The sequence below is a fragment of the Anaeromusa acidaminophila DSM 3853 genome (assembly GCF_000374545.1).
Taxonomy (GTDB): Bacteria; Bacillota; Negativicutes; order Anaeromusales; family Anaeromusaceae; genus Anaeromusa; species Anaeromusa acidaminophila.
The window spans coordinates 1-57,671 of the sequence record NZ_KB894600.1 but is presented as its reverse complement, the minus strand read 5'-3'; the positions used below and the strand labels follow the sequence as shown (position 1 = coordinate 57,671).

The 57,671-nt window shown below is 48.8% G+C and carries 52 protein-coding genes (1 of these 52 running past the window's edge); 42 read left to right on the top strand and 10 right to left on the bottom strand.

The window, feature by feature from the left end:
- From C508_RS0113350 to C508_RS0113260, 19 genes are all read left to right on the top strand, one after another.
- A protein-coding gene (locus tag C508_RS0113350; protein ID WP_018704071.1) for an MFS transporter crosses the window boundary here: on the top strand, positions 1–1,017 show its 3' portion. 219 nt of this gene lie to the left of the window's left edge; only the last 1,017 of its 1,236 coding nucleotides appear in the window; its start codon lies beyond the left edge, outside the window; the stop codon is at positions 1,015–1,017.
- A 153-nt stretch (positions 1,018–1,170) separates the two neighbouring features.
- On the top strand, positions 1,171–1,857 hold the full coding sequence (locus C508_RS18610; RefSeq protein WP_018704070.1) for a L,D-transpeptidase family protein: 687 nt from the start codon (positions 1,171–1,173) through the stop codon (positions 1,855–1,857).
- A 209-nt stretch (positions 1,858–2,066) separates the two neighbouring features.
- The gene (locus C508_RS0113340; RefSeq protein WP_018704069.1) at positions 2,067–2,630 is read left to right on the top strand and encodes a hypothetical protein; all 564 of its coding nucleotides are present in this window, start codon (positions 2,067–2,069) and stop codon (positions 2,628–2,630) included.
- Between the two features lie 65 nt (positions 2,631–2,695).
- Entirely contained in the window at positions 2,696–3,706 is a 1,011-nt protein-coding gene (locus C508_RS0113335; protein ID WP_018704068.1) for an amidohydrolase family protein, read from the top strand.
- Positions 3,707–4,045: 339 nt separating this feature from the next.
- Positions 4,046–5,245 carry a helix-turn-helix transcriptional regulator gene (locus C508_RS18605; protein ID WP_018704067.1) on the top strand — a complete coding sequence of 400 codons (1,200 nt, stop codon included), beginning with the start codon at positions 4,046–4,048 and terminating at the stop codon, positions 5,243–5,245.
- Positions 5,246–5,364: 119 nt separating this feature from the next.
- On the top strand, positions 5,365–6,558 hold the full coding sequence (locus tag C508_RS0113325) for a hypothetical protein (protein WP_018704066.1): 1,194 nt from the start codon (positions 5,365–5,367) through the stop codon (positions 6,556–6,558).
- A gap of 15 nt (positions 6,559–6,573) precedes the next feature.
- Positions 6,574–7,359, top strand: coding sequence for an acetoacetate decarboxylase family protein (locus tag C508_RS0113320; RefSeq protein WP_018704065.1), 786 nt, complete (start codon positions 6,574–6,576; stop codon positions 7,357–7,359).
- A 31-nt stretch (positions 7,360–7,390) separates the two neighbouring features.
- Positions 7,391–8,197 carry an SDR family oxidoreductase gene (locus C508_RS0113315; RefSeq protein ID WP_215731975.1) on the top strand — a complete coding sequence of 269 codons (807 nt, stop codon included), beginning with the start codon at positions 7,391–7,393 and terminating at the stop codon, positions 8,195–8,197.
- Positions 8,198–8,474: 277 nt separating this feature from the next.
- Positions 8,475–10,679, top strand: a complete 2,205-nt coding sequence (locus C508_RS18600; RefSeq protein WP_018704063.1) for an autotransporter outer membrane beta-barrel domain-containing protein — start codon at positions 8,475–8,477, stop codon at positions 10,677–10,679.
- A gap of 292 nt (positions 10,680–10,971) precedes the next feature.
- Entirely contained in the window at positions 10,972–12,846 is a 1,875-nt protein-coding gene (locus C508_RS0113305) for a coiled-coil domain-containing protein (protein WP_018704062.1), read from the top strand.
- Between the two features lie 29 nt (positions 12,847–12,875).
- A complete protein-coding gene (locus C508_RS0113300) occupies positions 12,876–15,203 on the top strand; it encodes a glycosyltransferase (protein WP_018704061.1) in 2,328 nt (775 codons plus the stop codon).
- Positions 15,166–16,212, top strand: coding sequence for a hypothetical protein (locus C508_RS0113295; RefSeq protein ID WP_018704060.1), 1,047 nt, complete (start codon positions 15,166–15,168; stop codon positions 16,210–16,212). Before C508_RS0113300 ends, C508_RS0113295 begins: the two co-directional genes overlap by 38 nt.
- The gene (locus tag C508_RS0113290) at positions 16,209–17,618 is read left to right on the top strand and encodes an MBOAT family O-acyltransferase (protein WP_018704059.1); all 1,410 of its coding nucleotides are present in this window, start codon (positions 16,209–16,211) and stop codon (positions 17,616–17,618) included. Before C508_RS0113295 ends, C508_RS0113290 begins: the two co-directional genes overlap by 4 nt.
- A 10-nt stretch (positions 17,619–17,628) precedes the next feature.
- A complete protein-coding gene (locus C508_RS18595; RefSeq protein WP_018704058.1) occupies positions 17,629–18,837 on the top strand; it encodes an alginate O-acetyltransferase AlgX-related protein in 1,209 nt (402 codons plus the stop codon).
- Positions 18,838–18,904: 67 nt separating this feature from the next.
- Positions 18,905–19,882 carry a glycoside hydrolase family 5 protein gene (locus tag C508_RS0113280; RefSeq protein ID WP_245553739.1) on the top strand — a complete coding sequence of 326 codons (978 nt, stop codon included), beginning with the start codon at positions 18,905–18,907 and terminating at the stop codon, positions 19,880–19,882.
- A 238-nt stretch (positions 19,883–20,120) separates the two neighbouring features.
- Entirely contained in the window at positions 20,121–22,682 is a 2,562-nt protein-coding gene (locus tag C508_RS20165; RefSeq protein WP_018704056.1) for an AMP-binding protein, read from the top strand.
- A 22-nt stretch (positions 22,683–22,704) separates the two neighbouring features.
- The gene (locus tag C508_RS0113270; protein ID WP_018704055.1) at positions 22,705–22,953 is read left to right on the top strand and encodes an acyl carrier protein; all 249 of its coding nucleotides are present in this window, start codon (positions 22,705–22,707) and stop codon (positions 22,951–22,953) included.
- Between the two features lie 174 nt (positions 22,954–23,127).
- Positions 23,128–23,316 carry a 4-oxalocrotonate tautomerase DmpI gene (dmpI, locus tag C508_RS0113265; protein WP_018704054.1) on the top strand — a complete coding sequence of 63 codons (189 nt, stop codon included), beginning with the start codon at positions 23,128–23,130 and terminating at the stop codon, positions 23,314–23,316.
- 30 nt (positions 23,317–23,346) lie between these two features.
- Complete coding sequence (locus tag C508_RS0113260; RefSeq protein WP_018704053.1) at positions 23,347–23,892, top strand: flavodoxin family protein; 546 nt, start codon at positions 23,347–23,349, stop codon at positions 23,890–23,892.
- A gap of 88 nt (positions 23,893–23,980) precedes the next feature.
- Here the strand turns inward: C508_RS0113260 and C508_RS0113255 are convergent, their stop codons facing one another.
- Complete coding sequence (locus C508_RS0113255) at positions 23,981–25,651, bottom strand: sigma-54 interaction domain-containing protein (protein WP_018704052.1); 1,671 nt, start codon at positions 25,649–25,651, stop codon at positions 23,981–23,983.
- 195 nt (positions 25,652–25,846) lie between these two features.
- On the opposite strand from C508_RS0113255, the gene C508_RS0113250 reads away from it, so the two are divergent.
- The 3 genes from C508_RS0113250 to iadA are packed head-to-tail and all read left to right on the top strand — an operon-like array spanning position 25,847 to position 28,212.
- Positions 25,847–26,494: a nucleoside recognition domain-containing protein gene (locus C508_RS0113250; protein ID WP_018704051.1), complete on the top strand. Its 648-nt coding sequence runs from the start codon at positions 25,847–25,849 to the stop codon at positions 26,492–26,494.
- A gap of 13 nt (positions 26,495–26,507) precedes the next feature.
- Positions 26,508–26,993, top strand: coding sequence for a YjiG family protein (locus tag C508_RS0113245; RefSeq protein WP_018704050.1), 486 nt, complete (start codon positions 26,508–26,510; stop codon positions 26,991–26,993).
- 19 nt (positions 26,994–27,012) lie between these two features.
- On the top strand, positions 27,013–28,212 hold the full coding sequence (gene iadA, locus C508_RS0113240; protein WP_018704049.1) for a beta-aspartyl-peptidase: 1,200 nt from the start codon (positions 27,013–27,015) through the stop codon (positions 28,210–28,212).
- Between the two features lie 129 nt (positions 28,213–28,341).
- On the opposite strand, the gene C508_RS0113235 is transcribed toward iadA, so the two are convergent.
- Positions 28,342–28,692, bottom strand: a complete 351-nt coding sequence (locus C508_RS0113235) for a winged helix-turn-helix transcriptional regulator (protein WP_018704048.1) — start codon at positions 28,690–28,692, stop codon at positions 28,342–28,344.
- Positions 28,693–28,816: 124 nt separating this feature from the next.
- Here C508_RS0113235 and C508_RS0113230 point away from each other — a divergent pair, with 124 nt between their 5' ends.
- Positions 28,817–29,329, top strand: coding sequence for a nitroreductase family protein (locus C508_RS0113230; RefSeq protein WP_018704047.1), 513 nt, complete (start codon positions 28,817–28,819; stop codon positions 29,327–29,329).
- Positions 29,330–29,402: 73 nt separating this feature from the next.
- Here C508_RS0113230 and C508_RS0113225 read toward each other — a convergent pair whose 3' ends face one another.
- Both C508_RS0113225 and pdxR read right to left on the bottom strand, forming a co-directional pair.
- Entirely contained in the window at positions 29,403–30,032 is a 630-nt protein-coding gene (locus C508_RS0113225; RefSeq protein ID WP_018704046.1) for a class I SAM-dependent methyltransferase, read from the bottom strand.
- Positions 30,033–30,115: 83 nt separating this feature from the next.
- The gene (gene pdxR, locus C508_RS0113220; RefSeq protein WP_018704045.1) at positions 30,116–31,513 is read right to left on the bottom strand and encodes a MocR-like pyridoxine biosynthesis transcription factor PdxR; all 1,398 of its coding nucleotides are present in this window, start codon (positions 31,511–31,513) and stop codon (positions 30,116–30,118) included.
- 142 nt (positions 31,514–31,655) lie between these two features.
- Between pdxR and pdxK the strand changes: the two genes are divergently transcribed.
- The 4 genes from pdxK to C508_RS0113195 all read left to right on the top strand — a co-directional run bounded on the left by pdxK (position 31,656) and on the right by C508_RS0113195 (position 34,992).
- Positions 31,656–32,468, top strand: a complete 813-nt coding sequence (pdxK, locus tag C508_RS0113215) for a pyridoxine/pyridoxal/pyridoxamine kinase (protein WP_018704044.1) — start codon at positions 31,656–31,658, stop codon at positions 32,466–32,468.
- 24 nt (positions 32,469–32,492) lie between these two features.
- Positions 32,493–33,026 (top strand): ECF transporter S component, encoded by a 534-nt coding sequence (locus C508_RS0113210; protein WP_018704043.1) that lies wholly within the window; start codon positions 32,493–32,495, stop codon positions 33,024–33,026.
- A gap of 468 nt (positions 33,027–33,494) precedes the next feature.
- Entirely contained in the window at positions 33,495–34,337 is an 843-nt protein-coding gene (locus C508_RS0113200) for a pirin family protein (protein ID WP_018704041.1), read from the top strand.
- A gap of 28 nt (positions 34,338–34,365) precedes the next feature.
- A complete protein-coding gene (locus C508_RS0113195) occupies positions 34,366–34,992 on the top strand; it encodes a hypothetical protein (protein ID WP_018704040.1) in 627 nt (208 codons plus the stop codon).
- Positions 34,993–35,116: 124 nt separating this feature from the next.
- Here the strand turns inward: C508_RS0113195 and C508_RS0113190 are convergent, their stop codons facing one another.
- On the bottom strand, positions 35,117–36,319 hold the full coding sequence (locus C508_RS0113190) for an MFS transporter (protein WP_018704039.1): 1,203 nt from the start codon (positions 36,317–36,319) through the stop codon (positions 35,117–35,119).
- A 227-nt stretch (positions 36,320–36,546) separates the two neighbouring features.
- Between C508_RS0113190 and C508_RS0113185 the strand changes: the two genes are divergently transcribed.
- From C508_RS0113185 to C508_RS0113160, 6 genes are all read left to right on the top strand, one after another.
- Complete coding sequence (locus C508_RS0113185) at positions 36,547–37,365, top strand: polysaccharide deacetylase family protein (RefSeq protein ID WP_018704038.1); 819 nt, start codon at positions 36,547–36,549, stop codon at positions 37,363–37,365.
- The gene (locus tag C508_RS0113180; protein ID WP_018704037.1) at positions 37,362–38,294 is read left to right on the top strand and encodes an RluA family pseudouridine synthase; all 933 of its coding nucleotides are present in this window, start codon (positions 37,362–37,364) and stop codon (positions 38,292–38,294) included. The genes C508_RS0113185 and C508_RS0113180 overlap by 4 nt, the downstream gene beginning before the upstream one ends.
- Positions 38,282–38,914 carry a class I SAM-dependent methyltransferase gene (locus C508_RS0113175; protein ID WP_018704036.1) on the top strand — a complete coding sequence of 211 codons (633 nt, stop codon included), beginning with the start codon at positions 38,282–38,284 and terminating at the stop codon, positions 38,912–38,914. Before C508_RS0113180 ends, C508_RS0113175 begins: the two co-directional genes overlap by 13 nt.
- Before the next feature lie 263 nt (positions 38,915–39,177).
- Positions 39,178–42,828 (top strand): dynamin family protein, encoded by a 3,651-nt coding sequence (locus C508_RS0113170; RefSeq protein WP_018704035.1) that lies wholly within the window; start codon positions 39,178–39,180, stop codon positions 42,826–42,828.
- A 215-nt stretch (positions 42,829–43,043) separates the two neighbouring features.
- Entirely contained in the window at positions 43,044–43,901 is an 858-nt protein-coding gene (locus tag C508_RS0113165) for a radical SAM protein (protein ID WP_018704034.1), read from the top strand.
- Positions 43,902–43,935: 34 nt separating this feature from the next.
- Positions 43,936–44,520: an LOG family protein gene (locus C508_RS0113160; protein ID WP_018704033.1), complete on the top strand. Its 585-nt coding sequence runs from the start codon at positions 43,936–43,938 to the stop codon at positions 44,518–44,520.
- A gap of 54 nt (positions 44,521–44,574) precedes the next feature.
- Here C508_RS0113160 and ppsA read toward each other — a convergent pair whose 3' ends face one another.
- Complete coding sequence (ppsA, locus tag C508_RS0113155) at positions 44,575–46,992, bottom strand: phosphoenolpyruvate synthase (protein WP_018704032.1); 2,418 nt, start codon at positions 46,990–46,992, stop codon at positions 44,575–44,577.
- A gap of 155 nt (positions 46,993–47,147) precedes the next feature.
- On the opposite strand from ppsA, the gene C508_RS0113150 reads away from it, so the two are divergent.
- Positions 47,148–47,777: an HAD family hydrolase gene (locus C508_RS0113150; protein WP_018704031.1), complete on the top strand. Its 630-nt coding sequence runs from the start codon at positions 47,148–47,150 to the stop codon at positions 47,775–47,777.
- A gap of 147 nt (positions 47,778–47,924) precedes the next feature.
- On the opposite strand, the gene C508_RS0113140 is transcribed toward C508_RS0113150, so the two are convergent.
- The 4 genes from C508_RS0113140 to C508_RS0113125 form a co-directional block, all read right to left on the bottom strand.
- On the bottom strand, positions 47,925–48,593 hold the full coding sequence (locus C508_RS0113140; protein ID WP_018704029.1) for an epoxyqueuosine reductase: 669 nt from the start codon (positions 48,591–48,593) through the stop codon (positions 47,925–47,927).
- A gap of 95 nt (positions 48,594–48,688) precedes the next feature.
- A complete protein-coding gene (locus C508_RS0113135; RefSeq protein ID WP_018704028.1) occupies positions 48,689–49,129 on the bottom strand; it encodes a GNAT family N-acetyltransferase in 441 nt (146 codons plus the stop codon).
- A 15-nt stretch (positions 49,130–49,144) separates the two neighbouring features.
- Positions 49,145–50,089, bottom strand: a complete 945-nt coding sequence (locus C508_RS0113130) for a permease (protein WP_018704027.1) — start codon at positions 50,087–50,089, stop codon at positions 49,145–49,147.
- Between the two features lie 4 nt (positions 50,090–50,093).
- Positions 50,094–50,552: a MarR family winged helix-turn-helix transcriptional regulator gene (locus C508_RS0113125; RefSeq protein ID WP_018704026.1), complete on the bottom strand. Its 459-nt coding sequence runs from the start codon at positions 50,550–50,552 to the stop codon at positions 50,094–50,096.
- Positions 50,553–50,758: 206 nt separating this feature from the next.
- Here C508_RS0113125 and C508_RS19570 point away from each other — a divergent pair, with 206 nt between their 5' ends.
- From C508_RS19570 to C508_RS0113085, 8 genes are all read left to right on the top strand, one after another.
- On the top strand, positions 50,759–52,270 hold the full coding sequence (locus tag C508_RS19570) for a sensor domain-containing diguanylate cyclase (protein WP_018704025.1): 1,512 nt from the start codon (positions 50,759–50,761) through the stop codon (positions 52,268–52,270).
- A gap of 196 nt (positions 52,271–52,466) precedes the next feature.
- Positions 52,467–53,474, top strand: a complete 1,008-nt coding sequence (locus C508_RS0113115) for a uroporphyrinogen decarboxylase family protein (protein WP_018704024.1) — start codon at positions 52,467–52,469, stop codon at positions 53,472–53,474.
- Between the two features lie 24 nt (positions 53,475–53,498).
- Complete coding sequence (locus tag C508_RS0113110) at positions 53,499–54,251, top strand: amino acid ABC transporter ATP-binding protein (RefSeq protein WP_018704023.1); 753 nt, start codon at positions 53,499–53,501, stop codon at positions 54,249–54,251.
- 39 nt (positions 54,252–54,290) lie between these two features.
- On the top strand, positions 54,291–55,151 hold the full coding sequence (locus C508_RS0113105; RefSeq protein WP_018704022.1) for a transporter substrate-binding domain-containing protein: 861 nt from the start codon (positions 54,291–54,293) through the stop codon (positions 55,149–55,151).
- Positions 55,152–55,178: 27 nt separating this feature from the next.
- Positions 55,179–55,883 (top strand): amino acid ABC transporter permease, encoded by a 705-nt coding sequence (locus C508_RS0113100; RefSeq protein ID WP_018704021.1) that lies wholly within the window; start codon positions 55,179–55,181, stop codon positions 55,881–55,883.
- Positions 55,884–55,899: 16 nt separating this feature from the next.
- Entirely contained in the window at positions 55,900–56,610 is a 711-nt protein-coding gene (locus C508_RS0113095; RefSeq protein ID WP_018704020.1) for an amino acid ABC transporter permease, read from the top strand.
- Positions 56,611–56,633: 23 nt separating this feature from the next.
- Complete coding sequence (locus C508_RS0113090) at positions 56,634–57,374, top strand: SDR family NAD(P)-dependent oxidoreductase (RefSeq protein WP_018704019.1); 741 nt, start codon at positions 56,634–56,636, stop codon at positions 57,372–57,374.
- An 87-nt stretch (positions 57,375–57,461) separates the two neighbouring features.
- A partial coding sequence (locus C508_RS0113085) for a helix-turn-helix domain-containing protein (RefSeq protein WP_018701476.1) occupies positions 57,462–57,671 on the top strand: 210 nt, incomplete at its 3' end.

The window sequence follows — 57,671 nt, the reverse complement described above, 5'->3', positions numbered from 1 at the left end:
CTGTTGGTAGCGCTGATTTGGTGGTCTATTATGACGATGGCTACCGGCGTGGCGCGGACTTTTTCGCAATTTTTCATTGTTCGCGTGCTTTTTGGCATTGGTGAAGGGATGCAGCCGCCCTGTGCTTTTAAACTCAACAGCAACTGGTTTCCGAATCAGGAACGGGCTACGGCGAACGCCATCTTTACCTCGGCTTGTTCCTTCGGACCGGCGATTGCGCCGTCCATTGCGGTGGCAATTATTGGCCTTTGGGGCTGGCATGCGTTGTTCTACATTTTCGGGGCCTTGGGCTTTCTTGTTCTGCCTTTGCTGTACTTCTTTGTGAAAAACTCACCCGAAGAGGACCCGGATATTTCCAAGGAAGAGCTGGAATATATTAAAAGCGGCCAGGCGGAAATTGTTACGCAGACGGGAGATTCGGAAGAAGTGGGCTTGATGAGCGTACTCAAGAATCGCAACATCGTGCTTTTGGCGCTCACGTATTTCGGCTTTATGTGCGCCTTCTTCGGTCTTCTTTCTTGGCTGCCCAGTTATCTCGTGAAAGCGAGAGGCTTTGAGCTGGTGAAAATGGGGATTTTTTCGGGACTGCCCTTTTTGGCGCTGGGCATTGCCCAACCCTTCGGCGGTTGGCTGTCCGATAAGGTGTTCAAAGGGAAGCGCAAAACCCAGGCCATTGTGGTAAATCTGGCTGCAGGCCCGGTTTTGTACGGTGTCGTAGCGGCGCCGACGGAAACGATTGCCATGGCTCTTCTGGTATGCACCGGCTTCTTGGTGGGTATGGCCTTTGGTCCCTTATGGGCGATGCCGATGGAATCGGTAAAACGCAGCTATGTGGGCATGGCTACAGGCGTGATGAACGCCGGCGGCAGCATCGGCGGCATTCTATCACCTATTATCATCGGCTATTTGGTCGGCATGTCCGGCTATAACGCAGCCTTTGTCTTCATGGGAGGAGCGCTGGTGTTTACGGCATTGGTAGTATCGCTGGTCAAATTGCCGCCAAGAGCGGAAGCATAAGCGACGGAATGAAAAAAACATGACCTTCCCTTTCAAAACAGAAGGGGGAGGTCATGTTTTTTCGTTGCTGGCCAGGGAGGAAAAGATAACGTACAATTAAAATTGTAAAAAAGCGGTAAAATTTGCTTGTTGAGAGTGAAGGGGGAGTCTAATTTGAATTGCAAGTATCGGTTGCTTGCTTGGCTGTTGTTTTGCGCTATGTTTTTTCTGTTTGGTCCAGTTGGTAATTATAGCGCCGAGGCGGCGAAGCATGTAGAAGCGCCGCCAGAGGATGTAGCGCCTATGGATGTACGTCAACTGCTAGTCGTACGATCTGACAGCAAAAACAAGCAGGCAGGTACGTTGACGGCATGGCAGAAAAAAGAGGAAAAATGGACCTTGAGATACAAAGACATACCGGTCAATCTTGGGCGAAGCGGCGTGGTTTCGGCTTTGCAAAAACAAGAAGGAGACGGTGCTACGCCAGCGGGCCTGTACAAGCTGCGCCGAGCTTTTGGCTATGAACCGCTTTCTATAAGCATGCCCTATATACAAGTGACGGAGCAACATCATTGGATTGATGATGCGTCTTCGCCTTTGTATAATCAACTGGTTGTGGGAAAAACAGAGGCAAAATCCTATGAAGAGATGCGGCGCAAGGATGATTTATATAAATTAGGTTTGGTTATTGAATATAATACCGAGCCGGTTGTGGCAGGCAAGGGAAGCGCCATTTTTATGCATATCCGTAAAGGGCCGGGAGTTCCTACCAGCGGTTGTATTGCCATGGAGGAAAAGGATATAAAGAAGATCCTCAAATGGCTGAAACCGGAGCAAAATCCGGAAATTCTTATTGAGTAAAATAGATGCTAGTCTAAAATGCTTGTTGGGAGGATTTGGAATTTTTATAGCGAAAGCTATAATTGTTACCAGGTAAAATCGGTAGGTTTAGATGTGGGGGGCATTGCGAGAGGAGCTTCACATTAATTGCTTGGCTCAATATGTGAAGGAATCTTCCTGGTGTCGTTAAGATGTAAGATGGCAGTGATAAAACAAAAAGGAGAGAGGGCATGAGCTTCTGGTCGATGGTTTTGGCATTTGCACCGTGGATATCCTTTAAGATCATCATTAGTTTACCTATCATGACACAGGTGGTCATGATTAAAACGGGAATTATTATAGCCGCTGCTATTTGTACATACCAAGCCTGGATTGGCTTGCACCGCGGAGCGCTGTTATGGGGCGGTCTGCTGTTTTTTGGCTTTGCGCTGATTACGGTTCCGGTTATGAATAATGTTTGGGTGATGCAGCATTTGGGCGTGCTGTCGCATGGTACGCTGGCTTCCTTTACCTGGGCGTCTATTTTGTTGAAGAGGCCTTTTACCATGGAATATGCAAAGCAGCGAGTGGATCCTTCTCTCTGGGCTGAACCGAGTTTTATTCGCAAGAACAATATTATAACTGGTGTATGGGGCTGCGCGTTTGCGATCAGCTTTATTAACGCAGCCTTGAAATTGACGCTTTTTCCGGCAGAGGGCGCTCTTTTTGAAATTATTGATAATGCGATGTTGCTCGGTGCAGCGCTGTTTACCTCTAAGTACACAAAAACGAAACCCGAAACGGCTGCGCAATGAACTTTTGATAAAAATGTTTTTGCAGATTGAAGATGGAATGAATTCGAGAGTGGGGAGGTAACGACGTGAATTGGACGGTTCTAGCATCGTTTCTTTTAGCAGGATTCTTTCTTTGCGGCTCTTTTGCGGAGGCGGCTTCTGATAGCAGTGAGAAGGTGCAGCTTTTTCGTGTCTTTGAACAGCGGATTAAAAATGTGGAAAGCTCAGGCCAGATGCCGATTATTGATGTGGAATTCCACTGCGGTAAAAAAATAGACCTCAAAGAACTCACCGTTAAAATGGATGCAAATCATGTTGCTTTAACGTGGCTGGGGCCGACGGAAGGCTTGGGAGATGAATATTCGATACAAGCTAACCAGAAATTTCCTGAATATTTTGTGCCAACCATCATTCATGGTGATGGACGGCGTTGGCATGGTAAAGATCCGGGGTTATTGGATGTATTGGCCGACGATGCTCATACAGGACGATATTTTGCAATGGGTGAGTTCGAAGCCCGGCATTATGTATCTGATACAAACAATCGGAATGTGCATCTTCCGTTGACGAGTCCGTCCTTTCATCGAATTTTTCAACTTTCGCAAGAAACGGGGCTGCCGTTTTTGATTCATCATGAAGCGGAAGACGCGATGCTGCCAGAAATGGAAAGCATGCTGCAGCAATATCCTGGGGCTAAGGTGATCTGGTGTCACGTAGGAAGAAATCGGAACTATGCAACATGGAGTCGGTGGCTAGGGACGAAAACGGTGCGCGATTTTCTAGAGAAGTATCCTAACTTGTATTTTGATTTGGTGCAATCTCCGCCGAACTCCAGTCCGTTTGGTTATCGACAATGCATTATGTATGATATCAATGGAAATACAGTTTCACTAAATCGTGAGTGGAAGAAACTCTTTATGGATTTTCCGGATCGCTTTGTCATTGGCAGTGATGTTAATGGAGGACGCTGGGAACAATATGACGATGTATTCAACAGGCTGCGTGCAATAGTGTTGCAGGCTTTGCCGCGGGAAGTCGCGGAGAAAATTGCCTATAAGAATGCATGGAAATTGATGAATGGCGAGGAATGGAAGTAATTAAGACATAAAAGCAAAGACTATGCTTTATGAAAATGAGCCAAGTGCCACCCGTTGGGAACGACTGCAGTACCATTGTGTTTGGCAACGCTCAGGCAGTAACGCTGGCTAGGAAAGACGAAATACAAACCTTTTTTAGAATGTAGTGAAGCTCGGTCAGTGTGGTCGGGCTTTTTTATTTGTAAAAGTCAAGGTGATTTCAGAAGTTATGTTAGGAATTTGCAGGAACTTTATATATTTACGGTAAATAGTATGAAATGAAAAAATAAAATTAGAATAATGGAATGAATCAATAAATGAGAGTACATCACGTGAAACTTGTGTGATAGGAGAAGAAAGATGGATTCACAGTGGATGACGGCGCGGCAGGCGGCGGAGCGGTGGGAGGTATCCTTGCGATACGCGCAGCGGTTACTGGCTGCCGGAAAAGTGCCGGGAGGGAGAAAATACGGACGGTCTTGGATTCTTCCGCTTAATACACCTAAACCAAGCATTTCGTCTCAGGCGCCGCTGTCTGCGAAAGCGCCAGGCGTGCTTCGAGTATCTTTTTTGTGGGATGGTCTTTTACCGGAACAAGAATTAGATACGGCGGTGCTTTCCCTAAAAAATGCGGCCATACGCAATCAATATTTGGGGGAAATTGCCTATATGCGCGGCGAATTTGTCCAGGCCAAAGAGTTTGCTGCCAAAGCCTTCACCTCTGATCAGCCTGTGTGTATTTGCGCATCCTTGTTTTTGTTGCTTGTTGCCATCAGCACTAACGATTTTGCGTTGTATAGCCGGGTTGAAGCGTCTCTTAAAGAACTTATCGAGAGTGATGCGGATGCGGACGTGGCCGTGCTGGCAGAGGCGGTTTTAACTACGGTGGCGGTGGGCATGTTTGCGCCGGCCATGGTACCAAGCTGGATCCGGGAAGGTGATTTTTCACGCTTGCCGCAAGAGGCGATTCCTTTTGGTTTGTACTTGCAGGTGAAATATCTGCAAAACCTGGCGGCTTATCCACAAATGGCTGCGGTTGCGCAAACTACCTATAATCTCTGCAAGGGACAAAGCGTGATGATGGACGTCTATTTGCTGCTTATGTGCGGTGCCGCCTGCGTTGGTCTCGATGACAAAGAGCGGGCGCGCGGCTATTTGCTGGAAGCGCTGGCAATTGGCATGCCGCATCGTTATATTACGCCGTTTGTGGAAAATGTTTCTACTTTTAACGGTCTTCTTGAAGAATGTGTCCAACAGCATTACCCTGAATGGTACAGACCCGTACTGGAACAGTGGAAACGAACCTGGAAGAACTGGGCGGTGTTTCATAACCGCTTTGCCCAGGATCATGTGCCGCTCATCCTTAATCTGCGGGAATATCGGATTGCTACTTTAGCGGCAAATCGTGTTCCTTACGCCCGGATTGCAGAACAAGAGAGGCTTTCTGTGGGCAGGGTGAGGAACATTATGCAGGAAATCTATTGTAAGTTGTTTGTGCGCAATCGGGATGAACTTGCGGCATTGGTACTGTGGACTCCAAAAACCGTGACATTTTCATAGCGAAATAGCACTGTTTGCTTATTTTATAAAAGCCTATACTAATGGTAGTATAGGCTTTTATAATTTTATCTGTTTTGTGTTTCCTGGCGGCTTTTCTATTTAGAAAGGAGGCGGTTAGGATGGGGGCTACGCGAGTGGTTTCTTGCTTGCTGCGGCAGCCGTATTTTCCTTTGGAGACAGGGATTCTCGGCCTGGGTGGTATGATTTTGGCTATTGCGGCGCTGCTTTTGGAACCGGCGGTACGAGGTTCTTTCCCTTACTACGTCAATGGTCTGTATGGTTTATTGCTGGTGCTCTTTGCCTTTCAGATTGTAGCGTTAGGGAAGACTCCCCTTGGAGAGTTCGGCCGTTCTTTTGTGGTGCTGGCGGGCGGCGGCGCTGTCGCTGCCGTAGGGGTTACGGCTTGCTGCATTCCTTCGTTTCAGCAGATTCCACGGCTAGTGTTGCTGGCTTGTTTTGGCGGCGGCTTTGTTTTATTGCTACGGTTGCTGACGGAACGGGAAAGGATACGCCAATGGTGGGCGCTGGGCGGTATTTTTCGACATTTGCTTTTTTCCAGTAGTGCGGTCTATGTGCTCTCCATGTTGACCGCCTTGATCTTGTGGCAGGAAGAAGGGGCGTTAGCGGGCGAAGCGGCTGGAGTGCTGTCTTTGTATGCAATCGCATTGTTCTATTTGGCTGCGGTGCTGCGCAAAATTTACTTTCGTTACCCTGGCTCGGATGCTCCTAAGCCGGGAGGAACGGAACTGTCGGCTGCGCAGGCGGTTTTATTGCTCCTAAGTCTTTTTATGATCTTGCTGGGGCTGCTGCTGGTGCCGGTGAGCTTGGGGTGGCTACCGTTTTCTTCTGGTGCTCAGCTTGGATTGCTAATGGTATTTTTTTCGCTGCAGATGCTGGCAGTGGGAGAAACGCCATTGGGGCCGTTTCCACGAAATTGGCTGCTTTTGGGCTGCAGCATACTCTTTGCGGCGGCTGGCCTCATTTCCTGTTTGCTGCCTGAGTTGCTGGTGGCTCCTTTGACACTATGGGTAGGAATGTTGAACATTACGAACGGTTCGGTGACGCTGCGAAACTGTTGGCGAACGGCTAGACAGCCGGGAGAAACACCTCCGCCTCAAATTGCTTTGGTAGGAGGACGCTTGTTTAAAGCACAGCTGCTCCTGGGCTTGCTGGCGCTGTTGTTCGGTACGTCCATGCTGCTGCCCGGTTTCATTCCAGAGCTGGTGACCGGTTTGATTCTGGCGGCCAACGGCGCGGCGCTGTTCGGTTTGGTATATTTGCTGCTCAAGCTGGAAACGCTTTTGCGATGCTAAAAAGGAGGGGAAAGCATGTTCAAGTTTGACGAGAAAAAAGCCTATCGAGCGCCTGTCAGTTTTTCTGGTTATGCCTTTGATCCGGATGCCAAAGCGGTTTACGGCGATGTGACCACTCTGGCGCTTACCTGTGAGACCGAAGAAGAACGCCTCGGCGCGTACTTGCCGGAAGGGTTTTCTTGTTCGGCACAGCAGCTCCAGATTGTGTATTCCCAAAGCCGCGAGGTGGAATGGATGGGAGGCTCCGCCTACAATTTGATCATGGCAGGCGTACCTGTCCGGTATCAAGGGAAGTGCGATACTTCAGAAGGCGTGTATGCGCTGGTCATGTGGGAAAACCATACGGTGCCGATTTTGACAGGTAATTTGGCGATGGGAATTCCCAAAGTGTTTGCGGATATTCAAGACTTGCATCGGCATCAAGACTCCTGCTGGACCAATGCTAGCTATGAAGGGCATACCTTTTTGGAGCTTCAAATGCAGGGCTTGCAAGCCTTGCCGAGCGACCAGGCTTCGTTTGGCGAGCAGGTGGTGAATTTGTTCGGCTGGCGCTATGTGCCGAAAGTCGGCGTGCCTGGGGCTGATTTGAGCCAGCCCATTGAATTTCCCCAGCGAATTACCACGGTGCAGGTGTGGAACGGCATCGGCGGCATAAAGTGGACGAAACTCACCCGGCTGCAGCATCCGGCGCACAGCCATATTATCGCGGCGCTGGCGGATTTGCCGGTGAAAAGCGTGAGTGCCGTATTGACGAAGGGGAGCATGATTCTACAGGAGGGACACGGGCGAGTACTGGCGTAGGAAAAAGCGGTTAAGAAAGCGAGGGATGGAGATGAAAGGGTATTACGAGGGAAAAGCGGCGGTTATTACCGGCGGCGCTTCGGGCATTGGTCTGGCGCTAGGGGAACTGCTCTTGTCGTTGGGGGCGAAAGCGGTGGTGCTGGCGGATGTCAACGCCGTAAAGCTGCAGGCGCAGAGCGAGAGGCTGTCGCAAGCGTATCCCGGCAAGGTGCTGGGCGTAGAAACCGACGTTACTTCTCAGGACGGCGTGAAGGAACTGATTGCCAGGGCGGCGGCTTTTGGCGGCGGACGGCTGGATTTGCTCTTTAACAATGCAGGGATAGGTGCGTTGAAGTCGTTCGAAAAAACAACAGACGAAGACTGGAAATTGGCCTTTGACGTAAACTTTTACGGCGCTCTCTACGGAATCCGCGCCGCGCTGCCCATCATGCGCGCCCAAGGGGGCGGGCATATCGCCAACACCGCTTCGGGCATTGTCTTTGTGCCCATGCCGGAGCAGACCATGTATAGCGCTACGAAATCTGCGCTTATGGGGCTGGGAAGTTCACTGCGTTATGAGCTGTGGGACGACAATATCCGCGTGTCTACTATTATTCCTGGGACGGTCATTACGGCCATCTGGGATGGCGTCAAGCCGCCAGCGGAAGCAATCACGCCAGCGCAAGCGGCGGCAGGCATTCTTGCGGGAGTTGCCCGCAACGAAAAGATTGTCATTGTTACCGAGCAGGACCGGCAAGGTGCCCAAAATGCCTATGCTCCGGAACGACAGGAAGGGATTGACGCCTATATGGTGAATATAGCCCGCAAACGCAAAAAAGGCATAATGAACGAGTATTAGAAGACGCTTTAACTGTGTGAAAAAAACAGAAGGAGTGCGCTTGAACGGCCAAGACTTTACGCCTGATTATGTGAGGAAAATGGCGGATGTCGGTTTTCTTCAGAGATGATACTCCAGACAGAAGCCTTAAAAGCGGCGCAGTGAGCGATAGCAGCCGCTGAAAAATAGTGATGTTTTTACCTGGAAACATCACTACCAAATACAGGAAAAAGAATCTATACTGACTAAGTATAGATTCTTTTTTTGTTCTAAATACCAACGCAAAGGAAGCGGTAGCATGCGAAAAATAAAAAGGGCTCTGCAGAAAAAAGCCGCCTTCTGGGCAGCCTTGAGCCTGGCAGCGTTGCTGCTAATGCCGCAGGCGGCAGAGGCGGGGGAAACGAGGACGTATACCGGCGATGGAAGTTTGCTGCAGGTTATTGATGGACGGGCAAATTCTTTTGGGCCGGCGGACCTGGCGAATGTCAGCGGGAACACGATTAGTGTTGATTATAGCTCGGGTACGGATCCAAACTATGTTTTTGGCGCGTTTAGTAACAGTGTAGGGGTTAGCTCCAATACTGTGGTTATCACTAGCGGCAGCGTATCTAATTCGGTTTTTGGTGGAGAATCAACTTGGGGGGACTGTGCCGACAACCGCGTAATCATCAGTAAGGGCAGCGTATCTTATCCGGTTTATGGTGGAAGCTCAGCTTATGGGGAGTGTGTCGGCAACAGCGTAATCGTTAATGGAGGCAGCGCGCGGGCCGTTGTCGGTGGACATTCTCAAGAGAAAAGTGCTGCAAACAATTCGGCAACTATCAACGGCGGCTTGGTCAATGATGGTGTTGCGGGAGGGACTTCTATTCTTGGCGATGCTATCGGCAATACAGTGACTGTTAATGGTGGCAAAATAGAGAATGCTCAGAGCGGCTTTTCAGGCGGCAACGCCTCTGTTCACGGTAATTCTATGGGGAACAAGGTGACGATCAATGGCGGAATCGTAGACTTATGTGTCGAGGGTGGTACTTCTGCGTATGGCAGCGCCACAGGCAATTCTGTTGTCATCAGTGGTGGAAGTGTAGGCGGAGATATTTATGGAGGAAGAGCTTATCGTGACAGTGCAACTGGCAACAGCGTGACCATCAGCGGTACTCCTACTCTAAACGGTATTTTGTATGGAGGGTATAAAGACTCTGGAAATGGCGATATCTGGACCGGCAATACATTGAATGTCAAGACCTCCGGTATGAGCGCCAAGGGCGTCGCCAACTTCCAGTACTACAATTTCTACTTGCCTGTTACCCTTGTCGCCGGTGGCACCATGCTTAGCGTAATAGATGCTGTCGTCATCTCCGGCTCCACTATCGGCGTAGGCATCAATGGCAGCACCACGGCGCTTCGTTCGGGAGACCGAGTCACGCTGCTTTCTGCCGGCGGCGGGCTTACTGCCGGTGGTATTAATACTCGGGCAGTTGGCTTGCAGGGGATCGCGCGGATTTATGATTTTGATTTGACCACAGATGCTAGCCATTTGTACGCAACTGCGGTCAGTGAAGCGCGGAGCAATCCCCAAGTAAAAGCTTTGAGCGAAGGACAGGCCAGCACGGCGGCTTTCTTAAACCAGGGCGCGGACATGCTCACCGGCCAAGGGTTGCAGAATGCCCGTGGCGCCAGTACCGGGAGTGGCGGCCAGCTCGCAGGCTTTGCGGCCTTTGGCGGCAGCAGCCTGCGCTATGAAACAGGCTCCCATGTGGATGTCAACGGCTTTTCGCTGGTAGTCGGCGCGGCCAGTGAAAAGGAAAACGCCCAGGGCACTTTTGCGCGCGGCCTTTTTGTGGAGCACGGCTGGGGCAGCTACAGCACCTACAACAGCTTCAGCAACGCCGCGTCGGTTAAAGGCGACGGCGACACCCAGTATACCGGCGCAGGCTGGCTGGGGCGGTGGCAGAAAAAAAGCGGCCAGTATCTGGAAGGCTCGCTGCGGGCCGGACGGGTGAGCAATAAGTTCAGCAGCGGCGACATCGGTGCGGCGGGGACGAACTCCTCCTTTGACGTCAGCGCTCCTTATTACGGCTTACATATCGGACTAGGCCAAGAAACCGACCTGGGCAACCATAAAAAACGTGATATCTATGCGAAGGTGCTGTGGACGCACCAAAACGGCAGCAATGCCACCGTGCAGGGCGACAACTTCCGCTTTGACGCTGTGGAGTCCCTGCGCGTCCAGGCCGGAACCAAATGGCTGCACAAAACCAATGAAAACACCACCTTGCGCGCCGGTTTAGCCTACCAGTATGAACTTGGCGGCCAAGCCGACGCCACCGTAAACGGCAGCGCCGTGGAAGCGCCAAGCCTCAAGGGCGGTACGGGCATCTTGGAGGTGGGCCTGACCAAAGAAAGCAAAGACGGCAAAGGTCCGACCTTGGATTTTGGGCTGCAGGGCTTTTGCGGCAAAGCGCGCGGGGTAGCCGGCACGATGCAGGCTTCCTGGAAATTTTAAACGGCAGTGAAGCTCGGCCATTTTGGCCGAGTTTTTTTGTTCAAAGATCGGTGAGGAAACTGTATGGACGGAGTTTCTTATAACAATGAAGATAAAATTAATAATGAGATATTGACTTGCAAATAAGAATTGTTTATTGACAATATTTAATTGAATTTTTAGAATATAATTACAGAATATAAGTCGAAAAAGTTTTCTCAAAGATAGTTATGGTAAAGTGAACATTGAGAACGTATCTTTTGAGAGTATAGTTAGTGAAGTCTTAAATTAAAAGGGAGTATATGTAAACTTTATGAAGAATAAAAAGTACTTCACAAAAGTTATGTTGCTTTCAAGTCTGTTGCTCCTTGACCAATCTATCGCTTGGGCTGATACGGCGATTAGCGTTCCCAAGGATGTCCGAGAGACGATTGAAAATGCCAAGAGCGATTTCAATAATCTCGAGGCTCGTAAAATCCAGAACGAACGCGAAGCTGGTTATAAAAAAGATGCGTCAGACTGGGTAGAAAGAGCGGGGAATTCGGTAGCGCAGCTTAAAAGCGATCTGCAGAGCGCCAAAGCGAGGCTTGAACGGGCCCGCCTGGAGATTGAGCAGGCAGCCGTTGCGAAGGAAGAGGCGCAAGCCTCCCTGAACGAGGCGAAAATACGGCAGCAAGCCATGCAGCAGCAGGTGCAAGACGCTTACGATGCGGCAGCGGCTGCTTCGCAGAGAGCCAATGCCCTAGTACGCGCTTCCTGGGACAGAGAAGCGGAGATTCAGCGGCTGGTCGACAGCGGAGCCGCACTGCCTGGCGCACCGGAAGAGTATATTGTGGATTGGTCTGCGACGGTTCGCGCGCAGAATCGGGCGGAGCAGCTTCTGGCGGACGCTCGTCGTTTGGATGCTGAAAATGCCGGAAGTGATTGGCGGCTGGGAGAGAAGACCGATAAGCTGATTGCTGCGGAGAGTCGCTCAGCTAGTGCGAAGCAGGAACTTGCCTTTGCCATGGAAGCGGAAGCTGCTTATACTGAGGCGTTGGGTAAGGCCGAGGATAACCTGAGTCGTGCTGTATCTATGCAGGGCGACTTATTGTACAAGCTGGCTCATCCCAGTGTTTATTCATTTTCTGCGTTTGATACAGGGCTTAATTTTTATTCCTGGCGAAGCGGCAGTGGCAGCGGCTATCAGATGGTGCAGCCCTGGCAATATAGGTTTGGGAAAGACAGCTATTCGTTTAGGCTGTCTACTGCCTATGTAATGGCTCATAACGGAGCAGCCGGGCGGGACGGCAGTATCAATACCTTGGCGGATACAAAGATCAATCTGTTTAAACGGGTGGAACATAAACAGTACAGTGTTGACTATCTTTTTAATTTGACTTTGCCCACGGGAAGCGCCAGTCTAAACGCTAAACAGCGCAATGCAAGAATGTCGGACGATCTAGTTGAACTTGATCCCTATGGCAAGGGCTGGCAGATGACGCCGGGGATACAGATGAACTGGCAGCAAAGCGAGACGATTAAATGGACCGCAGGAACGGGATATCTCTTTGGTCGATCATACGACCAAACGAGTGACATTCCCGGTGATACGGTTTCGCCTGGCTACGAATGGCGAAAATTTCTGAGGTATCAGCTAGCGGAAAAGAAGCGACAGTTTGTGGCGGAAATCGTCAATACCAGTTATGGGAGAACTACGTATCAAAACAACAATTCCTATCATTTAAAAGACGGCTGGAACTATCGATTGACCTATAATAAGGTCTTGGATGATACGAAGGAATTACTGTTCTACTACTGGCTGGAAAACGCAGGGCGAAACGATCAAGGCGCACAGAATACGAATAATGCCTATACGCAGTATTTCGGAAGCGCCTGGAGCAAGAAACTGAATGCAAAAGATACCTTTAAACTATCCTTTGATGTGATGCGTACCAATGGGAACCGTTATGACGGTCTTCAAAGCTATACGGACGCGTTGGGAAATCCTCAATATTACTATGTTGAAGTTATGGGGCGTACTAAATATACGTTTTCTCTGGGATACGAGCGAAAAATAAACGCGAACGATCGGTGGTCAGCAGCGCTTCAGTATTTCAAGATGAGAGATGGCGCTTCTACGATTGGCGATGCGCCGAAGAACTATAACGGTTTCAATCTATCTTTGTTTTATCATAAAGCGCTGTGAGGCTAACGCTGCGGAAAGGATGGTGCTGCTTGTATACGATTCCTAAAAGCAATAAGAAGTTTGGCAAGCTTTTGTTTGTAGCTACCGTTCTTTCGACCATTATTTATATGGCGTGGCGGATTATTTTCACGATTCCCCTTGATCTGGGATACTGGGCTTTGTTTTTTGGTTTGGGGCTGGTGGTTGTAGAATTTGTCGGTATGTTGGAGGCCTTCGAGCACTACTATAATATGTCTCATATTGAAACCCTCAAAAAACAGAAGCCTCCGGTAGACTGGTATCCACATGTGGATGTACTCATTGCGACGTATAACGAACCTCCAGCTCTTCTGGAAAAAACCATTAACGGCTGTATTAATATGGAATATCCGGATCTGAGCAAGGTGCATATCTATGTCTGTGATGACAATCGTCGCGAAGAAGTAGAAGCGCTGGCGAAAAAAATGGGTGTTAACTATATCAAGCGCCAAGACAACAAGCATGCTAAGGCCGGTAACTTTAACAATGCCCTTGCGGTGACGTCTTCGCCGCTGATTGTTACGCTGGATGCGGATATGATTCCACTTCGTACGTTTTTAATGACCCTTATTCCTTATTTTTATGCCGAAGAAGTGGTGCGCCAAGAGCGGGAGAAGAATTCGCGCATTCCGGAACTTAAAATAGGCTTTATTCAGTCGCCGCAGTGCTTTTACAATCCTGATTTGTTTCAATTCAATCTCTACTCGGAACAGGACATTCCTGACGAGCAAGATTATTTTTATCGCGATGTGCAAATTTCCCGAAACCGTAGCAATACGGTTATCTATGGCGGCACCAATACGGTCATTTCCCGGCGGGCCTTAGAGGATGTCGGCGGCTTTTTTACCGGTGTTATTACGGAAGATTTTGCCACGGGTATCATGATTCAACGAAAAGGATACCGTTGTTTTGCTGTTGACGAAGCAGTAGCGACCGGACTTTCTCCTGACGATTTAAAGAGCTTGATTAGTCAGCGGCGTCGCTGGGCCAGAGGCTGTATTCAGACCTTGAAGGCGACTAATTTCCTTTTTGGTAAAGGATGGTCGTTAGGGCAGCGAATTGGCTATTTGTCATCCGTTCTTTATTGGTATGCGCCGATTAAACGCTTTTTTTACATTGCTTCGCCGATTGCGTTTGCCGTATTCGGCATTACGGTTGTCAAATGTACGATTTACGAGGTGCTGCTGTTCTGGCTTCCTATGTATGTTCTGCAGTCCCAGGCGTTAAAGAGGCTATCGGGCAATATACGCAATACCCGCTGGACCAACGTGTACGAAACCATCATGTTTCCGTTTCTTTTTGTAGCAGTGATTATGGAAACGCTGGGCATCAGTATGCGCAAATTTGCGGTTACGAAAAAAGACGGTGTGAAAGAGGATCTTCGCAGTTATCAGTATATAAAAGGACTTCCGCATTTGCTCTTGGCTATATTTACGGTGCTAGGTATTGTAAACTGCATTTACTACACCTTTGCTACCGGTTCTATGACCTATTTTGCAATCATCTTCTGGCTGGTCATCAATCTGTACAATTTATTGATGGCCGTATTCTTTACCTTTGGGCGCGAAGTCAGGCGGGCCAGCGAGCGTTATGTGGCTGACTTGTCGTGCGGCATTTCCTGGCGTGGTTTTGCGTTGGTAAGCCGGACGATTGACATTTCTGAACATGGATTTTCTACGGTATTTCCTCAACCGCAATACATTCCGGACGATGTGGATCTGGAAGGATACCTGGCTAATGATCGATTTCGTGCGTCCTTTACCTGCCGAATCGTAAAAGTGACGTATGTTCGCGGAGAGTACCATTATGCATTTCGTATTGTCGAGCCAGCTGATTTTACGAATAAAATGGCGCTGTACAGCATTGTGTATGACCGGCTGCCGTCATTGCCGGATGAGCTGGTATCGTCCATAAGCCTGCTGGATGATCTGGTGAAAAATATACATCGTAGGCTGCCGCAAGAAGATTATTCCAATCGCAGGCTGCCGCGCATTCAAGTCAACCGGTTATATGAAACGCTGGCTGGCGATGTAGTGCGGCTCGTCAATTTTAACTATATGTATGCGTTGGTGGATTCGCCGGAGAAATCGGAAACACCAGAAAAGATGACTATTTTGGTTAGTGAAAGTATTTCCTTTATATGCTCATTGATGCGCAAGGACGTAGACGGCTGTTCGTTGTATCAAGTGGTGAACTTTAAGGATTTTGTTTACTTGCCGGGCTTCTACGAGGTACTGAGCCAATGGACCGACGAACATGGTAATCATATGTATCCAAGCGTACAAACGGAGAAGAAGGGAAATGAAATACGTGATTTTGATGAAAGAGCGTATATATAAGCTTCTGTTTTTAACGCTTCTGGCGATGCTGTTTACCTTTTCGGCTATCGCCGCCCCTGTGTTGCAGGGAACGCCAAAACTTCACACTTCGGAAGCCGTTCATTTTACCCTTGCACAGCAAGGCGGCGCGTATTTGCTCAAGGGGGACACCCGGGGTCTTCCGCAGGCAGACTATACGCTGACCTTCGCCATGTACGGCTTAACTCGCTGGGGCGGCTGCGACGCAGTAGCCTTTGCCATTGAAAACAACAGCAATGTAGCGGTTAGGCCGGAGCTGTCGGTAAAATTAAGTCCGTTAGTAGTATTAAAAGCAGTCGGTCCTTGCCAGTGGCAAGAGGAAAACCAGCCGCCGTTGGTGGTAATGCCTCAAGACGGGGGTGTGGCGGTTCCGCCGAGAAAACGAGGTCAGCTCATTGTGCCCTTTGCCTCCTTGCAGTATCGGGGCAAGAATTACCCGGTTGACTACTTCACGGCTTGGACGGTGGATTTTCATGTGCCTCAGGAGGCTGTGGTGGATCTGCGGCTTGAAAATTTCTTTTTGTACCCGCAAGGTAGTGCCTTAGTCAAGAATATTGCGCAGGCGCCTTCGATAACCGGGGAAGATTCCCTGCAAGCGCCGCAGCGAGATGCGGAAAGTATTGCTCAGTATCGCCTGGACAAGAACCTGCCGGGTACGTTCCAATTGGCTGCGCCGTATGGAGGGGTTTCCATTAGCGAAAACGGCAAGCTGAGAATAACCAACCAAGCCGCCGCAGGAAAGGTAAGAATTCTTGCGCTGCTTCCCAATGGCCAGCAAGTTGCTAAAGATGTGTTTGTTCAGGCAGACGCAGCGGCTGGCACGGTTGCTGCCGAAAAGACGGCGGACTCTATAGCGAATTTGTTTTTTCAGGAGGATTCCTACCGGCTGTTGCGCTATATGCTGCTCGTTTTGGCGGCGGTAGCAGGTATAATTTTGTTTTACGGAAATAGAAAGCTGCGGCGGAAAGCGGAGGAAGTGAACCAACAATGATGTTTTCCAGCATTGCCTTTATCGTATATTTTTTGCCGCTGGTAGTGGCGATCTGCTACGTTCTAAAATATCGTCCGGTGCAGAACCTCTTTTTGCTGCTTGCCAGCTTGGTTTTTTATGCCTGGGGCGATGTGCAGGGAACGGTGTTTTTACTTTGCTCTATGGGAGTGAACTATTTGTTCGGCGTAGCGATAGTGAACAATCGGCGTTATGGGAAATATACCATGTATGCTGGAGTCGCTTTCAATTTGTGCGGCCTTATCTATATCAAGTACACTGGCTTTCTGCTAAATAGCATGGAATGGGGGCTGCTTTCTCAGATTATTCCTAGTTTTGCATTGCCGCTGGGAGTTTCTTTTTATACGCTGCTGGCTATTTCGTATTTGATAGAAGTGTACCGTAGAAATGTGACGTATCCGGAAAATCCTGTGAATGTAGGTTTGTATCTTTCCTTTTTCCCGACTGTAGCGGCAGGACCTATTATAGGTTATCAGCAATTTGAGCCGCAGCTGCTTCGGCGCAAAGAAACTACGCGTGCTTTTTCTACTGGCTTGTGCCGATTTGTTCTTGGGCTAGGAAAAAAATTATTAATTGCCAACAACCTGGCCGTTGTAGCGGATCACGCATTTGCTATGAGCGCTTCAGGAGCTATCCCCATGTCCTTAGCCTGGCTGGGGGCTATATCCTTTGCACTGCAGATTTTCTTTGACTTCTCCGCTTATTCGGATATGGCAATTGGCTTAGGGCGGATGCTGGGCTTTGACTTGCCGGAAAACTTCAATTACCCCTACATGGCTGCGACGATGACCGAATTTTGGCGGCGCTGGCATATGTCGCTGATAGGATGGTTCAAGCGCTATGTGTTTATTCCATTAGGCGGTTCAAGGGTGAAAAATACGGATCTGCTGATTTATAATCTCTTTATCGTATGGGTGTTGATTGGAATATGGCATGGCGTCGGGTGGAATTTTTTCCTATGGGGTCTCTTGCAATTTCTGGCTATTGCGGCGGAACGGCTTCTTGAAATCTTTGATAGGGAAGAACCATATTTCTGGCAGTATCTTTATGTGTTCTTTTTTGTCTGCATTTCCTGGACCTTGTTTCGCTCGGAGTCTTTACTGGCGGCGGGGGTTTACTTTAGCTCCCTTTTTGGCAGCGGGGGATTGTGGAGCGACTATGTCTGGATGTTTTTAAAGGAAAACCTACTGACCTATGTCTTGGCGTTCCTTTTCATGACGCCTGTTGCCAGACGTTTTAATACTTGCGTAGTAAATGGCGTATATGAACGATATGGTAAAGCCATCATGGTTTTTTATCCGCTCTTTCTCCTATTGGTTTTTTTGCTTTCCTTTGCAGTTTTGCTGAAAGGCCCCTATATGAACGCCGGACTCGCATTTGTGCGCTAGGGGGGATATGATGATAAAAGAGTATTTTTTAGCTAAAAGCATTGCCGCTGCAGTGATCGCCGTTCTATGGGGCGCTCTTGTCTGCGGCAGCATCGCGTCCTTGGCAGGACAGTCGATACCGTCGCTCTTGCCTTTGAGAGAAAACGAGGCTGTTTTTGATAAGGCGTATATGACCAAGATCAATGGAACGTTGACGGAAAATGTGCTAGGACGCTCTGTGTTTTTGAATTTGTACGGCTTGCTGCAACGGCTTCTGGACAAGAAAGAAGAGAGCAATTTTGAAATCGTCAAAGATGAGCAGGGCTTTGGCCATTATATGTACTTTGGTGAGAAGGGAAGCTTCGATTCGGAACTGGTAGAGCGTGTGGCGGCACTGCAAGCTGCGGCAGCGACCCAAAACACAAAGGTAGTTTCCGTGATTCCCCTGGATCGGAGCATTGCCGGTTACACTACCTTTGCCAAAGGGCTTCCAAACGGCTATTTTAATGAGCGCGGGGATTTATACGCTGCCGCATTGCAAGAAAAGGGAATTCCCTACTTAGATCTTAGGGAAGCGGCAAAAGAAAGCGCTTTAGATCCAGCTGGGCTGTTTTTTCGTACGGATCACAATTGGCGGGTGGAGACGGCGTTTTGGGCGTATGTGGAGCTGGCTCATTATCTGGAAAAAACACAAGGCTTTCAGGCAGATGCTTTTTATCTGAACAAGGCAAACTATAACTTTATCCGTTACTCCGATTACTTAGGCGCGATGGGCCGAAAAACGGGAAAATTTTATCTGGGGCTGGATTCGTTTACTCTGGTTTATCCAAAGTTTTCTACGAACTTTTTCCTTGAAATCGATGAAGGAACTAATAAAACGACCTCTTATGAGGGGCGTTTTGAAAAAAGTCTGCTGTCTCAGTATCCTTTTGCAACGGAGGCGGATCTCTTTGACCCGTCCAAGGACAAATATTCGGCGTATTTGCATGGGTACTATCCGGTAGGACATATTGTGAATAAGAACAACCCTGCTGGACCCAAAGCGCTCTTTATAAAGGATTCCTTTGCGCATCCGGTTATCGCGTTTTTTGCTAATTTGTGTTCGGAAGTATGGATTATAGATCCCAAGCAGTACAAAGGCAGCTTGGAAAGCGTTATGGCAGGAAAGCGAATTGATTATGTATTTTTACTGTTTTCTCTGCCGGATACCGTGAAAGAAGCCGTACCGCTCTACCGATAAGCGGCAGTGCGGACGCATGAAAGCTAAGCGGTGCTGAAGAGCGAGAAAGGAGGCGCGTTAATTGCAAGTGTTCATTTTTCTAGTTGGGTTTTTACTTGCTTTTTCGGGAGCGCGGGTTGGTTTTGCAGAAGCGGCGATGCCTTTTAGTAAAGCCATCAACATCGGCAACGCCTTGGAAGCCCCTAAAGGAACTCCTTGGGATGTTACCTTGGAAAACGAGTATTTTACAGTTGTAAAAAAGGCGGGCTTTGACTGTGTCCGCTTGCCGGTGCGGCTTTCGGATTATGCCAAAGATCAGCCAGGGTATGTGTTGGATGAGGCCTTCATGAAAAAACTGGATGGTCATATTCGTTATGCGCTGAAGGAGAATCTGTATGTTATTCTTGATTTTCATCATTTTGATGAAATCATGAAAGACCCAGTGCGGTATCATGACGTGTACCTGGCTGTGTGGCGTCAAGTGGCGGAGCGGTATAAAAACTACTCGGACCGTTTGGTCTTTGAGGTTTTGAACGAGCCGCATGATCAACTAGGCGGTGAGCTGTGGAATGAGTATCTGGCGGAAGCTGTGACGATTATACGCAAGAAAAATCCCCGGCGCTATATTATTGTCGGCGGAGATTCATACAATTCCATAGATAGTTTGTCGCGGCTGCGCTTGCCGGATAGTGAAAAGCTGATTTTAACGGTTCACTACTATGAACCGCCGGAGTTTACCTTTCAAAACCACCAATACCTTGGATATGAAAACTATAAGGACGTAGCCTGGACTGGTTCGGAGGAAGAACGGCGGTACCTAGCCAGGCGTTTTGACGTGATAAAGCAGTGGGCTCAGGAACAGCAGATTTCAGTTTTTCTGGGCGAGTTCGGCGTCAACGAAAATGTGCCCGAAGATATGCGCGCGGCGTGGACGACGGCGGTGCGGCAGGAGGCGGAAGTGAATGGCTTTTCCTGGGGGTACTGGGAATTTGGTTCGTTTTTTGGCGCCTATGACATAAAAAAACGACAATGGAAGCCTTTTCTTTTAGATGCGTTATTGAAGTGAAATTTTAAGAAGAGGGAAAGAGAAAAAGACGTTACAGTGAGAAATCATTGAGGCGTCTTTTCATTTGTATGCGATAGTGTTCGTTAGAAAGGTTGAAATACAGAAAATAGAAGCCGATGTTAGCCTATAAGGGGGCTGTGCTTTCGTTGTTTGAGAGAAGCAGTTTAAGCAGGAAAAAAGAGGTAATGAAGGGAACAGTTATTTTAAGAGGAATTGGCATGCAGAAAGAGGTGTAAGTGTGACGCAGGAATGGAAATTGGCGCTTTTTCAGCCGCAAGACGCTGCCGGGGTAGTAGCGCTGTATCGGGAAGTGTACGGGGACTCCTATCCGGTGGCGGAGGTATATGATCCCAAAGCGCTGGTGCGCCAGGAAGAAGAGGGCGTTACCTGGCGGGCGGTAGCGAGAAATGAGGTCGGAGCGGTAATCGGTCATATTGCTTTTTACCGCTCCACGCCGCCGAACTCCAAGCTGTATGAATGTGGCCAGCTTATGGTGTGCCACGAATGGCGGCAAACCTCTGTAGGCTTTGCCTTGATGGAATATGCGCTGGCAGAAATTCCGCGCCAGCGCGGGTTGGAGCAGAGTTGGGGCGAAGCGGTTTGCAATCATTTGTTCACGCAAATGATGATGACCAAGCGAGGTTATCATGAAACTGGCTTAGAGGTAGCGTTGATGCCGGGAGACGCTGCCAAGGGCGGCGAGCGAACCTCGACGGTACTGATTTTTTCGTCTCCTGGCGAAAGCGGCCAGACGGTGTATGTGCCGCAGGTGTATCAAGAAGCGTTTGCGTTGCTGTATGGCGAGTTGGCGGAAGCCTGTAACTTTGTCGAGGCGACGGCTCCGCTGCCGCAGGCGGTGGCGACGGAAGGCTCTATCGAGATGTTTGCCGGAGCCGGTGTGGCGCGCTTGTCGATTACTAACATCGGTGCTGATTTTGAGGCGAAGGCAGCCTTGTGGGAAAGCCAGGCATCCGCAGCCGGGACGGTGGTATTGCAGGCTTTCTTGCGGCTGGGGGATGAAACGATCGGGGCGGCGGTAGAGATACTGCGGCGGCGCGGCTATTTTCTGGGCGGCGTCTTGCCGGGCTGGTACGGCGGAGATGGTTTGCTGATGCAAAAAGTGTCCATCGCCGTGGATGAGAAAGCTATCCATGCGTACACCAAGAAGGCTAAGGCGATTAAGGCGCTGGTTTTGAAGGACTGGGCGGATGTGTGCCCGCAATCGTGGGGCGGAGTGCTGCGCTTGGCGGCGGCTAAATGGCCGGAAAAGACAGCGGCGGTATATCCGCAGAAGAACCGTTCGTATACGTATGCGCAGCTAGATGCAGAAGCGGCGCAAGTGGCCAAGGGTCTTATGGCGTTGGGAATGGAGCGCGGCGAGCATGCTGCTATCTGGGCGTTTAATATTCCGGAATATCTTTCCGTGCAGTTTGGCTGCGCCAGAGCCGGGGTGCCGCTGGTGCTGCTGAATACCAATTATCGGGCGTACGAGCTGGAGTATGTACTGCATCATTCCGATGCGACGGTGCTGTTTTTAGAAGTGCAAGGCAGTGGCGCGGAGGCTTGGCTGGAGGTGCTTCGTTCGGTGCGGGAACGTTTGCCGAAGCTGCGTAAGGTGGTGTTTTTTGGCGCTGCCGAAGCCGAGGATGTTCTTCTCTGGCCTGATTTTTTGGCTGGCGGAGCTACAGTGGAGGAAGAAGTGTATAGACAGCGCTGCAACGAGGAACGCTCGCAAGAGGTGTTTATACTGCAATATACGTCGGGAACGACAGGCGTGCCTAAAGGAGTCGTGCATTGTCAGCAGGCGTACCTGTGTAATGCTAGAGCCTATGGAGAGCGCCAAGGGCTGACGACGTCTTCGGTGTTGTGTTCGGCGCTGCCTTTCTTTCATGCCTACGGCAATGCGGTGATTTTAACATCCCTGTATTATGGCGGAACGTTGGTGGGCGTAGAGCGGTTTCAAGCTCCCGTGGTGTTGCAGGCGATCGCGGAACAGGGTGTTACCAGCTTGTCCGGTACGCCGACGATGTTTGTGGCGCTGTTGGAGGAATGGGAACGCAATTCTTATGATACAAGTTCATTGTGCGTGGGCGATATGGCGGGCGCCAGCTGTCCGCCGGAACTGGTACAGGCGGTGATTGAGAAGCTGGGAGCAACCGGGTTTAGCTGCCTGTACGGCTCTACGGAAGTGATTATTGCGTCTTTAGCCGGCTCCGCAAGACCGCAAGAAGAGCGGATAAACTATGTCGGCACGGCACTGCCGGGGATGGAACTGCGCATTGTTAAAGCGGGGACGACGGAAGAAGTCCCCCGAGGCGGTGAAGGTGAGCTGTGTGTGCGCGGACAGTCGACTATGTTGCGGTATTATAAGATGGAAGAAGAGACGCAAAAGGCTGTAGATGCTGAGGGCTGGTGGCATAGCGGCGACATGGCTGCCATTGATGCGGCGGGCTGCTGCCGTATCACGGGACGTATTAAAGACTTGATTATCCGCGGCGGTGAAAATATAGGCCCTGCGGAAATAGAAACCTTTTTGATGACGCACCCCAAGGTGCTCGAGGCGCAGGTGGTTGGCGTTCCCAGCGAATATTACGGCGAAGATATTGTGGCCTTTGTGCGGCTGCAAAAAGGAGAAAGCGCCAAGGTACTGGAACTAAAGCGGTATTGTCGGGAGCGGATTGCCTTAAACAAGGTGCCCTTTATGTTTTTCTTCGTAGAGGAATTTCCTCTGACCGCCAGCGGAAAGGTGCAGAAATTTAAGCTGCGCGAAATGGCGCTGCAAAATTTAGCCAAGCAGTAAATGAATAAGGGAGGAACAAACTATGGATACAAAGGAGATTGAAAAAATAATTCGGGGCATTTTAGCGGAACGAGTACCTGGTTTGAAGGCCGAGGACATTGCTCCGCAAGCGGAACTCTCCTCGTTAGGGCTGGATTCTCTGGCTTTCAGCTGGGTTTTGGCCGATTTGGAAGAAGCCTTTGATATTGTGATGCAGGGGTCGGATATTTTGCACCTGAAAACCTTGGCGGCGGCGGTTGAATACGTAGCCAAGCGGCTGCAGGAAGCATAAAGTGTATTGATAAAAGAAAGTAAAAGCCAACAGCAATAGTTGCTGTTGGCTTTTACTTTCTTTTTATATAGTATCTTCCTAAAAAGTGCATACTTTTATAATGGGAGCAATGTAGCTATAATGAAAAAAACAAGCTGCTTTCTCATAACGCGGCTTTAACAGGAGGAATGTAGAATGCCGGTTATTACGATAGAAGGCGCTCTCATGAATGTGGAGCAAAAACGAAAACTAGCGAAGGTGTTGACGAGAGAAGCGGCGGAGATTATGAGCGTGCCGGAGGCGGCTTTTATTGTACTGTTGAAAGAAAACAGCCATGAGAATATTGGCGTCGGCGGGACGTTGCTTGCGGATAGGAAGAAATAAGGCAAACTCTAGTGAAGGAGGCGTACTAAGATGGGGAAAAACATTTTGGTTTTGACAGGAAGTCCGCGCAAAGGAGGCAATAGCGAAAAAATGGCGGATGCCTTTATTGCGGGAGCGCAGGAGGCGGGCCATACGGTTATGAAATATGCGACTGCCGATAAAACGATTAAGGGCTGCATTGACTGTCAGACCTGTTTTAAAAAAGGCGCGGCGTGTTCCATTTCTGATGATTTTAACGAACTGGCGTCGCACTTGGCAGCGGCGGATATGCTGGTGCTGGCAACGCCGCTGTATTGGTTTTCTTTTCCGACGCAGCTGAAAGCGGCGCTGGATAAGATGTATTCCTTTTTGATCGCTGAAAAGCCTTTGGCGATTAAAGAGTGCATTTTGTTGGTAACCGGCGGCGACAAGGAAGAAAAGGTATTTGAAGGTATTGTTCGCTCGTATCAGCTCATGCTGGAGTTTATGGGCTGGCAGGATCGTGGCGTGATTGTCGTGCCGGGAATGCATGATAAAGACGAGATCCTAAAGACGGACGCTTTGGAACGAGCGAAAACCCTGGGGGAAAGTTTATAAAAAAGAAGAATCTCTAGTGAGACTACCGCTTGGTAAAAGAAAGCCGGCCGCTGCATCCTTGATTTGCAGAGGCCGGCTTTTTTCATACTTATTCCGCTAACGCCAATAATCCGCTGCGACCACGACGGCTTCGGATTTTTTCGGTGGATTGCAGGAGATGTAAAGCCTCTCGAATTCGGCTTTCCGGCTCCTGTAGCTTTATAGCTAGGGAACGTCGCCCGATTGCATAATGCCCTTCATTGGCTTGACGCACTTCTCGATACACTTTCTGCGCAAGCAATTGAAGGTCGTTGTTTGTTGACGCTTTATCTGGATGCTCGGTGGTGGGCGGTAGGAGAAAAGACGGTGGAAGCCAATGGGCTTTGGGCGCTGCATCTGGTGATAACGTTGTGAGATATTCGACTAAATTTTGCAGTTCGCGAATATTTCCAGGCCATTTGTAGTTAAGAAGAGATTCTTTAAGGTAGGAAAAATAGTGTTCCGGTGCAACCGAGAGGTCTTTCTGGTTGTACATGGCTGTTGCCAACAATAAAACATCTTGACCTCTTTCGCGTAGTGGAGGTATGTAGATGGGCAAAACATGCAAACGATAATATAGGTCTTCGCGGAAAGTGCCTTCTTGTATTTTTCGTTCCAGGTTTTGATTGGTTGCAGCAATGACACGGACGTTAATGGGAATAACTTTGGAGCTGCCAACTCTGCGTATTTGCTTTTCCTGGAGAACGCGTAGCAGTTTTACTTGGAAAGACAGCGGTGCGTCACCGATTTCATCTAAAAAGATCGTTCCTTGATTCGCCTCTTCGAAAAGCCCTACAGCACCCGTGCGGTTGGCGCCAGTGAAAGCGCCTGCGACATGACCGAATAGTTCGCTTTCCAAAAGATTCTCAGAAAGAGCCGCAAAGTTGACGGCTACAAACGGACCGTTGCGACGAGAAGACGCATTGTGGATTCCTTGCGCAATAAGCTCTTTTCCGGTGCCGCTTTCACCGCGGATTAAGAGGGTGGAATCAGATGCCGCCATTTTTTTGGCCATGGTAAGTGTTCTTGTAATGGCTTTGCTTTTGCCAATGATTTTTTCTAAGGTATACGGAGCAATGCTGTGCTCGCGAATTCTTTTTTCGCGTACTAATTCCTCAAGGCGATGTATTTCAGCTACATCGTGATAACTGTTTTTGCTAAGAGTTATAATATCTCGCACATAGTTTGCAGATAAGAATTCTGCGTACACAGAAATTAGATCTAACTTTAACAATACTTCAACAATCGTAGTAATGTCGATCAAACGTGTTTTTATATCAATAACCGTTTCCACAAAATCAGGCACTAACTGCGTTTCGCCCGGAGTTACGGCAATTTTTAGTTGCGGATATTGGTTCATCTCCGGACAGCAAGGATGATAATTGATGTGATCGATGCCCAACGTTTGCAATAAAGCGATCGTGGTATTGGTGCTTGTCATTAAATCGTTTACTAGTAGCACATCGGTTCCAGAGGGGATTGTCAGCAGCTTTTTTACTTCATGGTAGTTGATGGAACGTCTTGCTATCAGTACTTCCGCTTGTGGAGAACAGATGCTTTTGCCCCACGAGTGGGCTTCTTCGCTGGCAAATAGAACGACATCTGCTTGAAATTCTTTTGGCGGCTTCTCTCGCAGAAAGTATTGGCTGATATTTACGTTATTGCCCATGATTTGTTGTAATTGCTGCGTGCAAGCATGGGCAGTATTTTCTCCCATGGCGACAACGGCCAAAGATTTCAAAGGGAATTCCTCCTAAATAATTATATTCCCTTTAAAATTCCCTTTTTATCCCGATTTATCCTTCTTTTAAGAGGAGGATAGTTCTCAATATCCCTATTTTGGGCATTTTTTGGAGGCGATTTTTAAAAAATACTTGGCACGGGCCTTGCTAAGATAATAACAACGCGCGAAGTTCATCTATAACAGGAGGTATTTATGGAAACTAAAAAACAAACAAATACGATTCAAGTCGGCTGGATTGGTTATGTAGCATTTTTTGCTGCCATTTTGCTGTTTTCCGGAATTTTTTCTTCAAGTGAAGGCCCTTGGAAGGTTCTTGATTTTAATGTTTTGAATGGAAGCTTTGGGAAAATTCAAGGAGCCTCGTCAAGCTTTACATTTCGAGGTGCAAACGGAACCGGTGCGCGTGACGGCTTTCTCTTTGCTTTGGAATTAATTCCAGCGGTTATTTTGGCTCTTGGCCTTGTCAATGTTGTAGATGGTCTGGGGGGACTCAGAGCCGCGCAGAAATTGATGTCGCCAATCTTGAAGCCTCTTCTTGGCGTGCCTGGAATTTGTGCATTGGCTAATATTGCTAACATGCAAAGTACAGATGCCGCAGCTGGGATGATTAAAGAACTGGTTGATGCCGGTGAAATCACCGACGACGAACGCTCCGTGATTATTGCGTATCAAACTAGTGCAAGCGCGTTTATTACCAACTATTTTTCATCGGGAGCGGCGGTATTCGCTTTTATGACGGTACCGATTCTGATTCCTATCATTGTTATGCTGGTGTTTAAAGTGATTGGTGCGAATTTAATGCGTCTTTATTTAAAAACATTTGCTGCTAAATCTGCATAAGGAGGAACTTGCTATGTCTGCAAACGAACAAAGCCCACAAATAAAACCCAACATTTTGGATCTTTTTGTCGAAGGTGCTCGGCGTGGTTTTACTATTGGCACTACTAGCTTACTACCAAACGTTGTCATGGCCTTTGTCATTATTCGTATTCTCGATGTTACTGGTTTGCTCAAGATTATCGGGATTTCTTTTGCGCCTATTATGGCGTTGTGGGGTCTGCCAGGCGAAGCCGCTACTGTCATTATTACATCCATTATGAGCATGGGCGGGGGCATAGGCGTTGCTGCCAGCCTTTATAACAATGGTATTTTGGATCCGGTCCAAGTAACCATTTTGGTTCCCGGCATTTATTTGATGGGAAATCCGGTACAGAACGTTGGACGCTGTTTAGGTATTTCCGCAGTCAATACTCGTCATTATGCTGCGATTATCGGCATTTGTATTATTAATGCTCTTCTTTCGATCTGGGCTATGCGCTTGATCGTGCTTTTTTTATAATTTCCAAGTAGGAGAGAGGATGTTTGCTATGAAAAACCCATTCTTTTCGTTGTTGCGCGGAGCCAAAGTTTTTGCGCCAGAGCCTTTGGGTGTTCAGGATATCCTTATTGCGGGGAAAACAATAGCGGCCATTGGGAAAAATCTCTCAGTGCCTGTGGGTTATGATTGCCAAGAAATACAGCTAGATGGTAAATGCTTATTTCCTGGTTTTATTGACAGCCATGTACATTTGATTGGCGGTGGCGGCGAAGGGGGCTATGCTACCCGGACACCGGAAGTTCTGCTATCTAGTATAACCACCTCGGGTGTAACAACGGTAGTAGGCTGTCTGGGAACGGACGGCACCACTCGGCACGTGGCAAGCCTTTTAGCCAAAGCGCGCGGTCTTGAGGCCGAAGGAATAAGCACATATATTTATACCGGCGCATACGAACTGCCCACTCCAACCATTACCGGCAGTGTGCGCAGTGATATTGTTATTATTGATAAAATTATTGGCGCTGGCGAAATCGCCATGTCGGATCATCGCTCAGCGCAGCCGTCGATTCGAGAGTATCAGAAATTGGCTGCCGAGGCGCGTGTTGGCGGCATGCTTAGCGGTAAAGCGGGTATTGTTGATATGCATCTTGGTGACGGCAGTGATAAATTGGATGCGTTATTCGCTGTTACGCAAAACGGTGAAATTCCCAAGGGGCAGTTTTTGCCAACCCATTTAAATCGCAATGAAGCGCTGTTCTCGGAAAGTCTGCGCTGGGGATTGGCTGGAGGCATTATTGATATTACTTCCGGCGTCAGTCCTGCTGCGGGTTCTTCTAAAGCCGTCAAACCAAGCACTGCTGTTCGCAGGGCTTTGGAAGTCGGGGTGCCGCTTGCGCAACTGACAATGAGCTCTGACGGAAATGGCAGTATGCCAATTTTTGACGAGAAGGGAAATACCGTTGGTGTTGGCGTAGCCAACCAAAAAAGTTTGCTTGCGGAAGTGGCGGATATGGTTAATGTCGAGGGTATTGCTGTTGAAAAGGCGATCCAGGTTGTTACCAGCAATGTTGCGCGAGTCTTAAAGCTAGCCAACAAGGGCTGCGTTTCTTCCGGATTAGACGCTGATTTCACGGTAGTCGATACCAATTTTGTTTTGCAGGACGTTTGGGCTCAAGGCTGCCAGATGGTGCAAAATGGAAAGCCTCTTGTATGGGGAACCTTTGAAACTGCTCGCTTTTAAAAGAAGTTTGGGAGGGAAGGGTTTAAGGAACCTAAAGCGCTAGCTGCTAACTAGATATATGATAAATAAAGAAGATGCTAGTAACCTTGAAAAATAGGTTGCTAGCATCTTTTAGTAGTGTCTCCGTTTTTATAAAGCACAGGCGGAAGTTGTGTTTGGTTGATTGGCCGCACCCCATTCGCACATTAGTTTTAGAATGGGCAGCAGCGTTTGGGCGCGTGTTGTCAGTGAGTATTCTACTTTGGGCGGGATTTGCTGGTATTCTTTGCGATAAAGCAATTCTTCCGCTTCTAATTCCTTGAGTTGTTGGCTTAGCATTTTATGTGTAATACCTGGTAATTTTCTTTTTAGTTCTCCGTAACGGAGAATCGTTTCTTCCGCTAGAATGTAGATGATCAACCATTTCCACTTGCCTCCGAGTACCGATAGTGTATAGGCTACTGGGCAATCAAGATTGAGGTCGCCTTTCTTTTCTTTCATATATACTCTCCTTTGAATAGTTACTTTCTCTGCGTATAGTATCTTCCGATAAAGTGCATACTTACATGAATAAAGAATAGCAGATATAATTAACCTAAACAAGCCTGAAAAGGATGGTGGAATTATGAATACCTATGAAGCGATTCAAAAACGCCGGAGCATTCGTCGTTATGAAGCTAGATTGGTGGAAAAAGAAACGATAGAGCGGTTGCTGAGGGCGGCGATGCAGGCTCCGTCAGCAGCGAATCAGCGGCCATGGGAGTTTATTGTAGTGGAAAACAAAGATACTCTGGCTAAATTGGCGAAGGCTCATCCGTATGCATCGCCCATGCAAGAAGCGCCGTTAGGCATTATTGTCTTGGCAAACGAAGCCGGGTTGAAATTTCCGCAGTATTGGCAGCAGGATTTGGCGGCGGCCACGCAAAATCTATTGTTAGCCGCCGTCGAAAATGGCCTGGGAGCGGTATGGATGGGAGTTGCGCCGGAAGAAGACCGGATGAAATACATTACCGAATTGTTTCAACTGCCTACGGGAGTTACGCCCTTTGCTATGCTGGCGCTGGGGTATTCGGCGGAAAATCAGTTTGTAGACCGTTTCGAAGCAAACCGCATTCGCTATGAAAGCTATAAAAACTGAATTTCTGTCAGGCATTAATGAGCCTCCGTCCTGCGAACGCTTGCAGGGCGGAGGCTTTTGTATTGCGCAAGTTTCAAAGGTGCTTTTTCAAGGCCAATTCCCAAAGAACTTTCGTGTTTTCATACCGGGCCATTTCATATTCACTACTATAGTGAAATTCCCAGTTTTGAAAAAGGTCGTCTAATTGTGCTTTGTTGAAGAATCGCTTGAACCGGCCTTGCTTACAATAATAATTTTCTTCGACAAGAGTTCCCTGACCGGCTCCATAGTTCGTGTCTTTTACTGAGTTAACTCGCAGTAGTAAAAAACCATCTTTCATAAGAACCCGCTGAATCTCAGCAACAATGGCTACGGTTTCGAGCCAACGAAAATAATGCAGTGAAAGATCGGCAATAACTATTTTGGCGCTTTGATCTTCAAAAGGTAAGCCTTCCTTCATGTCAAACAGTCTTGTGTCAGGTTTGTCTATAAAAAAATCTAGCTTTTTTAATGCTTCCTTTGAAAAATCGCATGAAATTACTTTGTAGTTTCTTTCCTGCAAGTACAATGTATTATTTCCAGATCCGCATCCCAAATCAATAATAGGAATAGAGTTCGAGGTCGATAAAATGGCTGCATATTTGTCCAGCCATAAATCATAAACTGGTTTTTGATTATTTCGGGATTCATATAATTGATTCCAATAGTTGTTACTCTCGTTCATTGTGTTTACCTCCAGACGCTAAATAACCAGTGGATGCGGGATTTTAAAAATGTTAGATTAGCGGCTTGGCGAATCCGACGGTTTTACTCAAACCAAGCTTCTTTTAACAGCTGAATGGCTGTTTTCATTTCTTCCGCCGGGATTTTAGAAAAATAAAGGATGACTTGGGATGGAGAGGTTGGAGCTTCTCCCAGATAGTAATCCTGCAAAAGCGCGATGCGGCAGCCTTTCGCTAATGCCCGTGCGTATAATTCTTTTGGCGTCAACGAGGATTTTACCGTTAAAACGAGATGGAGGCCGGACTCGGTTTCGTTAATAGCTACCTGCTGGCCTAAGATGGTCCGGATGCTTTCCAGAAAGAGAGCGTGCTTTTCATTGTAGAGTTTGCGGAGGCGGCGGATTTGCCGTTCCAGGTGGCCATCGGCCATATAACGGGCTAGAGCCAACTGCTCTAGGGCGGATGTTGTTTGGTTGTACAAGGAAGCGCGTTCCCGGTAGCTTTTCAGCAACTGTTCCGGCAGCACCATATAGCTAATACGGATGGACGGGGGAATGACCTTGGAAAAGGAGCCCATATAAATGACGGAGCCTTCCGTATCCAACCCTTTTAAGGCGGGGAGGGGACGGCCGAAATAGCGAAACTCACTGTCATAATCGTCTTCAATAACCGTAGAGCCTGTTTGTCGGGCCCAGTTTAAAAGCTGCGTCCGTTCGCCGATCGGCATAATATAACCGGTCGGGAACTGATGCGAAGGCGTCACATACACAAGGCGAGCGCCGCTGCGAGCCAGCTCGTCCGTATCGATGCCTTCTTTTTTTAGGCGCACCGGGATAATTTGAAAGCCCCGGTCTTCCCAGGTGCGGCGACCCATTTTAAAGCCTGGTTCTTCAAAGGCAATGCCGTCATGCTCTGGTTTCAGCATGCTGGCCAAAATATTCAACAGGCTTTGTACGCCAGGCCCGACAATGACTTGGCCGTAATGGCAATTAACACCTCGTGAACGGATGTAGTTGACAATCTCCTTGCGCAGCTCTATTTCGCCTTGGAGGTCGCCGTAGCGCATGAGACGGCTTGGATCTAAGAAGGCTTTATTGATATACCTCTTCCAAAGAGAGAAATCAAAGCCGTCCGCATCCATTTCACCACTGGCCAGATCGTATTTAAACGTCAATTCCTGCGAGGATTGTTCTTTGGGAATGGCATTTTGCGGCGCAGGAGAAGGCCAAGCGTTTTCTACAAAGCGGTTGACTGCATAACGCGTACGATTGCCGCTGGTGATATATCCTTCGCAGAGCAATTGCTGGTAGGCTTTTTCTACGGTGATTTTGCTGACCGATAAACTATCCGCCAAAAAGCGGATGGAAGGGATTTTTTGATTTTCCTTTAAATTGTTTTGCTCGATTTCCGTGCGGAAATAGCGATAAAGCTGCATGTAAAGAGGCTCTTTGCTTTCGTGGTCAAGCAGTATCAGTTTAGACATGGTCCTTTTCATTCCTATCTGTACTTATTTTAAATATAGATTCTGTATATTTTAATGGTAGCAGATTTGCTTTATAATACAACCAGGTTTTTATAAAAAAATAAGAAAAAACGTTAAAGTAGTTTGGCAGGAGGAATTTTAAATGAAAGCACCAGCGAAAGCACTTACGATAGCCGGTTCCGATACAAGCGGCGGCGCCGGATTGCAGGCGGATATCAAAACCTTTCAGGAGTATGGCGTGTATGGTATGACCGCCATTACGGTTCTTGTGGCCCAAGATCCTAAAAACAATTGGGCTCATGATGTGTATCCCTTGTCGTTGGAGACATTGGAAGCGCAGATTGATACGGTTCTTGGCGGTATTGGCGTAGACGCCATGAAGACCGGCATGCTGGGAACGGTTGAAATTATTTCCTTGGTAGCTCGTAAGTTGGATGAGTATGCGGTGAAAAATGTTGTCATTGACCCGGTGATGATTTGCAAAGGAACCGATGAAGTGCTGCATCCGGAAGCAGCTGTAGCCATTAGCCAGATGCTGGCCCCGAAGGCTACGGTGATTACGCCGAATGTATTTGAAGCCAGTCAATTGAGCGGCGTGCGTATTCAGTCTGTGGAGACGATGAAGGAAGCAGCCATTAAAATTCATGCGTTGGGCCCCCAATATGTTTTGATTAAAGGCGGCTCCAAGCTGGGCACTGACAATGCCATTGATATTTTGTACGACGGCAAGGACTTTACCGTCTTTGAAACACCGAAGATCAATACCACCTATACTCATGGCGCAGGCTGCACCTATGCTGCTTCGATTACGGCCGGCTTGGCTCAAGGGTTAGCGGTGCCGGAAGCGGTAGGCAAAGCTAAAAATTTCGTCACCCAAGCCATCCAACATGGTTTTCCCATCAATTCATATGTGGGACCGACCTATCATGCAGCACATCGCTTGGCGGAGGCCTAAGCGGGAAAGGGTGGAAAAAGAAATATGGAACAGCATTCTTTAAAACAAACCAAGTATTTGGTGTATGCGGCATTAGGCATTGCGCTTGTCTTTGCGTGCACCGTGTTTGTTAATGTGAGGCTGCCCATTGCAGCCAATGGCGGCTTGATCCACTTGGGAAATGTGCCGCTCTTTATCATTGCGATCCTCTATGGCCGCTGGCTGGGGGCTTTGGCGGGCGGTCTGGGAATGGCTTTGTTTGACGTAGTTGGCGGCTGGTTTTTATGGGCGCCCTTTACGTTGGTTATTGTAGGCCTTATGGGATATACCGTCGGTGCTATTTGCGAAAAAAACCAGTCCTTTATGGCCTATGTGCTGGCGCTGCTTGCGGCTTGCACCATTAAGATCGTCGGCTATTACGGTGCAGAGGGAATTATTTACGGCAACTGGATTGCGCCGCTGGTTTCGGTGCCCGGCAATTTGGTGCAAATTGGCCTGGCTGCAGGGATTGTGCTGCCTGTGGTGCAGAGATTGAAAAAACATGCAGTGGCTCTTTCGTGGGCGGGAAGCCGTCGGTAATCGCCTGCGGGGAACGGAATGCAGAGGATTTTGGGTATATAAAAGAGCGGCGGTAATTCTTGAGTAATCAAGAATTACCGCCGCTTTCGTGTTAGAAGAAGCTCTTAGCTGGTTGTTGCCAAATTGGTCCAATATTCTGGGCAATCGAGGATGTTTTTAGCGCTGCACAAACGCACTTCTTCTTTGTGAGCAAACAATTTATCGAATAAGGTTTTCATAAAAAACACTTCCTTTGATTGGATTAGAGGTAATTGATAATGATTATCTCTAATTGCATTATATAACGATAATTATTATTTGTAAATAGGAAACAAAGAAAAGAATTCGGTAGTAAAAAAGAGAAAAAATGAACAAGGATAATAGAAAAAAGGATTGAATTTTATAGTCTATAATGATGCTTGCACCTTAGGCTCTATATCGATGACTAGCTATTTCTTTGCATAAAATAGATTGTGAGGTGACGTTGGTATGATTCAGACGAGAAAGGTAAAGAAAATCATTACAGGAGAGCAGACGGTTGACGGCGCCGGTGTGCGCTTGGTGCGTGTCATTGGTCGGAAGGACACGCAAGAATTTGATCCCTTCTTGATGCTGGACGCCTTTGATTCTCGTAATCCTCTTGATTATATTAAGGGCTTCCCCTGGCATCCGCACCGCGGCATTGAAACGATAACCTACTTAATCCAAGGGGATATTGAACATGGCGACAGCCTGGGAAACACAGGCAGTATTTTAGATGGCGAGTGTCAATGGATGACGGCGGGTTCCGGCATCATCCACCAGGAAATGCCTAAAGCCAGTGAGCGCATGTTAGGCGTTCAGTTGTGGTTAAATCTGCCTGCTGCTGATAAAATGACGGCTCCGATGTACCACGGTATCACTCAAGGAGAGATGCTTGTAGTGGATGAAGAAAAGGCCCGGGTTCGGGTGATTGCAGGCACGTACAAAGAAACAGCAGGTGCTAGAGCAGGAGATTTCGTGAAACCCTTGCTTTTGGATGTAGAGTTGAACGCTGGGTCGGAGTGGATGCTGCAGACAGATCCGGACGCCTCTTTGTTTATCTATATTTTTCAAGGTGAGGGTGCAGTCGGAGTAGTGGAAGAAACAGCGATTGCGGCAAAGCAAGCGGTTTTGTTTTCCGAAGGTGCTTTGTTGCAGGTGAAAGCGGCGGAGTCTGGTTTGCGGTTTTTGCTGGCAGCTGGGCGGCCATTGCAAGAACCCATCGCCTGGGGCGGCCCCATTGTGATGAATACACAAGAAGAACTGGATCTGGCTTTCCGTGAGTTGAAGGAGAATACGTTTATTAAGTGACCGGAATTGAGAAGCAGGAGATGAGACGGTGAATAAAGCCAAACTAAAGGAAGCCGAAGAAACATTTATCAGGCGTTACCCTGGTGGGTTTTCTCATCCGCAGATGTTGGCGCTCACCAAGAAGCACAAAGTGGAGAAAATGAAAGAGCTGGCGCAAAACAGTTTTTCTCAGGAGGCCTTTGGACAGGCGGGGGCTATCGTAGAGTCTATGAAAAAGCTGGTCAGCCAATCGTCTTTGATTTCTCTTTTTGAAAAACCAAAGTTCAAAGACTGCGTGAACAGCCTGAAGGATGGAGAAAAAGAGCAACTGGCGCATGGTTTGCGGGGATTTCTGCATGGAGACCAAGAACAGGGCTTTGAGCAGATGACGGAGGTGCTGCGCACCTATAAACTGGCAAAGTGGCCATTGCTTACGGTGTATGGTATTTATTATCGACCGGAGGTGGAGGTATTTGTCAAGCCGACGACAGCCAAAGGCATTATCGAGTATTTTGAACTGACCAGCCTAAAATACAGTCCAAGTCCGACCTTTGCCTTCTATAAGGCTTTTCGCGAAGAGATTACGCAAATGAAACAAGCCGTTCATCCGTCGTTGCAGGTGGATCATGCCGCCTTTTGCGGTTTTTTGATGATGACCCTGGAAGCGAAAAATTAGTGTCGCAGAACGAAAGAGAGCCTTGAGACGTCCTTTTAGGCTAGGGCGTCTCAAGGCTCTCTTTTTTTGCGGACTATGTTGCTTCTCCAAGGCCTAAAATTCACAGCCGTAAGTAATGGAGCGTTTAAGAGCTAGCCAAACGATTGCGCAAAGGTAATGTGAGTGGCAGCGTCGCCAAAACAATGCAGGCTAAGAGAAGGACAACTTGTGATAGACCGATTACGTCGCCGGCCAAACCGTAGAGAAACGGGGAGATCGCTCCGGAGCCGATGGTCATGGTATAGAAGATGGCAAAGGCTTTTTGACGGTGCGTAGGGGGAACCAACTCCGGTACGCTGCCATAAAGAACCGATGAGGTTCCATTTAGAGCGACCCCTAAGAGCGGCGCTAGCAGGAGGGTAGGCAAAAGAGGCAGAAACAGCGTGCTGACAATGCAAAGAGCAGTAACGATTTCCGTCAAAATGACAGAGCGGAGTACACCGATGCGTAGGGCTAAGCGGCCGCAAGCCAGCTTGCCGCAAGCGCCGCCAGCGAAAATAAGTGACAGAGCAATACCGGTATCGGCGATGCTGCCGCCTTTTTGCTGCAGCAAGAAGGGAAAGAAAGTTAAGAAGCCCATGCGAGTGGCGCTGTCGATGACCCCGATGGAGGATAAAGACCAAAACGGCTTGTAGTTGAGCCAGCCTCCTATGGCGGCGGTTGGCTGCTCGGACGGTGCAGAGGAGATTTTAGAGAGAGAGGGATTTTGGTGCGGGAAATAGAAGAAAAGCCAGCCTGCAATACAAAGTGTGGCAACGCCAGCTGCTTGAGCGGCGCTCATCCAGTTGGATTGGCTGACAATAAAGGCGCCTGTAGCCGGCAACGCCAGTTTGCCTAAGTCTCCTGCCACATTAAAGGTGCTAAGCGCTTTGCGCCGTAGGTCGATTTGTTCGTAGGCGTCTGAAATTAAGGCGGAGGACATAGGGTGCTGCGTGCTGGAACCAAGGCCGCCAAGGACTAATAGGAAGCCTACAAAATAAATGGTATCAACATTTCCCAGAAACAGCATGGCTGCGCCTAAAAGCAGCGTGCCCCAGGCTAATAATTTTTCGGCCCCCAAGCGAGGGGCCAGCGAAGAGGCGGGAACTTGCAGGCTAGCCATAGTGCCGGAAAAAAGCGTTTTTAGGATGCCGATTTCGGCAAAGCTTAGGGCAAACTGCGCCTGCCATAAAGGAAAGAACAGATAAAGCATATCAGAGCAGCCGTCATGAATAAAATGAGCTAAGCTGCCGGCCCATAAAGATTTGGCCGATTCTCTAGTTTTTGGTTCGGCAGAGATATTAGACATAACTATCTTCCTTTCTCCGTGACTTGAAGCAGGTATGTTCTTTTACTACTATAAACCTGTCTGGCTTGGTTCACAACTAACATAACGCTGATAAAAGGAAAAAGAAAACGTAGTTATAGGAACAGGCATCCTAATTTGCAGGTATTTATTTGACGGACGAGAAGTTCGTTCTATAATAACTATAGGAAAGTTGTAAAAAATATTGGAATCAGAACGGGGGACTCAGGTTGCGTAAAGGTATAGTTGTTTTATTGTTGCTGTTACTGACAGCGTCAAGCGCTTGGGCTAATGGAAAGGCGCCTCAAGAACGAGCTTATTTTCCACCAGTACTTATGTATCATGATATTAAAGTGAAGCCCATTAATGGCTTTGATGTTTCGGTGGACGATTTTCAGGCGCAGTTGGCTTGGCTGGAGCAAGAAGGCTATCAGAGTTTAAGCATGGATGAATTTTTGCAGTATGTTGACGCGAAGCGTCCGTTTCCTGAAAAAGCGGTGCTGATCACTTTTGATGACGGCTATGAGGGCGTTTATCAGTATGCGGCGCCGGCTTTGGCGAAACATAAGATGAAAGCGACGTTCTTTATTTTTAAAAAAGGCCTTAATTCTGCGTTAACAGGCTACCCGTATTTAACGGACAAACAACTGCAGGAACTGGCCGCTAATCCGTTGTTTTCCATTCAATCGCACACGATGACCCATGCCGATCTCAGTGCGATCTCTAAACAAGAGCTGCAGTACGAGCTGAAGGCTTCGAAGCAATTTATCGAAAGCGTTACCAATAAACCTTGTCGTACCATTGCTTTTCCGTTTGGCCATTATAACAGCGAGGTCCTGCAAACCGCTAAAGAAGCTGGTTATGACGTAGCTTTTTCCGTGTCCGACTTGGGGCTGCTTGGCCAAGAAGCCAAGTATAGCATCCCGCGCATTTACATGGGCGTATCCCTGGGGCAAAATAAGATGGAACTGTTCAAAAAGTATTTGCATACCTATAAAACGATGCCGCCGGAGGCTTTTAAAGAACGATTTGGAGATTTGCCGCAGTGAAAAAATTTACTTCCTACCAAGTAGCGGAAGAACATGCAGGGTTGACGCTGGAGTCCTATTTGAAACAAGTTTTGCAGTACTCCGGGCGACGGCTCCAGAAGCTGACGAGGCAAAAGGGAGTTTTGTTGAACGGCAAGGCTGTATTTTTGCAGAAAAAAGTAAAAGTTGGCGATAGTCTGCGGGTGTTGCTGACGGAAGATGTTTCGTACGGCGTGCAGCCGGAAGAAGGCTGCGTGGAGATTCTTTATGAAGATGAGTATGTGCTTGTGCTGAATAAGCCTGCCGGGCTACTGGTGCATCCGGCTGGGCGGACGATGAGCGGCACCTTGGCGAACTATCTGGCGTATGAACTGCAGCGGCGGGAGGTGCTCTGCGCCATTCGGCCGTTGCACCGCCTTGATCGGGACACTTCCGGGTGCGTCATCTTTGCCAAAGATGCTCACAGCCAGTTCCTGCTGGAGCAGCAAATGAAAGAGAAACGGCTGCAGCGAATCTACTGGGCCCTGGTAAACGGCGAGGTATCGCCGGCGGAGGGAACTATTGATGCGCCGCTCGGCGCGCATCCTAATCGTCCGAATCGCCGGGCGGTGCGTGAGGACGGCGAGAAGGCGGTTACGCATTATCGCACGCTGGAAAACTATGCGGCGGCCACGCTGTTGGAGCTGACGCTGGAAACCGGGCGAACTCACCAGATTCGACTGCATGCCTCGCATCTGGGTCATCCCCTTATTGGCGACGGCATGTATGGAAGGCGGACGTCCTGGATGCCCCGGCAGGCGCTGCATGCGGCCTGCGTGCGTTTTGGGCATCTTAAGGAGCTGCGTGAAGTTACGGTGCAGGCGCCGTTGCCGGAAGATTTTGAGGCAGCCCTTGCGCATTGCCGCCATGTGCGGCGTGAAACGGAAGGGGTGGGGCCATGGACGCCTTGACGGTCATTTTTACCCTTTTTGCGGTGCTGTGCGCCATCTGGATCGTTTGGAAGCTTGTTTCCCGGCGAAAAAGCCTTCCTTGTCCGTCTTGGCTGTACCGCATGGTGGAGATGGAAAATCCTTTAGCGAAAAACAGCCAATCCAAGACTATTCTCGCCGGCTTGGGCGTTGCCGAAGGCATGACTGTTTTGGATGCCGGCTGCGGTCCGGGGCGGGTCACACTTCCTTTAGGCAAAGAAGTCGGCCCAAGCGGCAAGGTGATCGCTGTTGATTTGCAGCAGGGTATGCTGGATGTGGTACAGCGCAAAGCGCAACAGGAAAATCTAGTCATGGTTGAGTTCGTGAAGCTTCCCTTGGGCGAAGGAAAGCTGCCGCCGTATCAGGCGGACCGGGCGGTGATGGCGGCGGTGTTGGGAGAAATTACCCAGCAGGCAGCGGCTTTGCAGGAGATATTCGCAGCTTTAAAGCCGAGGGGCATCCTGGCGATTGCTGAAACAATCTTTGATCCCCATTACCAGCGTAAGTCGCATGTGCTGGATTTGGCCCAGGCTGCTGGCTTTGAGGAAGTCGCTTTCAATGGAAATTGTCTGGCCTATACGGTATATTTGCAAAAGCTATAGTGACGCTTAAATTCGCTCTTTCCTTGCAGGAAAGGGCGGATTTTTTACTATCGTACCTTGTATTTCTCTTGTGTGCCCTCTCGTGACTCCGATTCTCTTGTTCAATATTTTGGTTTGTCTCTGCTTCCTCTGGCTTTTTCTCTGATTCTCTGTGTAAATCTTGTAACCTCGTCGTACCCTTTCGTCCTCTGGCCTTTCTTACAATTTTCGTATAGAATAAACGTACTGTATGATTCTATTTAGCGTATGAAGGGAAATTGCACATGCTTCAAACTATGAACCGCCCGGCAGATTTACGGACCTTGAAAGGGAAGCTGGCAGCGGCTTATGACTATGTATTGGCCCATCAGGACTTTGACAATGCGGCAAAAATAAAGCAGCTAGCGGGCAAGCTGGCACAGCAAGAGTTTGCCATTGCTTTTTGCGGCCATTTTTCAGCGGGAAAATCTACGATTATCAACCGTTTAATCGGTGAAAACCTGTTGCCTTCAAGCCCTATCCCGACCAGTGCCAATTTGGTGAAGGTCAAGGCGGGCGAAGCTTATGCCAAGGTGTTTTTCAAGAACGAAAAGCCGCGCATGTATTTGGCGCCCTATGATTATGAGCTGGTGAAGCAGTATTGCAAAGACGGCGACCAAATTCAGGAGATTGAACTCAGTCAGGCTGACTGTCAACTGCCGCCGCAAGTGGTGGTTCTGGATACGCCCGGCATTGATTCGGCGGACGATGCGCATCGCATTGCGACGGAGTCGGCCATTCATCTGGCGGATTTGATTTTTTATGTTATGGACTATAATCATGTGCAGTCCGAATTGAATTTTATGTTCACTAAAGAACTGACGGAAGCGGGTAAAGAGGTTTGTTTGGTCATTAACCAGGTGGACAAGCACTCCGAGCAGGAGCTTTCCTTTGCCGATTTTCAGGCCAGCGTGGTAAATTCCTTTGCCTCCTGGGGTGTTAAGGCGACGCATATTTTTTATACGTCTCTCAAAAGCGACGAGCATGCGCATAATCAATTTCCGGCGCTGCAGGCGTTTTTGGCGGAGCGGCTGCAAGCTAAGGATACGCTGTTGCTGCAATCGATATTTCATTCCCTGCAAAAAATCGTCGGTGATCATTTGACGGCGGCGCGGAAAAAAGGCGAAGATAAATTACAGTCGGCCAGGGAGGTTCTGGGCGAGCTGTCGACGGCGGAGCAAGAGGAGCTGCAGGCGAACTATGACAAGCTGCTGGCGGAAAAGAACCTGCTGGGCGAAGGCCTGGAAAAAGCAGAGAGTCAGTTTGACCTGGAAGTCAGCAAAATTATGCAGAATGCTTATTTGATGCCCTTTGAAACGCGGGCGTTGGCGGAAGCGTATTTGGAAGCCTGCCAGGCGGGCTTTAAGGTTGGTTTTTTGTTTACCAAGCAGAAAACAGAGGCGGAACGGGAAAACCGGTTGGAGCTTTTTTATCAGGGTGTGTTGGAAAAGATAAAATCACAACTAGAATGGCATCTGCGCGAGTTCCTGGGGCGTTTCTTAAAAGAACGGCGTTTGGAAGACAAGGAATTGCTCGCAAGGGCGCAGCAGTTTACGGCGCCTTTGGCCAAGGAAGCGCTAGTGGGCGCGGTAAAGCCGGGCGCCCGCCTTTCCGGAGAATCGGTCATCAATTATACGGAGAGCGTGGCTAACGAAATTAAACTTGCAGTGAAACGAAATCTGGCTTCTCTGGAAGTCGATATCCTGGAGGCGCTCCAAGAGCGTACTGCTGCGCTGCAGGTGCGGCTGGCGCAAAAATCAGCCGGTTTGGAGCGTTATATTGCCGCCCTGGAACAGCTGAAAAAACAGGAAGCCGCCGCTAAGCTGGCGCAGGCGGAAGCGGATAAGCTGCTTAGCCAAGCGAAGGAAATTACAGAAGAAGCGTTTTGCCTGCTGGCACAGAACGAAGAGGAATTTGACGTTGTTTCGCCGCAAACTGGGCAGGTGGAACTCGTGAAAAAAGCGCCTCCTTGTGTCCAAACCAGGCCTAAGGTAAACGAGAAAAAAGCGGCAGCCGTCGAAGCGACGGATCGTATGAAGCAAACGGCAAGCGCCCTCCAACAGACGGCGCATCTTGTGCATGATTTGCCTGGTTTTGCAAAACTGGCCAGGGAGCTCGAGGAAAAGGCGGCGCGCTTGGAGCATAAAGGCTTTACCGTCGCCCTCTTCGGAGCGTTCAGTGCCGGTAAGTCTTCTTTTGCCAATGCTCTTTTGGGTGAGAAAGTGCTGCCTGTTTCTCCGAATCCGACAACAGCAGCCATTAATCAGATTAAGCCGGTGAACGAAACCTGCCCCCATGGAACGGTGCGCGTCAAGGTGAAGGATGCCAAGGCCTTGTTGGATGATGTCAATCAGGCGCTGCGCCTCTTTGAAGTGCAGGCGGCTGATTTGGCTGACGCCAGGGAAAAGGCAGCCGCCTTGGGACAGGGCGGTTCTGTCGGGGCGGCGGAGAAAACCAGCTATGCTTTTTTACAGGCCTTTGCCCGCGGCTATGCCGCCTTTGGCGAGCAGCTGGGGGCTGTGCTGGAAACAACTATGGCGGAGTTTGGCGACTATGTGGCGGTGGAGGAAAAATCCTGCTTTGTAGAATGGATTGACCTTTACTATGACTGCCCTCTGACTCGCAAGGGCATTACCTTGGTCGACACGCCAGGGGCGGATTCCATCAACGCCCGCCATACAGGCGTTGCCTTTGAGTTCATTAAAAACTCTGATGCCATTCTCTTTGTTACCTACTACAATCATGCCTTCTCCAAGGCGGACCGGGAGTTTCTGATTCAACTGGGGCGGGTCAAGGACGTCTTCCAGCTGGATAAAATGTTCTTTATTATCAACGCCATTGACCTGGCCGACAACGAAGAAGAAAAAGAAACCGTCCTCGCCTATGTGCAAGAGCAGCTTGTCAAATACGGCGTGCGCAATCCCCATCTCTACGCCTTGTCGAGCCTGCATGCCCTGAAGGAAAAACAGGCCCAGACAGGGGCGGCCCTTTCCGGCATGCCTGTGTTCGAAGAAGCCTTTTATCATTTTATTGCTAACGATTTGGCTAACCTGGCGGTGGCGGCCTCCGAAAATGAGCTGCGCCGCGTTGGACAGCGCGTAAGCGCTCTTATTGCCAGCGCCCGCGAAGATGTCTCGGTGAAGGCCCAAAAACGGGCCAAGCTGGAAAGCGAGCAAGGCGAGGTGGCAGCCGTTTTAGCGCAGCAAAGCGTGCAAAATTTGCGCAGCAGCCTGCTGCAGGAACTGGAAGAACTGCTTTACTATGCCAAACAGCGAGTGTTTTTGCGGTTCAACAATTTCTTTAAAGAGGCCTTCAATCCGGCGGTGCTGCGAGACGATGGGCGGGATTTGAAAAAGGCCTTGCGCCAGTCGCTAGGGGAGCTCTTAGAGCAGATCGGCTTTGATTTAGCCCAGGAGCTGCGCGCCACTACGGTACGGTTGGACCGCTTTGCGCAAACCCATGGGGCTGCGTATCAGCAAAGCCTTGCCGAACGCATTGGGGAGATCAATACCGATCTTTCCTTTGCCGTGTTTGAACTGGAAAACAGGGAACATCTTGAATTTGCGAGCGCTTTTCAAGAGACGCCTTTAGAGCATTTTGGTAAAGCCCTGGCCTGCTTTAAAAACCCTAAAGCGTTTTTTGAGGAGGGTGAAAGCAAGGTCATGGGGGAAGCGCTCTATGAGCTGCTTAGCGTGCTGGCCGATGAATATCTGCAGAGAGAAAAAATCCGTATGCAGACGAGCTATGACGCAGTTTTAGAGGAAGAATTTACCCGCCTTATCGGGCAGATGACGGAACAGGCGGCAGAGTTCTATTTGAGTCTGTTGTCCGCCTTGGACGGCGGCGTGCCGGTAGAGACGCTTCTGGATATTCAGCAGCGCTTACCCCAAGAATAGTACAAAAGTTGATAGTTTTTTTATATGAACCCTGTGGCTGTTTATGGTACATTGAATGCAATTGAGTACAGGCGCCTGCATTAGTCAAGCCTGTATGCCGCCATTGACTCTACGAGTGATAGAGGGTATGGACTTTTGCAGGTTTTTCTGCTTCTTTCGCCCTCTGGCATGTCACAGAGGGCGATTTTATTTTTCTAAGGGCGGAGGAAGCTGCAATGAAAGTAGTACAAAAACGGCTTAGTTGTGATCAGTCGGAAAAATATCTTGTAAGTTTGGCAGACGGTCATACCGTCGAAACGCTTTATATGGTGGATGAAGAACGGAGACTGACCTTTAACAGCACTGTCTGTATATCTTCGCAGGTAGGCTGTCACATGGGCTGTCGCTTTTGCGCCACAGGCAGGCAGGGGTTTATTCGCAACCTGACGGCCCAAGAGATTGTCGGCCAGGTAGAGCTTTGTAATCGAACTCGTAAAAATGCCAAGCGAACGCCGTTGGAAGCAGTGGTGTTTGCCGGTATGGGCGAGCCACTGCGCAATTATGGACAAGTCAAGGCGGCCATTTGGGAGCTACGCTCCCGCTGGGGGCTGCGGCAGTTTGAATTAGCTACGGTGGGGATTGTGCCGCAGATCTATGAATTGCTCGAGGATTTTCAAGGCAGTGATATCTCCATTCGCTTGAATCTTTCGTTGCATGCTTCGACCGATGTGCAGCGCAGGCAGATTATTCCCATGACGCAGGAATACGGCGTTGAGGAGATTATTCAGGCGGCTGCGGTTTATGCGGCTGCCTTTAACACGAAAGCGCGCATACGGTATATGCTGTTTCATGGTTTCAACAACACTGCAGACGATGCGGTTCGCTTAACAACGCTTTTGCAGGGGAAACCGTTGAAATTGATTCTTTCACAGTATAACGAAAACAATATAGAGGGATTGACCCCTGCGAATCGCTTGGAGGTTTTGGATTTTTATAATACAATGAAGACAGCGGTGGAGGCGGAGATTTTCCATAATTTTGGCAGCGATATTCAAGGCGGCTGCGGACAATTGAAGCAAACCGCGGCGGTATAAGGTTTTACCATAGTGGAAACAGGAGAAGCAAGCAATGAACAAAGTAATTTGCGTCTATAGCTCTTCCAGCAGAACGATTGATCCGGTGTATTTTGACGCGGCGCATCATTTGGGACGGGAAATCGCAGCGAAGGGAGACCGGTTTCTTTTTGGCGGCGGCATTACTGGTTTGATGGGCGCTTGCGCCAAGGCAGTGCATGAGCACCAGGGACAGGTGATTGGCGTCATTCCGGAAGCCTTAAACTTGGAAGGCGTTGTCTATGACAAATGCGACGAACTGGTGGTAACCAAATGCATGCGCGAGCGCAAGGCTGCTATGGACGAGCGGTCCGATGCGTTTATTGCGCTGCCCGGAGGATACGGAACCATGGAAGAGGTTCTGGAAATCATTACGCTTAAGCAATTGCGCTATCACGATAAGCCCATTGTCATTTTGAACATCAATAACTTTTACGATAAGTTGTTGGAGCAGTTTGAGACAGCGATTGACCAGCAATTTGCCAAAACGGTCTGTAATGAATTGTATTTTGTGACAGAAGAAATTTCGGCGGCGCTGCAGTATATTGACGCCTATGAATCCCCGGTATTTGCAGAACGGTGGCTTACGGACGTAAAATAAAAGAGATTGAAAAAGGAGCCCTGACATTTGCGTCAGGGCTCCTTTAGTTTCTTTTTATTCGCTTCGAAGTTTTTGTTCCATTTCCAGGACGCGTAAGGTGATTTTCATGATTGAATCGGGATTAAGGGACATGGAGTCGATGCCTTCTTTGACCAGAAATTCGGCGAATTCCGGATAATCGCTGGGCGCCTGGCCGCAGATGCCGCTATGGCGTCCGTTGCGTTTGGCTCCTTGCACGGCTTGGGAGACGGTACGAAGTACGCCGGGATCGCGCTCGTCAAAGTCATGGGCTACCAGGGAGGAGTCGCGATCCACGCCAAGCGTTAACTGGGTAAGGTCATTGGAGCCAATGGAAAAGCCGTCAAATACCTGGCTAAACTCATCAATCATCAGTACGTTGTTGGGAATTTCGCACATAACATAGACTTCCAGGCCGTTTTCGCCGCGGCGCAGACCGTTCTTAGCCATTTCGTCCAGTACCTTTTCCGCTTCGGGAACGCGGCGGCAGAAGGGAATCATCAAAATCAGATTGGTGAGACCCATGGTTTCACGGACGCGCTTCATGGCGCGGCACTCCAAGGCGAAGCCTTCCCGGTACTTATCGTCGTAGTAACGGGACGCGCCGCGGAAGCCGATCATGGGATTTTCTTCAGCCGGTTCAAAGCCGGCACCGCCAATCAGGCTGGCGTATTCATTGGTTTTAAAGTCGCTCATGCGGATGATGACGGGTTTGGGATAAAAAGCCGCCGCAATGGTGCCGACGCCGCAAGCCAGCTTTTCGACAAAGTATTCGGTTTTGTCTTCGTAGCCGAAAGTAAGCTCTTCGATTTTGCGAAGAACTTCCTCGTCAGTGATTGCCTCTGGATGAATCAAGGCCATAGGATGAATCTGAATGTAGCTGTTGATGATGAATTCCATGCGAGCCAGGCCGACGCCGTCGTTTGGGATCATGGAAAGCGAAAATGCTAGGTCCGGGTCGCCTAGATTCATCATGATCTTTGTGCGGGGGCGTTTCAGGTCGGCCAGACTTAGCGTTTCCGCGTGAAATGGCAGTAAGCCGCGATACACCTTGCCTTCTTCGCCGGCGGCGCAGTTGACCGTTATCTCTTCGCCTGTATGGATGACTTCTGTGGCATGACCGGCGCCTACGACGGCCGGAATGCCGAGTTCGCGGCTGACGATAGCTGCGTGGCAGGTGCGGCCGCCGCGGTTGGTCACAATGGCGGCGGCAGTTTTCATTACTGGCTCCCAATCCGGGGTTGTGGTGTCGGCTACTAAAATTTCCCCTGGAACAAATTGAGTCAGCTGCGACGTATGCTTAATAATGCGGGCTTTGCCGCTGCCTATTTTTTCACCGACGCTTTTGCCTGTAGCCAAGAGGGGGCCGCTGCCGTCGAGATAATACGTTTCCAGCACATCAAGAGCTTTGCCGGACTGTACGGTTTCCGGGCGGGCTTGAACGATGAATAGCTCACCGCTCAGGCCGTCTTTGGCCCATTCGATGTCCATAGGGCGATTTTCGCCGGCCTTTTGGGAATAATGTTCTTCGATGATGAGGGCATACTTAGTCAAGGTGAGAATGTCTTCGTCCTGCAGGCAGAAGCGGCGGCGGTCCGCCTCCGGTACTTCTATGTTGCGCGTTAGCGCTTTGGATCCTCCTAGGCCGTAGACCATTTTGATGCGCTTGTCTCCCAAGGTTTTGCGAATAATCGAGCGGTAGCCTTGGCGAAAGGTGGGCTTGAAGACATAGTATTCATCCGGGTTGACGGCGCCTTGGACGATGTTTTCCCCCAAGCCGTAGCAGGCGGTGGTAAACACCACGTCGCGAAAACCGGTCTCTGTGTCGATTGTGAAAGTTACGCCGCTGGTGGCCAAATCGGAGCGTACCATCTTCATGATGCCGATGGATAAGCCTACTTTAAAATGGTCAAAGCCGTTGTTCAAGCGATAAGAGATGGCGCGGTCCGTAAAGAGAGAGGCAAAGCATTTGAGGCAGGCTTCTCGCAAGGCGTGTTCGCCTCGGATGTTCAAATAGGTTTCCTGCTGTCCGGCGAAAGAGGCGGTAGGCAAGTCTTCGGCTGTGGCGGAGCTACGCACTGCCACATCAGCATCAGGCCCGTATTCAACGCAGAGCTGCGCATAGGCGCATTTGATTTCTGACCAGATAGCATCAGGGATGCCCGCGCTTAAAATTAGATCTCGGGCCCGTTTGCCGCTTGTCGCTAGGGCTGCTACGTCGTGCGTAGTAATGCCGGCCAGCGCGTCTTGGAGGGGAGCTAGAATGCCGCCCTCCTCCAGCAGCTTCCAGTAGGCTTCGGCAGTGACGGCAAAGCCGTGGGGAATTTTAATTCCTTTCGGCGTAAGCTCCCGGTACATTTCTCCCAAAGAAGCGTTTTTGCCGCCCACAAGCGGCAGGTCTTCCAAGGCGACTTCTTCAAACCAACGTATAAAATGTCCCTTTTGCACCGTCATCATATTCCCACCTTTCTTTGAGAAACACAAATGCGATTAAATTTTCTGATAATATTATTATATATCGTTAATTGCTTCTGCGATAGAGCAAGTGTATAATCGGTTCAGGCGTGCCGGAGTTTTTCGGCTTGCCCTATCATAGGAAGGATGAAAAGATGATGCAGAATATTATTTTTGACGTAGACGGAACGTTGTGGGACTCTACGGAAGTGGTGGCCCAGGCCTGGAATAGAGCCATTACAGAGGTCGGAGGGACCAAGGCGGTGGTGAATGCTGCCATTTTGAAACGAGAGTTCGGCAAGACGATGAAGGTTATTGCTGACAATCTGTTTCCGGACGCCGACGAAGAAACTAAAACGTTGCTGATGAAAAAATGCTGCGAGTATGAGCACGAGGCGCTGGAAGAAAATGAAGAATCGCTATTATATCCGGCGGTCGTGGAAACCATAAAAAAACTGGCGCAGCGGCATCGTTTGTTTATCGTCAGCAACTGCCAGTCCGGCTATATTGAGCTATTTATGAAGAAGAACGGCGTAGAAGCGTATATTGAAGACTGGGAATGCTTTGGCGATACAGGGAAAGTCAAAGGGGAAAATATCCGGCTGCTCATGGAGCGGAATAAGCTAGCTGAGGCCGTATATGTCGGCGATACGCAGGGAGATTATGAAGCCACCCAGTTGGCGGGCGTACCGTTTATCTTTGCAAAGTATGGTTTTGGCAGCGTGGATAATGCCGTGCAGGCGATTGAGCAATTTGAGGAGCTGCTGTTGCTGTTTTCTAAGTAGGACTGATCTTTTTAGGTGGCTTTCAAGAATGAGTAAGTTATCTTATGTGTTAGTAGAAATGAAACAAAGCACAATTCCTGTTGCGGGAATTGTGCTTTGTTTCATTATTTTTTTTGAATGATCTTGAAGTAGAATCCTTACTCTTTTTTAAAACCTGGACGCGCAGGCCAGACGGCAGTTCCAGCAGTTGGTTAACTCGTGACCGCGATCCGATACCGTGCCTACGTGGCTGCGACAGCACTTTTGCTCCACAACGGCTTGGCCGTTTAGAGCTTTTGTGGGACAAGCATCCAGGCAGCGGCGACAATCGTCGGGACAGAGTATTTCCGTATAGGGCGGATCGCTAGGCAGTTCCAGTTCTGTCAGGATGGTAACCAGGGTAATCCGGTTACCGTATTTTGGCGTTAAAAGCATGCTGCTTTTTCCTAGTTGCCCTAGTCCCGCCTTTACTGCGGCATGGCGGTGAGACAGGATGCCCATGCCGTGCTGCCGTTCCGCTTCCCAGTGAAAGTAGGGGGCGTCAGCGGGAATGGCTAACGACAGTGCGCCTTGCTCTTCTAAATGAAAAACCACTTTTTGCGCCAGCGCATCAAGTTCTTGGATAATCGTGGCGCCTTGCATGGTATAGACGGCTTTGTTGGCGGATAAAACCGTTCCTTTGGATAACGCTTTGCCCAGTACCATAACCGTTTTGGCCTTGGGCATAATATCGGTAGGGCGAAAGCCTGCCGGAGCTTCCGCAAAGTCGGCGGTAGAAGCGAACCCTACAATATGCGCTCCGTGGGATAGAGCATAAGTACGAATTTGTTCTTTCAAGATTATCACACCTTTCTATGCCGGTACTCCATGTGGGCGCTGCTAATCCCTCAGTCGTAGCCCTCACGCGACTCCGATTCTCTTGTTTATTCTTTTCAAAGCCTTTTCTTCATACACTGGCTAGAGCAAGGGCATGCTAGATCTAAGCCGGATTGGACCAGCAAGACTTGCGGGATTTCCTCGCGGGAGATGAATTGAAAACCCAATCCTTCAAAATAAGAAGCAGCTGTTTCTGTGAGCAGATATAGGACGTTCCGGTTCTGTTCCTGCAAGCGGTTGAGCATAGTCTTTACTAGCGCCATCCCTACACCTCGGCTGCGCCAGGGGGCGATTACCGCGAAGGAGCGGAGCAACGTGGCTGATTCGCTTTTTTGTGCGCCTAGAACTCCGATTATTTCGTTTGCTTTTGTTTCGGCAAGCAGAAATTGTGCAGATGCTAGCGATAGGCCCACTGTAGGTAAGCTGCTGTTTTGCAGGAGCTCTTCGATGATCTTTAAGTCAGCTTCCTTAGCCCAGCGTAGACTGTAGCTTTCCATGAAACACGCCTCCTTTTAAACAACCAGATTAAATAAATACCCCGTGCAAATGATAGCTACAGCAAGAATGCCGGCAAAAATGCCGATGAGTTTTGTCTTTAGAACCTTGCGTAAAATGACCATTTCGGGGAAACTGATAGCCGAAACCGCCATCATAAAAGCCAAAGCTGTTCCTAGCGGCAGTCCTTTTTCAATCAACGAATACACGATAGGCACCATGCCGCCGGCGCTGTTGTAAAGAGGTACGCCGACCAAGACGGCGAGAGGGACGGCAAACATATTTTCGGGGCCAGCATAATGTGTCAGGAAATCTTCCGGGACAAAGCCGTGGATAAAGCCGCCGATGGCAATAGCGACAGTGAGATAAGGTAGAATGTATTTTAATAGTTCAAAGGTGAAGCTTCCCGCGCTTTGACAGCGCTGAGAAAAGCTGTGGAACTCAACGGTATTAACAGACGCATTTTCGGGGGCATAGGCTTCCAGTAAATGTTCTAGCTGCAAGCGGCCGATGATAAAGCCGGCCAAAATGGCGATCGTGACGCCGCTAGCCATGTAGAGCAGCGCAATTTTCCAGCCGAAAAGGCCGAATAGAAGGATCAAAGCGACTTCATTGACCATCGGGGAGGCTACTAAAAAAGAAAAAGTAACGCCCAGGGGAACTCCGGCTTCGATGAAACCGATAAAGAGGGGAACCGCGGAACAAGAGCAAAAGGGAGTAATGATGCCGATGATCGCTGCCAGCACATGGCCGGCGCCTTGGCCTCGTCGTGTCAGAAATTCTTTGGTTTTCGATGCTGGAAAATAAGAACGGATAATGGAAATGATGAAAATAGAGCATGTTAGCAGGACGACTAGCTTAGGCATGTCCGCTAGGAAGAATTGCAAGGCGGCGCCTAATGGCTCGTTAGGAGAGAACTCCAGCCAATGATATACTAAATAGTTGGAAAAAGAATCAAACATGGGGTCAGCACCTCGCTTCGTGCGGTGTTTCCGCTTGAACTGTTTGTAAGGCTTTAGTAAATAAATCAAGACTTTCGATGACTTGCGCATGCTTTTCTACCGGAATTGCTTGAAGAATTTTCCCGAAATGCGCTTCCATACGGCTCTCGATATCCTCATAGGCTCCTTGCCCCTCCGGGCTGAGCGTCAGAACCACATAGCGGCGGTCCTCGGGGCTGGGTTCGCGGCACAGAAGGCCGCTAGTTACTAGCTTGTCTACGGTCTTGCTGACTGAGCTCTTGTCTAAATTCAGCAATTGCGCCAAGTCGTTTACCGACAAAGTTTTGTGGCGGCCTACCTCGACAAGTACGTGACATTGGGGCATAGTAATGCAGCAACAGCCGGCATTGTCTCTTTCAAGAAGGCCTAAGCGGCGAATTAGCAATCGAGCGTTTTCGCGTAACAAACTGTGTAGTGGTTGCATGAGAACACCTCCTTGCATAGATAATACACTAAATAGTTTCTGGTTGCAACTGTTTCTTTTGGAAAATATATTGTTTTAAAAGTGGTTTGACTTAAGAGGGCTAAGCAGGAGCTTTGGTTTTGAAAACGAATAATTACCAACAGGGAAAGTGTGGAAAAACGGTTTGCTTCCTAGGTAGAAACTTGCATAAAGGCAGGTGGGCGGCAATGGATGTTTCACAGATTTCGGGAGCGATTGTAAATGCAGTGGAGCTCGCAGAACAGCTGCATTTTTTACAAACCTTGATTGATTCGCTTGTCAGTCCGATTTTCTATAAAGATAAAAATGGCGTTTACCAAGGTTGCAACAAGGCGTTTGAGGTATATCTCGGCAAGACAAAAGCGGAGATTGTCGGCAAAACGGTGCATGAGCTGTCTCCTGATGATTTAGCGGATAAGTATTATCAAATGGATGAAGATTTGCTGCGCAGCGGCGGGCAGCAGACCTATGAATCTTCTGTAGTATATGCAGACGGTTCGCGTCATGATGTTCTTTTTACTAAGTCTGTATATTATGCGAAATCCGGCGAAGTGGCAGGTATTGTCGGGATCCTTTTGGATATTTCCGAACGCAAGCAGTTGGAACGGGCGTATCAGGAAACCCAAGAGCAGTTGGAAGAGTTGGTTAACCAACGTACGCAGGAGCTGCAGCAGATTAATACGGAGTTAAAAGAGAAATTTATTGAGCTGGAACAGATGGCGGAATCATTGGCTACCTCGGAAGAAAAGTTTTCTAAAGCCTTTAAACATTCAGCAGATGGTATTGGCATTCTTGGTTTGGAAGATGAACGATATGTCGATGTAAATGATGCCTTTGTAAAGCTTTTCGGCTATAGTCGGGGCGAGATTGTAGGACATCGTTCGTCGGAATTTCGTCTTTGGCTGGATGAAGAGGCGCGAGAAGCGACCTTTCAAGAAATTCGGGAAAAAGAATCATTTTCAGGGAAAGAGGCAGCATGGCGTACTAAAAACGGGGAAGTAAAGGTCGGCTTATGCTCCTCCGATTTAATTGAAATTAAAGGAAAACGCTGTATTTTATTTGTGGTTCACGATATTACCGAGCGGAAGCAGGCGGAAGAGGCGCTGCGGCTAGCGCATGACGAATTGGAGCAGCAGGTGCAGCAGCGGACGCACGAACTTAATGATTTAAATAGGGTTTTGCAAGAACTCTCTAGTTCCGACGCCTTAACCAGCTTGGCTAACCGCCGTCATTTTGACGACTTTCTTGCCAAGGAATGGCGGCAAAGTCAACGTCAGGGAACCTCACTGGCGATTATTATGTTGGACGTAGATTTTTTTAAGGACTATAACGATTCTCAAGGGCATCTGGCGGGTGATGAATGCCTGAAACAAGTGGCTCGGGTATTTAAACAGAGTCTAAAGCGGCCTCTTGATTTTGCCGCGCGTTATGGGGGCGAAGAATTTATTGCCGTTTTGCCGGAGACTGATGCAGCAGGAGCGGCTCATTTGGCGGAAACTATTCGAGCGGAAATCGAAGCGTTAGCATTAAGGCATTATGCTTCGCCAATCAGCAAGGTGGTTACAGTTAGTTTGGGTGTTGCCGCCACAATACCCGGTTTGGAATCAGAACCTAAGGATATTCTTGTTGACGCTGATCGAGCGCTGTACCAAGCCAAGCAGGACGGGAGAAATCGAGTGCGGGTAGTGGCTGACTTATAATGCCGAAGGCTGCTTGTTAGAGAAATTTAATGTCGCCTTCTTGACAATTGATTTTGTGTCGTGTAGTATATGGTTAAATTAAATAAAAGTTGCAAGCAGTAGCTGATCAAAAACATTGAAGGCTAAGCATGAGGAGAAATCCTGTGCTTAGCCTTTTATTTTTTGTGAATTTTAATGATATAGGAGAGTGTTTTAAATGGCGCAAACAAAAAGAGAGTTGGTCTTGGCAGCATTCAACAATGAACCGGTGGATCGTATTCCTGTAGGGTTCTGGTATCATTTTCTAAACAATCCGGAACATGCGGAAGGCTTGGGGCATCCGGAAGTAACGGCGGCAAACATTGCCGGCTTAAAAGCATTTTACGAGGGCTTTCAGCCGGATTTCGTTAAAATTATGAGCGACGGATATTTTGCGTATCCTAACGAGGCCTTGCATGAAATCCGTTCCGTGAAAGATGTGGCGAAGCTGCAGCCGGTCGGCGAGAATGCGCCTTGGATTGAAGAACAGGTGCAGTTGGTGAAACAGGCAACCGCTATTTTCGGCAAGGATGTGTTGTCTTTTTACAACGTCTTTGCGGCGCCGCGGTATTTAGAGTTTATGTATCGCGGTAAGGACGGCGATGCCAACGGCAATTTTATCAAGCTGCTGCAAGAAGACAAGGCGGGATTGAAGCACATTTTGGATGTGATGTCTGAGGATTTGGCTTCGCTGGCTAAACGAGTCATCCGCGACGGCGGCGCTGATGGTATTTATCTCAGCGTACAAAACCTGCCTCGCCCAGAGGTGACTCGGGAAGTATATGATGAAATCATTGCACCGGCGGAGAAGAAAATTTTGGCGGCGGCCAATGCCGCCAGCAAAAACAACATTCTTCACATCTGCGGCTATGCGGGAACGCGCAACGACCTTTCCTGGTATCAGGATTATGAAGCAAATGTCATCAACTATGCTGCGAATGTGGAAGAAGTCAAGCTGTCGGCAGGAAAGAAACTCTTTGGCGGCAAAGCGGTTATCGGCGGCTTCGACAATACGCCGCAAGGCGAACTGTATAGCGGCACGAAAGAAGAAATTGAACGCCGCGTTGAGGAAATCATCGCCGATGTCGGCAAGAAGGGCGTAGTTATTGGCGCTGACTGCACAGTGCCTGGCGATATCGAATGGCAGCGTTTAGAGTGGGTTCGCGAGAAAGCGGCGCAGTTGTAAGAAAGGGATAAGGGGGAGCGCGTTATGTTGCAGCTTACGAATGTTCACAAAGAATTCAACGGCAAACCGGTGCTCAAGGGAATTGACATTACCGTAGGCAAAGGCGATGTGGTAGTGTTGTTGGGGCCTAGCGGCTCGGGGAAAACTACGCTGCTCCGCTGCATCAATTTTTTAGAACAGGCGGATCAAGGCGAACTGGCTATAGGCGAATTGACCTTGTCATTGAATCGGGTTTCTTCGTCAGAAAAACGCAAGGTTCGTCAAAAAACAGCCTTTGTCTTCCAAAACTATAATCTTTTTAACAACAAAACGGCTTTGGAGAATGTGACGGAGGGGCTGATTATCGGCCGCGGCATGCCGAAGGCCGAAGCGGTATCCATCGGCAAGAAGATGCTGGACAAGGTGGGCTTATCGGAGCGGCAGGACTACTATCCCAGTCAGCTTTCCGGAGGGCAGCAGCAGCGCGTAGGCATTGCCCGGGCGTTGGCGGTGCAGCCGGACGTGATTTTGTTTGATGAGCCGACAGCCTCTCTGGACCCGGAGCTGGTGGGCGATGTGCTGGATGTGATGAAAAGCATGGCTCGCGAGGGCATTACCATGATTGTAGCCACTCATGAAATGCAGTTTGCCCGGGAAGTGGCCAAGCATGTGATCTTTATGGATGGCGGTAAGATTGTAGAAGAAGGTCCGCCGGAGCAGATTTTCTTTCAGCCTAAGGCCGAGCGGACGCGGAACTTTTTGAGCCGGATTCTAAAAGCCAACGCCGTCAGCGCCTAAGCGGGCGGCCCCAATACCAAGAAGTGAGGCGATGTAAAAATGAAAAAGAACATTTTAAAAGCGGTAGGACTTCTCTTTATTGTCGTATTTGCCGTGGCTGCGCTTGGCTGCGGCGGCAAGCCAACTGCTAAAGAGGAGGCTGCCAAGGGGGAAAAGAAAGTTGTGCGCGTAGCCTTTACCAACTACTATGTGCCTTATGATTTTGTAAATAAAGCAGGCGAACCGGACGGCATTGAAGTTCAAATTATGAAAGAAGTGGCCAAGTCGCTGCCGCAGTATCAATTCAAATTTGAGCCGACTTCGGACGATGATCTGCTGATTGGCGTAGAGTCTGGGAAATATGACGTAGGTATCAAGGGTGTATGGCAGACGGAAGCGCGCAAAACCAAGTTTATCTTCCCGAAAAAACCCATTGCCGCCAGCGTGATTGGCTTGACCTTCCGCAAGAGCGACGCCGATAAAATCAAGGATATGGAAAGCTTTTCCCAAATCGGCGGCAAACTGGTACCCATTGCGCCGCAAAACGCCCAGTATGCGATCGTAGAGGAATTTAACAAAAAGAATGCGGCAACGCCAATAAAGCTGCTGCCTTCGGAGAGCTTCCAAGTGGCTGACGCCTATACGTGGGTGTTGGAAGGACGCTATGACGCTTTCTTTGATATTGAACTGGCGTATAAAAATAATGTAGTGGATGAAAAAGGCGCTTACCATAAGTTCAATGATCAATTGGCCTATGTTCGTTACAAAGCCATTCCTACGTATCCGATCTTTAACAAAAAAGATCAGGAATTGGCTGACGCCTATGATAAGGCGGTAGAAGAATTGACGAAATCCGGGAAAATCAAAGAGTTGGAAGAAAAATATTTTGGAGAAGATTTGCTGCGGCTGGTTGAAAAATAATCATCTCGCAGTGGGGAGGAAAGCCGTATGAGACCCTTTGAACCGCTTTATATTTTAGAAGTTGTACCGGATCTGCTGCCCTTTTTGTGGGTGACCTTGGCGGTGGTGGCAGCTTCGGTCCTTTTGGGAACGGCTTTCGGATTTGTGTTGGCGGCGGCTAAGTTGAGTCGTTATAAAGCGCTGCGTCTTTTTGGAGACGCCTATACCGGCGTAGTTCGCTGCACACCGGCGGTTATTTTGCTGTTCATTGTCTTTTACGGCTTACCTAAATTTTTCCTGGATGTATTTGACTATGACATCAATGAAATTCATAAAATGGTTTTTGTCATTATCGCCTTTACGTTGCTCTTTGCCGCTACTATGTCAGAAGTCATACGCTCTGCGTATCTGGCTGTCGATAAAGGACAGTATGAGGCGGCGGTCAGCGTAGGCATGACGCCGCTGCAGGCGTTGTACCGCATTATGCTGCCCCAGGGCGCTATCATTGCGCTGCCGAACTTCGGGAATTCCTTGATTACGCTTTTGAAGGAAGGCGCACTGGCCTATACGATTGGTTTAGTAGATCTTCTTGGTTCTGGGAATTTGATTATTGCCCGCAACTATGGCTCGTACGCGTTGGAGATTTATATCGCCCTGTCCGTGATTTATTGGGGGATGGCGGTCTTGTTTGAAAAAGCTTTTGCGGTTTTAGAACAGCGCTTATCGCGTTTTAAACGACCGAGGACGGTGTAAGGGGGGCGGAAAAGCAATGGAATTGAATTATGATTTTATGTGGAAAACCTTTTCCGTGATCCTGGCGGGAATTCCAGTTACCTTGGAAATTACGCTGGTCTCTCTTTTGGTCGCGGCGCCCTTTAGCTTTTTTATGGCGTTAGCTCGCATTTATGAAGTGAAGGTTCTTAAGGACATGGCTAGGCTTTATATTTCTTTTATTCGCGGTACGCCGATTGTATTGCAAATTTTGGTGGTATACAGCTTGGTGCCGAGTTTGTTGAACAGCCTGGTGAAAAGCCTGGCTCTAAACATCAAGGTGTTTGAAGTCGATCCTATCTTTTATGCGTATGTTGTGTTTACGATTAATACGGCCGCCCTGTTGGCGGAAGTTTTTCGCTCGGCGCTGATGAGCGTGCATGAAGGCCAAATTGAGGCAGGTTTATCGGTAGGAATGACCTTGCCGCAAATCTACGTCCGTATTATTATTCCCCAAGCATTAGTAGCGGCACTGCCCAATCTGTGCAATTTGTCAGTAAATCTGATCAAGAATACGTCGCTGGCCTTCTTGATGACCGTAAAGGATATTACTGCCATTGGGAAGATTCAAGCGTCCTATGGTTATAACTATATCGAAGCCTATATCGATGTCTTTTTGGTTTACTTTATTTTGTGCTCGCTGGCGCAATGGCTGTTCCGGCTGGCGGAAGTGCGCGCAGGGGCGTTCCGGCAGCTGAAAAGCTACTGAGGAGCTTGTGAGAGGGTGGCGCTATGATGAAATTACAAGATAAGGTGGCGATTGTCACCGGTGGTAATCAGGGGATCGGGCGGGCTGCGGCTTTGCGTTTGGCGGAAGCTGGCGCTAAAGTGGTTGTTGCCTCCAGAAATCAGGAGCGGAATCGGCAAGTGGCGGCGGAAATAGAGCAACGTTTTCAAAGGCAAGCGTTACCTTTAGCGGTGGACGTTGCGGAGCGGCAAGCTGTGGAAGCCTTGGTGGAAAAAGTTATTGAAGAGTTTGGCCAGGTAGATATTTTGGTCAATAATGCTGGCATTTGCCGTTTGTCGCAGCCCTTTGAAGAGCTGGAAGATGCAGCATGGGACGCGGTATTGGATGTGAATGTGAAAGGCGTTTTGCATTGCGTCCGGGCAGTCATTCCGCTTTTTAAAGAGCAAAAAGCAGGCAAAATTGTGAATGTGGCTTCGTTGGCAGGAGAAGTAGGCGGCATTGCGACAGCGGCAGATTACGTAGCGAGTAAGGCTGCGGTGATTGGCCTGACGAAATCGCTGGCGCGCTATTTGGGGCCGTACCAGGTCAATGTTAACGCAGTAGCGCCTGGCTTTATTCGCACAAGCATGACGGAATCGATGCAGATCGATGTGGGAGAAATCCCTTTGCGGTGCGTCGGCGAGCCGGAGGATGTGGCGGAAGCGATCTGCTTTTTAGCTTCTTCGTGTTCGCGATATATTACTGGAACGACCCTCGATGTAAACGGCGGGTTATACATGAAATAAAAGCTTGTATTTGGCAAAGAACCGTATGGAATGAACTGACCCCCAAAAGTTAGACCTTAAAAATCTAACTTTTGGGGGTCGGTTTTTTTGGCAAAATATAGTTTTGAATTTAAATTAAAAGTAGTTCAAGAGTATCTTAACGGCAAAGGTGGATATGTATTTTTAAGCAAAAAGTATAATATTCCTGCAATAAAAGATATCCAGAAATGGGTTGCAATATACAACAGATTGGGTGAAGATGGGTTATTGCGAAGCAGAAAAAATCAAACGTACTCTTTGGATTTTAAACTTCATGTA

Excerpts from the sequence above, each read along its gene's own strand:
- C508_RS0113190 (WP_018704039.1), bottom strand. The coding sequence starts at position 36,319 with ATGTCTAATATCTCTGCCGAACCAAAAACTAGAGAATCGGCCAAATCT.
- C508_RS0113200 (WP_018704041.1), top strand. The coding sequence starts at position 33,495 with ATGATTCAGACGAGAAAGGTAAAGAAAATCATTACAGGAGAGCAGACG.
- C508_RS0113105 (WP_018704022.1), top strand. The coding sequence starts at position 54,291 with ATGAAAAAGAACATTTTAAAAGCGGTAGGACTTCTCTTTATTGTCGTA.
- C508_RS18605 (WP_018704067.1), top strand. The coding sequence starts at position 4,046 with ATGGATTCACAGTGGATGACGGCGCGGCAGGCGGCGGAGCGGTGGGAG.
- C508_RS0113135 (WP_018704028.1), bottom strand. The coding sequence starts at position 49,129 with ATGGAAAGCTACAGTCTACGCTGGGCTAAGGAAGCTGACTTAAAGATC.
- C508_RS0113160 (WP_018704033.1), top strand. The coding sequence starts at position 43,936 with ATGAACAAAGTAATTTGCGTCTATAGCTCTTCCAGCAGAACGATTGAT.
- C508_RS0113225 (WP_018704046.1), bottom strand. The coding sequence starts at position 30,032 with ATGAACGAGAGTAACAACTATTGGAATCAATTATATGAATCCCGAAAT.
- pdxK (WP_018704044.1), top strand. The coding sequence starts at position 31,656 with ATGAAAGCACCAGCGAAAGCACTTACGATAGCCGGTTCCGATACAAGC.
- C508_RS0113325 (WP_018704066.1), top strand. The coding sequence starts at position 5,365 with ATGGGGGCTACGCGAGTGGTTTCTTGCTTGCTGCGGCAGCCGTATTTT.
- C508_RS0113125 (WP_018704026.1), bottom strand. The coding sequence starts at position 50,552 with ATGCAACCACTACACAGTTTGTTACGCGAAAACGCTCGATTGCTAATT.
- C508_RS0113230 (WP_018704047.1), top strand. The coding sequence starts at position 28,817 with ATGAATACCTATGAAGCGATTCAAAAACGCCGGAGCATTCGTCGTTAT.
- pdxR (WP_018704045.1), bottom strand. The coding sequence starts at position 31,513 with ATGTCTAAACTGATACTGCTTGACCACGAAAGCAAAGAGCCTCTTTAC.
- dmpI (WP_018704054.1), top strand. The coding sequence starts at position 23,128 with ATGCCGGTTATTACGATAGAAGGCGCTCTCATGAATGTGGAGCAAAAA.
- C508_RS0113290 (WP_018704059.1), top strand. The coding sequence starts at position 16,209 with ATGATGTTTTCCAGCATTGCCTTTATCGTATATTTTTTGCCGCTGGTA.
- C508_RS0113210 (WP_018704043.1), top strand. The coding sequence starts at position 32,493 with ATGGAACAGCATTCTTTAAAACAAACCAAGTATTTGGTGTATGCGGCA.
- C508_RS18600 (WP_018704063.1), top strand. The coding sequence starts at position 8,475 with ATGCGAAAAATAAAAAGGGCTCTGCAGAAAAAAGCCGCCTTCTGGGCA.
- C508_RS0113170 (WP_018704035.1), top strand. The coding sequence starts at position 39,178 with ATGCTTCAAACTATGAACCGCCCGGCAGATTTACGGACCTTGAAAGGG.
- C508_RS0113165 (WP_018704034.1), top strand. The coding sequence starts at position 43,044 with ATGAAAGTAGTACAAAAACGGCTTAGTTGTGATCAGTCGGAAAAATAT.
- C508_RS0113235 (WP_018704048.1), bottom strand. The coding sequence starts at position 28,692 with ATGAAAGAAAAGAAAGGCGACCTCAATCTTGATTGCCCAGTAGCCTAT.
- ppsA (WP_018704032.1), bottom strand. The coding sequence starts at position 46,992 with ATGACGGTGCAAAAGGGACATTTTATACGTTGGTTTGAAGAAGTCGCC.
- iadA (WP_018704049.1), top strand. The coding sequence starts at position 27,013 with ATGTTTGCTATGAAAAACCCATTCTTTTCGTTGTTGCGCGGAGCCAAA.
- C508_RS0113340 (WP_018704069.1), top strand. The coding sequence starts at position 2,067 with ATGAGCTTCTGGTCGATGGTTTTGGCATTTGCACCGTGGATATCCTTT.
- C508_RS0113270 (WP_018704055.1), top strand. The coding sequence starts at position 22,705 with ATGGATACAAAGGAGATTGAAAAAATAATTCGGGGCATTTTAGCGGAA.
- C508_RS0113305 (WP_018704062.1), top strand. The coding sequence starts at position 10,972 with ATGAAGAATAAAAAGTACTTCACAAAAGTTATGTTGCTTTCAAGTCTG.
- C508_RS0113260 (WP_018704053.1), top strand. The coding sequence starts at position 23,347 with ATGGGGAAAAACATTTTGGTTTTGACAGGAAGTCCGCGCAAAGGAGGC.
- C508_RS0113100 (WP_018704021.1), top strand. The coding sequence starts at position 55,179 with ATGAGACCCTTTGAACCGCTTTATATTTTAGAAGTTGTACCGGATCTG.
- C508_RS0113175 (WP_018704036.1), top strand. The coding sequence starts at position 38,282 with ATGGACGCCTTGACGGTCATTTTTACCCTTTTTGCGGTGCTGTGCGCC.
- C508_RS0113250 (WP_018704051.1), top strand. The coding sequence starts at position 25,847 with ATGGAAACTAAAAAACAAACAAATACGATTCAAGTCGGCTGGATTGGT.
- C508_RS0113315 (WP_215731975.1), top strand. The coding sequence starts at position 7,391 with ATGAAAGGGTATTACGAGGGAAAAGCGGCGGTTATTACCGGCGGCGCT.
- C508_RS18595 (WP_018704058.1), top strand. The coding sequence starts at position 17,629 with ATGATAAAAGAGTATTTTTTAGCTAAAAGCATTGCCGCTGCAGTGATC.
- C508_RS0113115 (WP_018704024.1), top strand. The coding sequence starts at position 52,467 with ATGGCGCAAACAAAAAGAGAGTTGGTCTTGGCAGCATTCAACAATGAA.
- C508_RS0113245 (WP_018704050.1), top strand. The coding sequence starts at position 26,508 with ATGTCTGCAAACGAACAAAGCCCACAAATAAAACCCAACATTTTGGAT.
- C508_RS0113130 (WP_018704027.1), bottom strand. The coding sequence starts at position 50,089 with ATGTTTGATTCTTTTTCCAACTATTTAGTATATCATTGGCTGGAGTTC.
- C508_RS0113090 (WP_018704019.1), top strand. The coding sequence starts at position 56,634 with ATGATGAAATTACAAGATAAGGTGGCGATTGTCACCGGTGGTAATCAG.
- C508_RS0113110 (WP_018704023.1), top strand. The coding sequence starts at position 53,499 with ATGTTGCAGCTTACGAATGTTCACAAAGAATTCAACGGCAAACCGGTG.
- C508_RS0113295 (WP_018704060.1), top strand. The coding sequence starts at position 15,166 with ATGAAATACGTGATTTTGATGAAAGAGCGTATATATAAGCTTCTGTTT.
- C508_RS0113150 (WP_018704031.1), top strand. The coding sequence starts at position 47,148 with ATGATGCAGAATATTATTTTTGACGTAGACGGAACGTTGTGGGACTCT.
- C508_RS0113095 (WP_018704020.1), top strand. The coding sequence starts at position 55,900 with ATGGAATTGAATTATGATTTTATGTGGAAAACCTTTTCCGTGATCCTG.
- C508_RS19570 (WP_018704025.1), top strand. The coding sequence starts at position 50,759 with ATGGATGTTTCACAGATTTCGGGAGCGATTGTAAATGCAGTGGAGCTC.
- C508_RS0113320 (WP_018704065.1), top strand. The coding sequence starts at position 6,574 with ATGTTCAAGTTTGACGAGAAAAAAGCCTATCGAGCGCCTGTCAGTTTT.